General features: G+C 72.9%; 21 protein-coding genes and 1 pseudogene (1 of these 22 only partly in view). 4 read left to right on the forward strand and 18 right to left on the reverse strand.

The genetic code is table 11. The annotated features are described in order from the left end of the window. A partial coding sequence (fxsT, locus tag MXD61_RS10245) for an FxSxx-COOH system tetratricopeptide repeat protein (protein ID WP_248812601.1) occupies positions 1-2024 on the reverse strand: 2024 nt, incomplete at its 3' end. Positions 2025-2337: 313 nt separating this feature from the next. Here fxsT and MXD61_RS10250 point away from each other — a divergent pair. Beyond that, entirely contained in the window at positions 2338-2979 is a 642-nt protein-coding gene (locus MXD61_RS10250; RefSeq protein WP_248812602.1) for an NAD(P)-dependent oxidoreductase, read from the forward strand. Positions 2980-3083: 104 nt separating this feature from the next. Here MXD61_RS10250 and MXD61_RS10255 read toward each other — a convergent pair whose 3' ends face one another. Continuing rightward, positions 3084-4547 carry an aspartate aminotransferase family protein gene (locus tag MXD61_RS10255; RefSeq protein ID WP_248812603.1) on the reverse strand — a complete coding sequence of 488 codons (1464 nt, stop codon included), beginning with the start codon at positions 4545-4547 and terminating at the stop codon, positions 3084-3086. Between the two features lie 1133 nt (positions 4548-5680). Here MXD61_RS10255 and MXD61_RS28435 point away from each other — a divergent pair. Then, positions 5681-8737 (forward strand): TIR domain-containing protein, encoded by a 3057-nt coding sequence (locus MXD61_RS28435; protein ID WP_248812604.1) that lies wholly within the window; start codon positions 5681-5683, stop codon positions 8735-8737. A 155-nt stretch (positions 8738-8892) separates the two neighbouring features. On the opposite strand, the pseudogene MXD61_RS10265 reads toward MXD61_RS28435, so the two are convergent. From MXD61_RS10265 to MXD61_RS10335, 15 genes and pseudogenes are all read right to left on the reverse strand, one after another. Next, positions 8893-9441 (reverse strand): annotated as a pseudogene (locus MXD61_RS10265) (GNAT family N-acetyltransferase); the annotation flags it as partial. Positions 9442-9779: 338 nt separating this feature from the next. Continuing rightward, positions 9780-10772: an iron-siderophore ABC transporter substrate-binding protein gene (locus tag MXD61_RS10270; protein ID WP_248812605.1), complete on the reverse strand. Its 993-nt coding sequence runs from the start codon at positions 10770-10772 to the stop codon at positions 9780-9782. A 100-nt stretch (positions 10773-10872) separates the two neighbouring features. Next, positions 10873-12546, reverse strand: coding sequence for an amino acid adenylation domain-containing protein (locus MXD61_RS10275; protein ID WP_248812606.1), 1674 nt, complete (start codon positions 12544-12546; stop codon positions 10873-10875). Between the two features lie 570 nt (positions 12547-13116). Further along, positions 13117-14697 (reverse strand): peptide synthetase, encoded by a 1581-nt coding sequence (locus MXD61_RS10280; protein WP_248812607.1) that lies wholly within the window; start codon positions 14695-14697, stop codon positions 13117-13119. Beyond that, positions 14694-18272, reverse strand: a complete 3579-nt coding sequence (locus MXD61_RS10285; RefSeq protein WP_248812608.1) for an amino acid adenylation domain-containing protein — start codon at positions 18270-18272, stop codon at positions 14694-14696. The genes MXD61_RS10280 and MXD61_RS10285 overlap by 4 nt, the downstream gene beginning before the upstream one ends. A gap of 136 nt (positions 18273-18408) precedes the next feature. Continuing rightward, a complete protein-coding gene (locus MXD61_RS10290) occupies positions 18409-19677 on the reverse strand; it encodes a YqcI/YcgG family protein (RefSeq protein ID WP_248812609.1) in 1269 nt (422 codons plus the stop codon). Positions 19678-19740: 63 nt separating this feature from the next. Then, entirely contained in the window at positions 19741-39648 is a 19908-nt protein-coding gene (locus tag MXD61_RS10295; protein ID WP_248812610.1) for a non-ribosomal peptide synthetase, read from the reverse strand. A 275-nt stretch (positions 39649-39923) separates the two neighbouring features. Then, on the reverse strand, positions 39924-41594 hold the full coding sequence (locus MXD61_RS10300; protein WP_248812611.1) for a (2,3-dihydroxybenzoyl)adenylate synthase: 1671 nt from the start codon (positions 41592-41594) through the stop codon (positions 39924-39926). Then, positions 41591-46792: a salicylate synthase gene (locus MXD61_RS10305; protein ID WP_248812612.1), complete on the reverse strand. Its 5202-nt coding sequence runs from the start codon at positions 46790-46792 to the stop codon at positions 41591-41593. Before MXD61_RS10305 ends, MXD61_RS10300 begins: the two co-directional genes overlap by 4 nt. Continuing rightward, complete coding sequence (locus MXD61_RS28005) at positions 46789-47109, reverse strand: MbtH family protein (protein ID WP_285223218.1); 321 nt, start codon at positions 47107-47109, stop codon at positions 46789-46791. Before MXD61_RS28005 ends, MXD61_RS10305 begins: the two co-directional genes overlap by 4 nt. Before the next feature lie 133 nt (positions 47110-47242). Beyond that, positions 47243-48967 carry an ABC transporter ATP-binding protein gene (locus MXD61_RS10315; protein ID WP_248812613.1) on the reverse strand — a complete coding sequence of 575 codons (1725 nt, stop codon included), beginning with the start codon at positions 48965-48967 and terminating at the stop codon, positions 47243-47245. Beyond that, positions 48960-50747, reverse strand: coding sequence for an ABC transporter ATP-binding protein (locus MXD61_RS10320; protein ID WP_248812614.1), 1788 nt, complete (start codon positions 50745-50747; stop codon positions 48960-48962). Before MXD61_RS10320 ends, MXD61_RS10315 begins: the two co-directional genes overlap by 8 nt. Positions 50748-50848: 101 nt before the next feature. Beyond that, positions 50849-51790 (reverse strand): ABC transporter ATP-binding protein, encoded by a 942-nt coding sequence (locus MXD61_RS10325; protein ID WP_248812615.1) that lies wholly within the window; start codon positions 51788-51790, stop codon positions 50849-50851. An 85-nt stretch (positions 51791-51875) separates the two neighbouring features. Next, the gene (locus tag MXD61_RS10330; RefSeq protein WP_248812616.1) at positions 51876-52994 is read right to left on the reverse strand and encodes an iron chelate uptake ABC transporter family permease subunit; all 1119 of its coding nucleotides are present in this window, start codon (positions 52992-52994) and stop codon (positions 51876-51878) included. Then, a complete protein-coding gene (locus tag MXD61_RS10335; RefSeq protein WP_248812630.1) occupies positions 52991-54022 on the reverse strand; it encodes an iron chelate uptake ABC transporter family permease subunit in 1032 nt (343 codons plus the stop codon). The genes MXD61_RS10330 and MXD61_RS10335 overlap by 4 nt, the downstream gene beginning before the upstream one ends. 564 nt (positions 54023-54586) lie before the next feature. On the opposite strand from MXD61_RS10335, the gene MXD61_RS10340 reads away from it, so the two are divergent. Continuing rightward, positions 54587-56014 (forward strand): lysine N(6)-hydroxylase/L-ornithine N(5)-oxygenase family protein, encoded by a 1428-nt coding sequence (locus tag MXD61_RS10340; protein ID WP_248812617.1) that lies wholly within the window; start codon positions 54587-54589, stop codon positions 56012-56014. A 62-nt stretch (positions 56015-56076) separates the two neighbouring features. Here MXD61_RS10340 and MXD61_RS10345 read toward each other — a convergent pair whose 3' ends face one another. Beyond that, the gene (locus MXD61_RS10345; protein ID WP_248812618.1) at positions 56077-56979 is read right to left on the reverse strand and encodes a hypothetical protein; all 903 of its coding nucleotides are present in this window, start codon (positions 56977-56979) and stop codon (positions 56077-56079) included. Between the two features lie 181 nt (positions 56980-57160). On the opposite strand from MXD61_RS10345, the gene MXD61_RS10350 reads away from it, so the two are divergent. Then, on the forward strand, positions 57161-57671 hold the start of the coding sequence (locus tag MXD61_RS10350; protein WP_248812619.1) for a helix-turn-helix transcriptional regulator. The gene runs 719 nt beyond the window's last position; 511 of the gene's 1230 nt are visible here — the first part of the coding sequence; its start codon is at positions 57161-57163; its stop codon lies beyond the right edge, outside the window.

Consider the following 57671-nt stretch of genomic DNA (forward strand, 5'->3'; position numbering starts at 1 on the left):
ATGGCGACCTCTGGATGGTCCGGGCCGTACACCGCCTCGCCAATCGCCAACGCCCGCTCGAACAGCCGCAACGCCTCCCCCACCCGACCAAGATCACGCAATGCCAACGCCTGATTGTTCAGCCGGATGGCGACCTCTGGATGGTCCGGGCCGTACACCGCCTCGCCAATCGCCAACGCCCGCTCGAACAGCCGCAACGCCTCGCTGACTCGGCCGCGTTCCTGGAGGTAGGTCGCCGTTCGGTCGCACAGCCACGTCAGATCTGCGATGTCGGCGGGTACGTCATCCGCTGGCACCGGCGACATGGCACGAGGGTCCGGCGTCCGATCGACGACGGCGAGAACGTGAAGCAGCAGGTCTCGCCATCGCGGCCAGTTCTGCGGCGACTGGTAGATATCACCTGGCAGATCGGCCTGTAGCAGTCTCAGCAGGGTGGCGAGTGCCGCCTGTTCGCGGATGGCCGGGGTTCGGCGACGGGTTACTGCCTGGATCAGGCGATGTACTGATATCGCGTTCTTCTCGCGGGTGGCGAGTCCGTGGCTGACGAGGGCTCCGACCGCACGCGGCCAGGCAAGGGAGTCGGATGCCGCTGCGGCGAGGGTACTGTCGCCGAGGAGTTCCGCCTGGTTGGTGAACAGGTCGAGCGGTACCGGTTCGGGGCTGCAGAACGCCAACAGTTCCAGGAGTTCCACTGCCGCCGGCTCGATGGTGGCGAGCCGGGCTACCGACAGGTCCCATAGCGTCGCCACTGTCACCCCGGCCCGGTCCATCACTTCGCCCAAGTGCTCGACGACCTCCTCCAGACGTCCGGCGAGCAACTGGATGAACTCCGCCGCGGGGATGTTGGTCTGTTCGCAGTAGGCGGCGGCCTGTTCGACCGCGAGTGCCAGGTCTCCCAACAGCTCGGCGATCTGGTCCGCGGTGGGGTCGTCCAGGCCGTCGACTCGTCCGGACAGCAGCGTCACCGATTCCGAACGAGCCAGGGTGGGCACCTCGACCGTCGCGCCCAGACTGCGAAAGCGGGTGCGCCGGGACGTCACGAGGACGCGGCCTCGCTCGTCCGCCGGGCGGTACGGGGTGACGGTGGCGGGGTCCTCCGCGTTGTCGAACACGAGGAGCCAGCGGTACCCGCGGCGGCGTAGTTCGGCGAGTACCACGGCGGGTTCCACGCCGACCGGTAGGTGCAGCTCCTCGCCGAGTTCGGTGATCTGCGCGGTAACCGCTTCGGGCCGCTCCGCGTCCACCCACCACACGACGTCGAAGTCGCTGCTGTGTCGGTGCACGTACTCGATGGCCAGGGATGTCTTCCCCACCCCGCCCATCCCCGCCAACGCCACCACCGCGACCATCGCGGTCTGCCTACCAGCAGCGCCGCCAGCACCAGCACCAGCACCAGCACCAGCGATGCTGGCGGTGCGGGGAAGCAGGTAGTCGGCCAGATCGGCGAGCTGGTCGGGGCGGCCGACGAAACGGGTCAGGCGGGCGGGGACGTTCCACACCGCCGGGAGGTCACCGGGGAACACCGCGCGTTCCTGGATCGCGCGCTGGTTCGGTGGGAAGGCCGGTGCGGTCGTCGGCTTCGCGCGGGTCCCGAAGGCCGCGGCCCGGGCGGCTCCCAGGGCCGTCTCGCGGGCGGTCTGTTCGGTGCGGCCGAACAGGTCCGCCGACACCACCTGGCCCAACAAACCCGGACGGGGGCAGTCCGTCACCCGGAACACCAGCAGCCGTCGGTCCGCACCCAGCGGATCCGACACCCACGCGGCCTGCCATTCGGCTTTCCCGTAGACCGAACGGGCGTAGTACTCGGACAGCACCGCGATGGTCCGCCGGGCGCGGGAAACACCCTCGTCCATCTTCGCGACCCAGTTCGTTCCTACCTGGAAGTCCCAGGCCTGCACCAGAACGCGGAATCCGGCCTCTTCCAGCACCCAGGCCACCCAGACCGCCCACGGCTGGTCCATCGCCGTGTAGGAGACGAAGAAGTCCCACTCGTAGCCGTCATCCACGGCGCCCCCGACCGTCACGCAGACAGTCTCCACCATCACCGGACGACGCAGCCCACCGGCGGACGAATCCACCGGGAAGGGCCCGGCCGCCCACCCGCGCCGGGCGAACGGCGGCGCCGGTGGCATACCAAAAGGCGACGTCAACTTGCCGGGTGATGCGGAGCGTGAGCATAGTTTTCGCGGAAGGTAATGGAAGTTACTGACCACGGCGGTCGGCTCAATGGCGCGCCGACCGCCTTCCAGCATCACCAGAACGCCAGCATCACCAGCACGTCGAACGGATCGCGAGACTATCCATCAGTTGCACGGCCGGTGAGTCGGAGGCAATGGCATGGCGAGGATTGTGGTTTTTGGCGCCGCGGGGCAGATCGGGCGTCGCATCACCGACGAGGCGATCAGGCGTGGGCATGAGGTCACCGCGGTCGAGGTGGACGCCTCCCGGGTGAAGAAGCTCGCCCGTAAGGCGAACGCCGTCGAGGGAGACGTGACGTCCCGGGACACCGTGCAGCGGCTGGCCCAGGAGGCGGACGCCGTCGTCGTCGCCGTCGGTGGGGTGGACCGGCCGGTGCACGCGAACGCGGCCCGCACCCTCGTCGATGTGCTGCCACGCCTGGGTGAGCAGGCGCCGCTGGTCGTCCACGTGTCGAGCGCGGGCACGCTGGAGGACGAGAACGGGCAGCGCCTCGTCGACAGCTCCGACTTCCCCGCCGCCGAGCGCAAGGACGCGCTCGACCAGGTCGACGCCCTCGACACCTACCGCGGCGCCCGGGGTGTCCGGTGGGCCGCGATCGCCCCGCCGCCGCAGAACTTCGGCAGCGGCCAGCGCCGAGGCGCCTACCGCACCGGTGTCGACCATCCGGTCATTGACGCCCAGGGTCAGATCGGCATCTCCACCGAGGACTTCGCCGTAGCGGTGATCGACGAGATCGAGCACCCGCGCAACCGCAACCGCCGCTTCACCGTGGGCAACTAACCACCCCACCCATCGCCGCTGGTGGTCACCCCTGCCCACCAGCGGCCAGCTCGGGCGGCGCCGGGACGAACCCCATCCCCGCGCCGCCCGCAGCGCGTGACGGGTCAGAGCATCGTGGACAGGATGGCGCCGATGTCGTCGGGGGTGGTGCGGGGGTTGACGATGGCGAAGCGGGCGACGGCTTCGCCGGCCACGCGGGTGGGCGGGACGAAGGCGAAGCCGGCGCGGAGCAGGCCGCTGCTCCACTGCTGGTAGTCGGTGTCCGTCCAACCCCGGCGGCGGAAGACCACGACGGACAGTTCCGGTTCCCGGACGAGTTCGAGTTCGGGGTGCGCGGTGATCTGCGCCGCGGCCGCCCGCGTGGTGGCCAGGGTCACTTCGATCGCGTCGGCGTACGCCCGGGTGCCGTGGGTGGCCAGGGAGAACCAGAACGGCAGGCCGCGGGCCCGTCGCGACAGGCCTATCGCGTAGTCGGACGGGTTCCAGTTGGTATGGGAGTCGAGTACCTCGAGGTAGCCGGCGCGTTGCGGGCCATGCGCGGCGAGCCCCTGGGCCGGGTCGCGGTAGAGCAGGGCGCAGGCGTCGAACGGGGCGAACAGCCACTTGTGCGGGTCGACGATGAACGAGTCGACGTCGGCGATGCCATCGAAGCGCACCCGAGCGGACGGTGCTGCCAGCGCCGCCAGTCCGTACGCGCCGTCGGCGTGCACCCAGAGCCGATGCTCCCGGGCGACGTCGACGATGCCCCGGATGTCATCGACAACCCCGAACTGCGTCGTCCCCGCCGTCGCGACGACCGCGAACACCCCCAGCGCCGCCGCATCACGACCAGCCTCGCCATAGCCATAGCCATAGCCGTCCGGCCGCATCCCCCGCGCGGCGGAGGCGTCCTCGCGGACTGAGGCGTCCTCGCGGGCGAAGCCGGCCAGGGCCGCGGCGAGCAGGGGGCCGGTGAGGCGACCGTCCGCGCCGGTGGGGATGGGGACGATCTCGGCGTCGAGCACGGCGGCGGCCTGGTAGAGCGACGAGTGTGCCTCGTCGCCGCAGATGAACCGCCATCGCGACGGTAGCGGCCTGCCCTCGGCGAGCAGCCGCGCGCGGGCCGCCCCACGCGCCGCGACCAGCGCCGACAGGTTCCCCACCGTGCCACCGGGCACGAACACGCCGCCGGCCGCCGCGGGCAGGCCGGCGAGATCCGCGAGCCAGCGCAGCGCCTCGTTCTCGGCGTGCACCGCGCCGGCGCCTTCCATCCAGCTTCCGCCGTAGATGGACGAGGCGCCGACGAGCAGGTCGAACATGACCGACGATCTGGTCGGGGCGGCCGGGATGAAGGCGAGGTTGCGCGGATGGTCCGCCGAGATGCAGGCCCGGGCCAGCACCTCGTCGAACAGTTCCAGCGCACGCCGGCCACCGAGACCGCCCGGGGTGATCGTCTGCCCGACCCGCGCGGCGAGTTCCACGGGGGTGGCGGGTCCGTCCAGGGGCACCTGGTCGAATCCGAGCCGCAGCCGGGTCGCGTCGAAGACCGCCCGCATCAGATCGGCCGTGTCGGCATCAAATCTGTGCACGGACGGACCGCCCTGCCCTCACCACGTCGACGGACGTCCCGCACTACGCGGGACGAGACCCGCGCCGGGCGCGGAAACCGAAAGAATCCCGCGGGTAGCGGGACGGGACTACGCGTCCTGCTTGCCGCGCTGACGCCGGAAGAGGAACCCGCCACCCACGAGCGTAACCAGCAGAACAATCGCACCGACACGCTTCACAACGAACCTCCACGATGAGGACTCAGGGTCAGCCACAACGGCGTTACCGCAGGACGGCAATACCGCCACGACAACGGTGATGACGGCTGCATCCCGCCGAAGCGGACAACTGCCACCAAGGACGGCGCCCCGCCGTGCTGACTTCGCATCACGGGCGGCGGTGTCGCGTCCGGTCGTCGCTGGAATCCGAGCATGCCACGAACCCCGCCCGGCTGCGCGACTGGACCGCCGAATGACGGTCGCGTCGGCGACACCCGAGCCGGACACGTCCCCCGCACGCGGGCAATTCGCAGGTGAGCGTGTCGTCCGACCGACGTTCACGGTCGCATCGCGATCGCGCGATGGGTCGGCGACGTCTGTCCGGTGTGCTTCCCACCGGGGGTCCCCACCACCCACCCCCAGGGCAACAGCGCCCCGCCCCGCTCGCTCGCGCCCTGCTCTCCTCCCTGCCGCCTCCTCCCGCCCCCGCCTGCTGCGAAGCACAGGGCGCGCCCGCCGGTCCAGACGAGGCCAGGTCGCGATGCCGAGGGCTGTACGGCCACATGCCGAGGACTGTTGGGAAAACGGGGTCATCAGTCGCCGAAGAAGCCTCGGCATCAGGGGATTGCTGGCGGACGTCGGCAGGTAGCTGGAAATCGACCGGGACATCCGTCCAATGTTCACTTTCCTGTCACCAGAGAGGCCACAGGAAACCGTTGGACGTTCATCCACCAGTAACTCTCAGGGGTATCTGCGGTGAACGCGACCGAGGTGAGACGGCACGGACCCGCGCGGGAGCGGAAGACCCGTACAGGGTCGTACGGAAAAAGACGTCCCGTACACATATTCTCGAGAGGCGGGGCAGGGTCCCGACAGCAGGCACCGAGCCGAGCAGCCGGCACCCAGGCACCACGCGCGACTGATCATCTGTGCACAGCGATTCTTGGGGATGTGGAGTGGCGCGAATCTTCGTCAGCCACGCTGGCTCCGATGGGGAGCTGGCCGACGAGGTCCACCAGAGGTTGTCCGAACGTCAGCATCAGGTTTTTCTCGCCCGCAACATCCGGGAGGGTATCCCGCCGGGTGATCTCTGGAAGGAACGGCTGCATCAGGAGCTACGGGCGGCCGATGCGGTTGTCTGTGTGCTCACCGATGCCTATAACGCATCGCCCTGGTGCGCGTACGAAATCGGAATAGCACACGAGGTGGGCAGCCTGCTGGTGCCGCTGCGGGCACAGCCGGAGGCGTCCTCGCCGTTGTTGGACGACCGGCAGTACGCGGTGGCCGTCGACAACCCGCAGTGGGCCGCCGATCTGGATGTGGCGCTGCGGCGGATCGACGCGGCGGGCGGGCGGGGGGTGTGGGAGCGATCGCCGTTTCCGGGGTTGCGACCGTTCACCCGGGACATGGCGCGGGTCTTCTACGGCCGCGACGACGAGCTGCGCCGGCTCGCGCACCGGCTGCGGGCGCTCAGTGACCGTCGGCTGCTGCTGGTCGTCGGCGGGTCGGGGTGCGGGAAGTCGTCCCTGGTCAGCGCGGGGCTGACGGCACGGTTCAGCGAGGAGCCGGGGTGGATGGTGGCCGAGCCGTTCGTGCCGGGGCGTGATCCGACCCGCAAGCTGGCGTTGGCGCTGGCGAACGCCGCCGGTTCGGTGGGAGTGCCGTGGACGGCCACCGAGGTCGACCAGCGGCTGCGGGAGGAGCCGGGAGCGCTCGCGTCGATCACCGAGGAGCTGTTGGCGGCGGGCTCGGGTCCGTCCCGCGACCGGTTGCTAATCGTGGTGGATCAGGGCGAGGAGCTGTTCACCCGGACGCCGGCGCAGGCCCGCTCGCGGTTCGCGACGTTGCTCTCGGAGGGGCTCGGGGGGGCCGTTCGGGTGGTGGTCGCGGTGCGGTCGGAGTTTCAGGACCAGTGGTTCGCCGTGCCGGAACTGCGAGGGGCGAACCTGCACGCGTTCCCGCTGCGTCCGTTGTCGCGCGAGATGTTCAGCGTGGTGATCACGGAGCCCGCGCGGGTGGCGGGGCTGCGGGTGGCTCCGGAGCTGGTCAGCCGGATGGTGGAGGACACCGAGGCCGGCGAGGCGCTGCCGCTGCTCGCGTTCACCCTGGAGGAGCTGGCCCGCGGGCTGTCCCGGGGAGATCTGCTCTCGGCTGCGCGGTATGACCAGCTGGGCGGGGTACGCGGAGCGCTGACCATCCGGGCCGACGCGGTGCTGGAGGAGGCGGTGACGGCGGCCCACCTGCCGCGGGAGGTGATTCTGGCCAGCATGGCCGAACTCGCCACGATCGACGAGGCCGGACGGCGCACCCGGCGCCGCGTCGACTTCGGGGAACTGTCCTCGGACGCGCTGCGGACGGCGTTCGGGGTGTTCGTCGACCAGCGGTTGCTGTCGACCCCGGCGGAAAGCCTCGGCACCACCGCGGTGGGGGTGGTCCATGAGGCGCTGCTGACGGCCTGGCAGCCGTTGGACTCGGCGATCCGGGAACGGGAGGCGGCGCTGTTCACCGAGGGCCAGGTGGAACGGGCCGCCGCCGCCTGGGCTCGTGGCGGACCGTTGTGGGGGGCTGACCGGCTCACCGCGGCCACCACGGTGCTGTGGGGCGCGCACGGCCAGTTCGGCAAGGGTGCCGAACCCGTCGTCAACCTGAACCGGGCCGGCCGCCAGTTCCTCGCCGCCTGTAACCAGCGGGCCGAGAGCGAGGCCCGCCGTGTCCGGTTGCGTCGGCGGCGGGTGGTCAGCCTGCTGTCGATCGCGTTGGTGGTGGCGTTGACGGCCGCCGCGCTCGCCGCCGTGCAGACCGCCTACGCCCGTAACGCCCAGCGTGGCGCCGACCGGGCCCGCATCGCGACCCTGGCGCGGTCGCTGCTCACCGCCGCGGACGACGTCCGCGCCACCGACCGGGTCAAGGCGCTGCGCCTGGCCCTGGCCGCCGCGGCTGTCCATCCCGACCTGGCCAGCCAGGAGAACCTGCTGCAGAGCCTCGCCGCCGACCCGACCGGCGTCATCACCGTCGGCGCCCCGGTGACGGCGCTGGCGTTCGTCCGCACCGATCGGGGCGAGATCCTGCTCGCCGCCGGTGCCGCGGACGCCTCGGTGCGCCTGTGGCTGCTGCGGGCCGACGAACCCGCCGCGGTGGGCAGCCCCCTGATCGGACTACACGGCCCCGTCACCGCCCTGCGGTTCACCACCGACGGACGAAGCCTGACCGCGGACGACTCCCTGGGCACCACCCTCGCCTGGGATCTGACCGACCTCGCCGCACCCCGGCTGACCACAGACGAGCACCCCGGCCCCACCAGCCCTGCTTCCTCGGGCGCCACCATCTCGGGCGCCACCGCGGATGGGCTCCCATCGAGAGCGGCCGCCGCGCGGGATGAGGCGTTCGGTCCGCTGCTCGTGCCGTCCCGCGATCTGAGCATCCAGGTGGACGCCCGGCCCGCACGTGTCGCGGCGCCCCTGCGCCAGGTGACGTCGGCCGACCCTGCCCTGGCGGGCGACCAGCAGAGTGCCGAGGGCGACGAGGGGCCCGGTCCGGTGACGGGGGCGCTCACCGTGCGGCTGTGCTGCGGCGACGGAAAACCGGCGTTGGCCAAAGCCGACACCGATACCGGTGCGGTGCGGGCGGTGGCGTTCTCACCCGATCGCCGGATTCTGGCCAGTGCCGATGCGGGCCGCGGAGTACGGCTGTGGGCGACCGACCCGGATTCACTCGGCCGGCCGCGGGGCGACACCGGCGATCCGAGCAGCTGGCCGAGACTGAAACCCATCGGGCAGCCGCTGGCCGGGCACACCCTTTCCCCACTGTCGCTCGCCTTCTCACCGGAAGGAACGGTGCTGGCCTCCGGTGCCAATGACGGGACGATTCGGCTCTGGGATCTCACCGCGGTCCACGAATTCGTCGCGAAGAAGATCGTGGCCTACGCCTGCCAGCGCGCGGGCAGGGGGCTGGACGCGTCGTCGTGGCAGTACTACCTGCCGGGTGTGCGCTTTCGCGACCTCTGCTCGCCGTGACCGCAGTCAACCGACGGATACCCACCCGAGGAAGGCCCGCTCTGGCGAACACGTAGTAATGCCGCGGCCGGCGTCGTCGCGGCGGCCATGCTGGTCGCGGTGGTGACCGTGGCCATGGTGGTCGTGGTGGCCATGGTGGTCGTGGTGGCGGGTGGTCGGGAGCGCCATTCGGCGCGGGTAATGGCGTACACGTTGCTGGCCCGCCACGGGCCGACGTCGGCGACGCCGCGGAAATTCATGCCGAGACGGTGGGCGATGCTGTTCATGCCGGTGTTGTCGCGATGGGTCGACGTGATCAGCTCGTCGACGGGGAGCCGTTCGAAGCCGAACTCCAGGGACGCGCGAATCGCCTCGGTTCCGAGGCCGCGGCCCCAGTGGTCGCGGCGAATCGACACGGCGACCTCGATGCCGGGCCAGCCCTGCGCGATATAGGAACCGGCGCGACCGAGGAACTCGCCGCTGCCCCGATCCTCGACCGCCCACATGCCGTGGCCGCGCAACGACCACATGCCGATCAGATGCGTGACGAGCCGCTCGGTGGCGTCCACCCCGAAGGGACCGTCAAGATAACGCATAGTTTCCGGGTCGGCGTTCATCGCCGCGTACGGAGCGAGATCCTCGGGCCGCCATCCCCGCAGGATCAGCCGCGAGGTGACGACGGTGGGTATGTCGCAGCGGCTCGGCACCCCGTAGGTCAGCGTCATGAAACGATGGTCCGCCTACCGGAGCCGGCAGGGAAGCACCCCGACGCAGATATACCCGGGAGTGCCGCCGGTTTCTGTCCGAATATTCCAGATCGTGTTACCCCGGACCGCCACATGTCTGACGGGAAGCAAGCTCGCGCGGCGCATGGTGGTGGCATGCGCCGCGCGAGCGGCTGTGCCGGACGGGTGCTGGACGGTCACCCGGAGATCGGCCGGCCCTCGTCCGGGTCAGGAAAACCAGTGGTCGCAGAGGTTGGGGCCCTGGAAAGTCAAGACCTGCCGGAGTGACGGGACCAAGTACCCAGTGGTGACGGAATGTGGATTATCGGTCCGGTCGGTCAGCTGGCCGAGGAGACCTTGCTCAGGGTCGGCCTGAGCTGGTCGAGCTGCCACGGGATGTTCAGGATCGTCGGGTTGTTGACGGCGCCGGCGGTGAAGGCGTCGACCTGCAGAACCCGGCCGGCCTTGACCGCGGGAATGTCGGTGAACAGCTTGTTGGCGTTCATCTCGGTTTTCAGCGCGTCAGTGGCGTAGCCGATGAGCATGAAGTCGGCGTCGAGGGCGTCGAGTTTCTCCATGCTGAGCGACCGGTCCTTCACGTTCGCTGTCACACCCGGGGCGAGCCTGAGCCCAAGATCCGAGTAGAGCTGCACGGAGACGGTCTCCGGGTCGTCGATGACCGCGAGGCCACCCGGCTCGTAGTAGAAGGAATAGCTGAACGTCTTTCCGGCGAGCCCCGGCAGGTCCGCCTTCACCCCGTCGATGATCTTCTGGGTGGCGGCGATGGCCGTCCTGACGTCCGCCTCCCGGCCGACGGCCCTGCCGATCAGGGTGCTGTTCTCCTGCCAGGTGGCGATGCCAGCGTCCTCGGTGTAGCCGACCGTGGGTGCGATCCTGGAAAGCCGATCGTAGTAGTCGGCCAGGTTGTAGAGGTTCGTCGCGAGAATCAGATCGGGGTGCAGGGCCGCGATCTGCTCGAGGTTGAGGTCACCACTGGCCTCGAGGGCGGTGCTCTTCGAGAGGTCCATCTTGCCTTTGAGCCACGGATAGTCGCTGGCCGCGCCGTAGCCGTCCTTCGCGTAGGCGATCGGCGTGATGCCCAGGGTGGCGAGGGTGTCCTCTTCAAGGCTCAGGGCGATGACGCGTTTCGGCGCGGTTTTGATGGTCGTGGTGCCGAACTTGTTCGTCAAGGTGACCGGGAAGGCGCCCTGTGACGTGCCCGCCGAGGCCGTCCCGTCGCCGTCGCTGCCGCCGCTGCCGCAGCCGGCCGCCACGACCAGAGCCGTGATCGCCAGCCACAGTGCGGCGAGGACCTTCAGTTTCTTTCGCACTACCGTCTCGTTTCCTTGTGGAGCGAGCGCGCGGGCCGCGGTCGCCGATCTACGTGGGTGGTGCATGTCCGATCGCCGTCGGATCGCCGTCGGATCGCCGTCAGCTCCGCATCAGGGCGCGGCGGTCGACCTTCCCCCCGGGGGTGAGCGGCAGCGTGTCGAGCACCGTGACGGCGCTCGGCACCATGTACTGGGGCAGCAGCCGCGCACAGTGGGCCAGGACGTCATCCGGTGACACCGTCGCGTCCGGGATGCCGGTGTCGGGCACGACGAAGGCGAGCAGGCGGGGGGCGGCGCCGTCGCGGGAAAGCACGACCGCGGCTCGACGCACCTGGGGATGGGCGGCCAGGGCCGCCTCCACCTCCTCCAGCTCCAGGCGCATCCCGCGGATCTTCACCTGGTTGTCGGCGCGCCCGACGAACTCGAGCCAGCCGGCGCTGTTCCAGCGGGCGAGATCCCCGGTCCGATACATCCGGGTGCTGTCGTCGGTGAACGGGTTCGCGACGAACCGGGCCGCGGTCAGCCCGCCGTTGTGCGCGTATCCCCGGCCGAGCAGGAATCCGGCGACGTAGAGCTCGCCGACCTCCCCGTCCGGCACGGCCGCGAGACCGTCGTCCAGGACGTGCAGCTGGGTGTGCGGGTTGGGCCGTCCGATGGACGCGGCGAGCCGGGCAGCGGAATCGCGGTAGATGACGTGCGAAACACCGATCGTCGTCTCGGCCGGACCATAACCATGGTAGAGCGCGGTACCCAGCTGCTCCCGGAACCGCGTGAACAACGCCGGTGAGAGCACCTCCCCACCGCACCAGACGTGGCGCAGCGAGTCGAGATCGGTGGTGCCCTGCGCCGCCTCGAGAAGAATGTCCAACATGGACGAGACCAGGTAGACAAAAGTAATCTGCTCATCGGCAACAAGGTCGAGCAGATAGCCCGGGTCAAGCTCACCGTCCGGCTCGGCGATGACCACTCGTCCACCACTGACCAACGGCAGAAGAATCTCATTGATCGAGATATCGAAGGACAGCGGCGCCTTGAACAGGGCCGCGTCTTCCGGGCCGAACTCGAAAAGGTCCTCGATCTGCCAGCGCAACCGTTCGGCTATCGCATCGTGGCGGATCATCGCCCCCTTGGGAGCTCCGGTCGACCCGGAGGTGAACATGATGTAGGCGAGCCCCGCACTCGGAATCCGCAGGTCCAGCGGCTCGGCGGCCTGCGCGCCGAACCCCCAGTCCGCCAGGTCCACCACGACACCCGGCACCCCATCCGTGTCCGTGTCCGTGTCCGTCGCCCCGGCGGCGCCCTCGGCGCCGCTCGCCGCGTCGGGGGCGGCCGTGACGAGCAGGCGGGCGTGAGCGTCGGCGAGAACCCGACGGCGGCGCTGCTCGGGCCAGGACGGTTCCACCGGGACGAACGCCCCACCAGCGACCATGGCGGCGAGCACCGCGACGACCATCTCGGCTGAGCGGACGAGTCGGATGCCGACGACATCCTCCGGGCCGAGCCCGCGGGCCCGCAGTCCGCGGGCGAGCTGGAACACCCGCTCCCCCAGCTCGCCGTACGTGAGCCGAAGCTCGTCCCCCGTACCGGACGGCGCGACCAGCGCCGGGGCCTGCGGGCGACGTCGCACCTGGTCGGTGAACATCGCGGCGACGGTCGTGGTGGAGCGAGGAGTGCTGTAGTCGTTCCAGAAGGCCAAGCTCTCCGGCCCGCCGGCAGCACCCACCTGTGCCTCTGCCCCTGCCGGGGAGCCCTCGACCCGCAGCTGCACAGCCACTCCCCTCTGTTCCACGTCTGACCCGTTCTGCCCGGACGTCGATTCGGACCCGACCACCGCCCTGAGCAGCACGTTTCCAACGCAACGCCCTCAGACTGAGGCGATCGGAGGGCAGGCTAGCAAGTAAGGTTTACCTATGCAAGGGAACCTTAACTAATCACCACATGGCTCGAATCGAACACTTTTCGCGACAGAGCTGCGGCGATCGCCGACACCGGTCGCCCAAGCGATTCATGCCACTTCATCCCGCGACGCTCTTCGTGGCCCACGCGCATCGCGCCACCCGGCCGCCGACGCACCCCGCTCGAGGCGACGCGCCAGGAAGATCCGGCCGCCGCCAAGGGAGATCGGGCCGCGCCGAGGCGGATCAGGCCCTGCGGCAGGGGTGGTTCGGCCGCATGCCGAGGGTTATGAGGCCACCTGCCGAGGGTTGTTCAGTGTGTGGGGGGTGAAATTCGCGAACAACCCTCGGCAGTCCATGATCTCGGTGCGATTCGTGGGATGCCGAAGACACCAAGCGCCTCACCACCGCGACCACGCGGCCCGTTTCCGTACAGGCGGTCGGGTGGGTCAGAAGCGGGCGTACATGTCGTCGGGGATGATCGGCTGGTGGTAGGTGCAGGAGCCGGAGAGCACCGTGGAACCGTGCAGCCGGGACCTGGGGATGAGGATCTTGTCGCCGTCGCTGAGTGAGATCTTGTGGGTGACGTTGTTCCAGAAGTGCATGTCGCCCGACTCGATCATCACTAGACGATGTTCGTCGTGGACGTGCGTCGTGGATGTCTCGTCGCAGGTCTCGACGAAGGTGTCCAGATCGACCTCGATGCGCTCGTTGGTCAGATAGGCGCTGATCGCCTCGGCCCTGGCCTTGTGCTCGTCGATCGCGTCCGCCCAGGCGAGCTGCTCGGCGAGGTCCTGGTCGTGGCGGCGGGCGAGGTGGGCGGCGTCGGCGAACCCGGTGTGGAAGGCCGTCAGCGCGCCCTCGCCCCAGGCGGCGACCAACGGGGTGAGCAGGGCGTCCACCAGGTCGTCCAGGACCGCCGGCGTCACCACGGGGACCCCGGACGCGGACGCGGATGCGGATGCGGAGCCGGATGCGGAGCCGGATGCGGAGCCGGACGCGGGCTCGGCGGGGGTGAACAGGGTGGGACGGGTACCGAAGGCGTCGGCGACCGCGTCCGTCCAGGAGGCGGCGACGGCGGCGTCGTCGATGCGCTGGTGGACGTACGCGCCGAGCAGTTCGGCGTGCCGCTCGGGGGCGCGGGACAGGTGGTGCAGGTGGTTACCGCGGGCCAGGGAGGTGTTGAGGTAGAGCTGCCAGTAGGCGCCGACGGTCGTGGTGAGTCCGGCGGAGGTGAGCAGCGCCGCCCAGGCCGGACCGTCGCCCACCCAGCGGCGGTAGTCGTCGAGCAGCAGGGCCCGTGCGGACGGCTGGGCCAGGTCGTACTCACCGAGCGCCGCCCGGGCGGTCGCGTTACGTGTCGCCGGCAGGTAGGCCGACAGCTGCAGCAACGCGAACGTCGTCGCCTCCCGCCGGTCCCGGGTGCCGCGCAGCACGGCGAACGCGTCCCCGGGATGGTCGCGGCGCTGCTCCCAGTAGCCGTGCAGCTGGGAGCGCACCACGTCCAGGGTGGTCGCCGGCAGGGCGGAGCGCTGCGCTTCGAGGAACGAGAACAGGTGCCGTTCGAGCACCGGACGGGCCAGGGCGCCGCGCAGCCGGTTGTCCGGGTGGTAGAAGTCGGTGGCGTCGTGGTCGGCGGCGTCGTTGCGGGCGGCCGGGAGGTAGAGCAGGTCCGCGTCGTAGATGTTGCGCAGCATCCGGTGACCGAGCAGGCCGGACAGCTTCAGCAGCTGCTCGCCGCGCAGCGGTGCGGCGTAGTTCAGCCACTTCAGGTCCGCCGGGCGGACGGGCCGCCGGTACGGGTTGCCCTCGGTGGTCAGCTCCTCCCATTCGGCCGCGCGAAACGCCGGGTTCGCCGCGAACGCCCGCACCAGCGCATGCGCGTCGGCACCCTGCTGCGCGGCGATCACCTGACTGGCCAGATCCACCGAAGCTCCCGCCGAAGCGGACACCCCCGGTGCCGGAGCCGGGTCGGTGGGCGTGGCGGTGGTGGTCGGCTTGGGCAGGGTGGTGGTGTTGTCCGCGGTCATGGCTTCCTCTTCCGGCGGGAGTGGTTTCCGGCGGGGGCGCTGGCTGCGACCGCCGGGGTGGCGCCCAGGCAGCGGGCGAGGTCCTCGACGGTCGTGTACGCGTACAGCTCGGCGAGGCGGACCCGGCGGCCGAGTTCCCGGCCAAGCCGCGTCTGGACCTGTGGGAGCAGCAGCGAGTGGCCGCCGAGGGTGAAGAAGTCGTCCCGGGCACCGATCCGGGTGGTGTCGAGCACGTGTGACCAGACATCGGCGATCTGACGCTGGAGGCCGGGGGCGGGCTCGACGTGCACGGGGTGGGCGCTGGACGTCGGTGGCAGGCCGGCGGCGGCGACGAACACGTCCGGCACCATGTGGCGGGGCAGCCGACGTTCGAGCCATTCCCGCAGCTCCGCGGCATCCGGTAGGACCGCGGCGGTCGGGTCTGGCGTCCAGTAGGCCCGCAGTTCGTCACCGCCCACCTCGCCGCCACCGCCGTTGCCACCGCCGTTGACGCTGCTGGTGCTGCCGTGGGTGAGGACGACGACGGCCTGGCGGACACCAGGGTGGCGGCCTAGGACGTGCTCGATCTCCTCGAGCTCGACCCGGAAGCCGCGGATCTTCACCTGGGTGTCGGCGCGGCCGAGGAACTCGATCTCGCCGTCGGCGCGGAAACGGGCCAGGTCACCGGTGGCGTACATCCGGCTGCCGGGTGCGGTGCCGAACGGGTCGGGGACGAAGCGGTCGGCGGTGCGGCGGGGGTCGCCCAGGTAGCCGCGGGCCAGCGGCAGGCCGCTGACGAACAGTTCACCGACCGTCCCGACCGGTACCGGGTTGTAGTCGGCGTCGAGTACCCGCAGCTGGGTGTTCGGGTTCGGCCGTCCGATGGTGACGTGGGCGGCGGCCGTAGCCGGTTCGAACACCCGGCAGGACACGCCGATCGTCGCCTCGGCCGGCCCGTACCCGTGGAACATCCAGGCGTTCCACCGTTCACGGAAGCGCCGGTAGAGCTCGTCGCCCATCGTCTCGCCGCCGCACCAGACGTAGCGCAACGACCGTCCCGCCTCGGGTGCGCCCGGATGGTCGAGCATCGCCTCCAGCATGGACGTCGCGACATAGCAGAAGGTGACCGAATACTCGCGGATGATCTCCAGCAGTGCGCCCGGGTCGCTCTCCACGCCCGGCGGCGCGACGACGAGCCGGGCTCCGGCGACCAGCGGCAGGAAGATCTCGTTGATCGAGATGTCCAGGCCGAGCGGCGCGCGGTGCAGGACGACGTCGTCCCCGGTCAGCCGGAGCAGGTCGACCTGCCAGCGCAGCCGGTTGCAGATCGCCTGGTGGCGGATCATCACCCCCTTCGGCTCCCCGGTCGACCCCGAGGTGAAGGTGACGTACGCCAGGTTCTCCATGTCCACACCCAGCTCGGCGGTGCGGCCCAGGTCGGCGGTGCGGTCCAGGTCACCGGCGTGGTCCAGGTCGCCGGCCAGGTCCAGGTGGAGCACGGTGGGTGCGCCGTCGAGGGCGGGGAGGTCCACGGCGGTGATGACCGCGGTGATCTCGGCGCCGGCGGCGACCGCGGCCAGGCGACGCGCCGGCCAGGTCGGTTCCAGGGGGACGAAGGCACCGCCGGCGCGCAGGACCCCGAGCAGCGCGACGATCAGGCCGGCCGACCGTGGCACGCACACCCCCACGGTGACCTCAGGTCCGACGCCGACGGCGCGCAGTGCGGCGGCCACCGCGTCCGCCCGCTGTTCAAGCTCGAGGTAGGTGAGCACGACGGGCTCGCCCGCGAGACCGGGGTCAGAAGCGGAGTCGAAGCCGGCGGCGGAGTCGAAGCCGGCGGCGGAGTCGGAACCGGGGTCGGTGGCACGGGCAGGGGCGACCACGGCGACGGCGTCCGGGGTACGGCGGGTCTGGTCGGCCACGAGGGCGGTGAGAGAGCGGGCGACCAGCGGGTCCGTCCGTCCACTGGGCCATTCGTCGACGACGAGGTGACGTTCGGTGGCGGTCATGGTGTCGAGCTCACCGAGGACCGCGTCGGCGCCGATCTGCTCGCACAGGCGAGCGAGGCGGCCCGCGAACCGTTCGGCGTCGGCGGCGGCGAACACCCCGGTGTCGACAACAGCGGTCAGCGTCACAGTGCCGGACGGGCCGGACGGGCCGGACGGGCCGGACGGGCCGGACGGGCCGGTGAGGCCGTTGTCCTCGGCGAGCAGGGCCAGGGGCAGGCCCGCGCCGCTGGTGCGCAGACGCAGCGGTTCGACGTGCAGACCTCCGAGGGTGACCTCAGGAGGCAGCGGCGGCTGGTAGCCGACCAGCACGTCGACGAGACCCCCGCCGGCCGCGGCGCCGTGCGCGGTCGCGGCACCACCCGCGAGGGCGGCCTCACCGGTGGCGGCGGCCAGGCGCGCGACCGACGGGCCGACGTAGCCGGCGTTCCCGCCGCGGACCGCGCGGACCACCTCGTCGAACGGTGCGTCCGCGTGGTCACGGGCCGCCTGGGCGCGGGCGCGGACCACGTCCACCAGATCACCGAAGGTCTGCTGGGCGTCCACCCGGGTGCGGACCACGACCAGGTTGTCGAAGTTGCCGGCGACGTCGGCGAACCCGGAGCGGTCGCGGCCCGGGACGCAGGTGCCGACGGCGATGTCGGTCTGACCGGTGCACCGGTGCGCCAGGACGATGCCGGCGGCGAGCAGCACCTCGGCGAGGTCGGCGCGGTGGGCGGCGGCCAGGGCCCGCAACCGGTCGGTGACCTCGGGGCTGAGGGTGACCCGGTGTTGCACGGTCGGATGCCCACCAGCGACGGTGGTCGCGGCGACCGGTGACCCGCCGGCCAGGGCGGGGGCGAGCGGGGGCGGCGGCGGGCTGAGTTCGTCGCGCCACCAGGTGAGCTGGTCGGCGACCGTCGTCCGCCGCTCGGCGGTGGCCGCCCAACGGGCGTGGTCGACGTACTGGGCCGGCGGCGGGCCGAGGTCGGCTCGGCGGGCCTGGCAGCGGGCCGCGTAGCAGGCGGCGAGATCGGTGAGCAGGATCTCGAAGCCGGGTTCGTCCCCGGCGATGCGGGCGAGGACCAGCTGCAGCACATGGTCGTCCGGGCCGACCCGGATGAGCTGGGCGCGCAGCGGAATGTCGTCGGTGATCTCGATCGGTGCCTGTCCGAACGCGGCCAGCACCGCCCGCAGGGCGCCGTCGTCCGCGGGGTCGATGAGGTCGATCGGATCGACCTGGACGGTGGCGTCCGCGGGGACGTCGGCCGCCGCACCCCACAGCTCCACCGAAAGATCACGGATGGTGACGGTCAGCAGGTCGACGCCGAGCCGGGTGAGGGTGAGGGCGGTCGGCTCACCGGCCGCGTCCGGCGGGTAGACGGTGCGCAGCACCTCGTGCCGGTCGACGACGTCGTGCAGCGCGGCGGTGAGGGCGACGACGTCCAGTGGCCCGGTCAGATGCAGTCCCAGCGTCAGATGCTGGGTGTGTCCGGCCGGGTCAAGCTGGTGCAGGAACCAGAACCGGCGCTGGGCGGGTGACAGCGGCGCCCGGTCCGGCCGGGACGCGCCATCGGGCCGCGACACATCGTTGGGCGGGTTCGCGACCATCGACAGAGTTTCCTTTCGGTTTCACGTTGAACATGCGGAGATCAGCCGGACGCCCCGCTGGCGGCTGGACGGCCCGCCGCCCGTGGGAGGCGTCGCCAGCGAAGGGCGGCGCCGCCGGCGGAGGGCGAGGCCGCCGTCAGAGGGCGGGGCTGGAGACCGACTCGCGCTCGGCCTCGTCCTGCTCGGCGTCCTCGGACGTGTGGGGTGCCGGCGCGTGGGCCGTCATCGGCAGTAGCGGACGGCCGCCGGCTCCCATCCCGGCCCGCGTACCCGCGTCCCGGACGGTGGCGTCCGCGGCACCGGACATCCGCCGACGCAGGCTGCGCGGCCGCAGGTCGGACCAGGTCGAGGCGATGCTGTCCAGGCACTGCTCACGTGTCCCGGTGACGGACGTGTCGAACCAACCGAGCGCGTTACGCCGGTTCGCCGGCCACACCGAGTACTGCTGCTCCTCGTTGACGACCACCTTGAACGCCCGGCCCGACGGCTCCACCTCGGCAGTGCCGGCAGTGCCGGCAGTGCCGGCAGTACCGGCAGTACCGGCAGTACCGGCGGCGACGGTGCGGGCGGCGTTGGCGAGGAAGGGGCAGCCGTCGGCGACGGTGGCGTCGTCACGCAGGAAGTACTGCTTCCACTCGCGGTTCGCCGGGTCGCCGAACGAGCCGAGCAGCGGGGTCGAGTCGACCTCGTCCATCTTGCGCAGCCGCTCACGGATCGTCCTGCGGGCGGCGGCCCCACGCGGGGTGTAGGGCTCGAGGCCCTCGAAGACCCAGCGCGGCTGGAAGGTGATGTTGAAGACGGGGCTGCTCCGGCTGCGCAGCCGGTGGTGGGACGGGGTGTTGCAGACCACGAAGATCGGGGAGCCGCGGAAGCTGAACTCCCACCCGGGATCGTCGGTCTCGGTCGGGATGTCCGACGGCCAGGGCTCGCCGTCCCCGTCGTGCAGGTACTGAAGCAGCGACCAGAACCGCTGCTCGTAGGCGAGGATGTCGCCGGCCCGCGCCTCATCCGGCACCCGCTGCCCCGGCTCCCGCTGCCCCGGCTCCCGCTCCGCTTCTCCCTCCTGCTCCTGGCCGGAGCCGAAGAACACGACCAGCGACGTGTTGCGCGAGATCTCCTTGTAGACAGCCAGGTAGGTGGCGAGGATGTCCGGCAGGGTCGACCAGGTCCGGGGGTCGTCGAGGTCGTCGACGAAACCGAACCGCAGGCCACCGCGGTTCGCCGCGGCCACCGCGAACACGCAGGGGAACGGCTCGGCCGTGGACGTCAGCGTGTCGATCATGGTGCGGACGCAGTCGGTGCCCCAGGCGGGCAGCGGCCCGAGGGTCAGATCCTGGACGGACTCACGGTAGGCATCGGTCGAGCTGGCCATGCTCTCCCCCAGGGATCGCGTCGTGTCTGGCACGGGTTTCTCTCTTCGGGCTCATCGGCTGACAGGCGGGCCGGGATCGGTGGCTGGTCCAGCAGGTCACGGAGCAGGCGGAACCGCCCCCGGTCGGGCGGTGGCGTCCAGGCGGTCGGCACGGTCGGCGAGGGCGGCCAGGGCTCGCTCCCAGGCGGCCGCGAGGGCGTGCACGACCACGGCGGGTGGCGCGTCGTCGCCGGTCGTCCAGCGGGCGGTGAGCTCGGGGCCGTCCGGGGTGTCGAGGACCCGCACGATCAGGCTCAGCGGGAACGGATCGGGCTGGTCGGAGTTCCAGTCCGCGAACAGCACCTCGTCCTGCGCGGCGACCGACCAGTCGGTGACCTGGCCGCGGGTCAGCCGTCCCACGTAGTTCAGGTAGATCGTGGGAGCGGGGGCGGCCGCGAGCGTGGCCGCCGTGCGCGGGTTGAGATAGCGCAGCAGGCTGAAGTCGGTGCCGCCGTCGGGGATCTGGGCCATGAGCGCCCGCACCCGCGCGACCGTCCCGTCGATCTCCCGGTCGCCGTCGCCGTCGCCAGCACCAGAACCAGTGCTGCCGCTGGAGCGTTCGAGCAGGAACGGGTAGATCTCGGCGAGCCAGCCGACCGTGCGGGTCAGGTCGTCGTCGCCGACGAGGTGTTCCTGGCGTCCGTGCGCCTGCATCGCGACGACGATCCCCGACCGGCCGCTGTCATCCGGCCGGGTCAGCTCGGTGACGGCCAGCGACAGTGCGGCGAGCAGCAGTTCGTCCACGCCGATGCCGAACGCGGCGGGCACCGTCGACAGCAGCGCCGTGGCTCGCCGCGGTGGCACGGTCACCGCCACCGGCACCTCGGACGTCGCCAGCTCCTGGGCAGTCGCCGGCTCCTCGGACGTCCGTGCTGGCGGCGACCAGGTGACCGGGGTGGCGCGGGCGAGCAGGTCCTGCCAGAAGGGGAGGCGCTCGTCGGTGCGCGGGTCGCGGGCCCGGGCGTCCAGGCGGCGGGCCCAGTCGCCGAACGGGACGGCGACGGGCGCCAGGTCCGGGGAGGCACCGGTGCGCAGCGCGGTGACCGCCGCGGCCAGATCCTCCAGCACCACCGACCAGGACACCCCGTCGATCAGCGCATGGTGGATGATCAGCAGCAGTCGGCCGGGTGTCGCGGGGCCCGCGTCCAGCCAGACGGCCCGCAGCAGCTGGCCGCGGTCCGGGTCGATCTCGGCGTTGGTCGCCGCGGCCAGGCCCGACATCGCCGCGAGCGCACCGCGGCTGCCGAACCCGTCACGCTCGTCGGCACCGGCACCGGCACCGGCACCGGCACCGGCGAGGTCGGTCGCGTCGATCCGGCGGACCAGGTCGCGGGCGTCCAGGACGCCGGGGGCCGCGATCGCCAGCGACCAGGCCGGCCCGCCGTCGGCGCCGGCACCGGAGGTGCGCACCAGCCGGGCGCGCAGGACCTCGTGCCGCTCGATGACGGCGGCGAGTCCGGCGATCAGGGTGTCGAGGTCCAGGCCGGCCGGGGTGCGCAGGAGCACCGGTGAGGTGAACGAGGCGAACGCCAGCCGCTGCCCGATGTGTCCACCGCGTTCCCGGGCCGACTGCAACGCCGGCGTCGGCGGCAGCACCACCTCCCGCGCCGGAGCCGACGTGCCACGGGTGGAGATGGCGCTGGTGGAAGCGGCGCCGGCGGAGGTCGCGCCGGCGGAGGTGGTCCGGGCCGGGCGAGCGCCGCGGCGGCGGGTGACGGTGGCGAGGGTCGCGGGGGTGCGATGGCCGAACAGCTGCCGCGGGGTCACCGTGAACCCGGCGGCGCGGATGCGGGTGACCAGCCGCATCGCGATGATGCTGTCGCCGCCGAGAGTGAAGAAGTCGTCGTCGACGCCGACCTCCTCGACCCCCAGCACTGACGCGAACGCCGTGACCAGCGCGGTCTCGACCTCGCCCACCGCCACCCGCCGGCCCGTCGGCCGACCGCCAGCCGAGACGCCCAAGCCAGCCGAGCCAGCCGAGGCGGCTTCGCTGGCCGGCTGGCCCGCGCCGCGTGATGTGCCGGGGTCGCCGGATGTCACGTCCGGCGTCGTCGCGTCGATCGCGCGGGTGGGGAAGACCACCAGGCGGCCGTCGCCGTCGGTGACCTCGAGGGTGCCGACGGGTGTGCCAGGGGCACCGGCGAGGGCGGCGAGCAGATGACGCAGGCAGGCGGCCAGCCGCTCTGCGGTGGTCCGGTCGAACAGATCGTCGCTGTAGGCGACGCCGATCGTCATGCCGGCCGCGCCCCCGTCGCCGGAACGCTGTTCGACGAAGTCGAAGGACAGGTCGAACTTGGCGGTGGAGCGGCGCACCGGCTCGGGTCGGCCGAGGACACCGCCGCCGAGGTCCAGGCCGTCGGTGACGTCGGCGGCCGCCAGGTAGACGATCATCACCTGGAACAGGGGGTGGCGGGCGAGCAGCCGCGGCGGGTTGACCGCGTCCACCACCCGGTCGAAGGGCAGCTCCTGGTGGTCGAAGGCGGCCAGGTCACCGGCGCGGACCCGGCCGAGCAGGTCGGCGAACGACGGGTCGCCGGACAGGTCCGTCCGCAGCACGACGGTGTTGAGGAAGAAACCGACGAGGTCGTCCAACGCGGCGTCGACCCGTCCGGAGACCGGTGTGCCGATCGGCACGTCGACCCCCGCGCCGAGGCGGTGCAGCAGGGTCGCCACGGCGCCACGCGCCACCATGAACAGGCTCGCGCCATGCTCCCGGCCGAGCGCCCGCAGCGCCGCGACCAGTTCGGCGTCGATGGACGTCTCGACGATGCCGCCGGCGTGGGTCGGTTCGTCCGGGCGCGCCCGGTCGGTGGGCAGCGCCAGTTCCGCGGGCAGGCCGGCCAGCGCGTCCCGCCAGAACCGTCGGGACGCGGCCGCCGGACTGGCCGGGTCGGCCTCGTCCCCGAGCAGCTCCCGCTGCCACAGCGCGTAGTCGACGTACTGGACGGGCAGCGGCGCCCAGTCCGGGGCCACACCGGCCGTCCGGGCCCGGTAGGCGGTGGACAGATCCCGCGACAGGGGCAGGTCGGAACCCTCGTCCGCGGCGATGTGGTGGATGAGCAGTTGGACGAGGTGCAGCGTCGGGGTGGCGCGCACGACGCTCACCCGCACCGGCACCTCCCGTTCGAGGTCGAACGGGTATGCCGCCGCCTTGGCCAGCAGGTCCGCGAGCCGCGGGTCCCGTGGTGGCGGCGGGGCGTCCGCCGTCCGGTCGATCACGTCGAACGGGATGTGGACCTGCGCCGGGTCCAGGACGCGCGCGACCGGTTCGCCGTCCGGGCCGGCGGGGAAGACGGTGCGCAACGCCTCGTGTCGGGCGACCACGTCCGCGATGGCGGCGCGCAGCGCGGTGAGGTCCAGCGCGCCGGTGAACCGCCAGGTGACCGGGATGTTGTAGGTGGCGCCAGGCCCTTCCACCTGGCCGAGGACCCACATCCGCCGCTGCGCGAACGACAGGGGCGGCTGGCCGGGGCGAGCCCGGCGGCGCACGGCCGGTCGGGCGGTGCCGGCGGTGTCCAGTCGGCGGGCCAGGCGGGCGACGGTCGGGTCCTCGAAGACGGCGCGGGGGGTGATCTCCACGCCGAACGTCGTGCGGATCGCCGCGCACAGCCGCATCACCAGCAGCGAGTGACCGCCGAGGGTGAAGAAGTCGTCGTCGACGCCGACCCGGTCCACCCCGAGGACGGCGGCGAACCGCTCGGCGAGCAGTTCCTCGCGGGCGTCCCGCGGCCGACGGCCCGCCGAGGGTGGCGTGGTGACCGGTTCGGGCAGCGCCGCCCGGTCCAGCTTGCCGTTGGTCGTGCGGGGCAGCCGGACGAGCACGACGACCGCCTGCGGCACCATGTGCCCGGGCAGCACCCGAGCCACCTGCTCCCGCACCATGTCACCCAGCGCCGCCCCTTCGGCCCCAGCTCCCTGGACCGCGGACCCCTGGACCGCGGCCCCCTGGCCGACAGCCCCTTGGGCAGCGGCACCCTGGCCGGTAGCGGCGGCGGGCACGACGTAGGCGAGGAGTTGGCGGGCGGGTGGGGCGTCCGGGCGGAAGAGGACGGCGGCCTGGCTGACACCGGGCACCGCCTCCAACGCCCGTTCGATCTCGCCGAGTTCGACCCGGAAGCCACGCAGCTTGATCTGGTCGTCGGCGCGGCCGAGGAAGGCGAGGGAGCTGTCCGGACGGCGGCGGGCCAGGTCACCGGTGCGGTACATCCGCCGCCCCGCCGAACCGAACGGGTCGGCGACGAAACGGGTGGCGGAAAGCCCCGGCCGGCCGAGGTAGCCGCGGGCCAGACCCGGTCCGGCCAGGTAGAGCTCGCCGGGCACACCGTCGGCGACCGGCTCGAGCGCCTGGTCCAACAGGTAGGCGTCGGTGTTCGCGATCGGCGCCGCCCACTGCGCCCCGGCTGGCCCGCACGCCCCGCCGCCCGGGCCGCCGCTGTGCCAGCCGTAGGCGTCGACCGAGTACTCGGTCGGCCCGTACAGGTCGTGCACGACTGTCGGGGGCATCGCCCGCAGCTGCGCCCACAGCGCGGGCGGGGTCGCCTCGCCACCGACGAGCAGGACACCGGGTCGGTGCGCGTCCCGCCGGCCGAAGCCGTCCTTCATCAGTTCCTGCAGGTAGGTCGGGGTCAGGTCGAGCACGTCGACGCGGACCCGTTCGAGGTAGGCGACGAGGGCGGCGGAGTCGCGGGCGGTCCGCTCGTCCACCACATGCACCTCATGGCCGGCGAGCAGCCACAGCAGCGGCTCCCACGAGCCGTCGAAGCTGAACGAGGCCGCGTGCAGGACCCGCAGCGCCTCCCGTCCGGAGCCGGCCGTGTCCTGCGCCGGCGCGATGAGGTCGACGACATGCGAACCGAACAGGTTGACCAGGCCACCGTGGGTGCCGACGACCGCCTTGGGCCGTCCGGTCGAACCCGAGGTGTAGATCACGCTGGCGGCGCTGGCCGCGGTCGGACGCCGTCCACCGGCCACCGGCGACCCCGGCCTCCCGTCGAGCTCGGGTTCGGGCTCGACGTCGGACGTCGGCTCGTCGAGCAGGACGACGGTGGCGGTGTGCTCGGGCAGGCGGGTGGCGAACATCCGGTTGGTGAGGATGGCCTTGGGGGCGGCATCGGCGAGCAGGAACGCCAATCGCTCCGCCGGTTGTTCGGTGTCGATCGGCAGATAGCCCGCGCCCGCCGCGAGCACACCGAAGATCGCCGGGACCATCCGGGCCCGGGGCAGCGCGACGGCGACGACCATCTCGGCGCCGACGATCGTCTTGGGGGTGAGGCGCAGCCGGGCGAGCCGCCGGGCGATCCGCGCCACCTCGGCGGCGAGTTCGGTGAACGTGAGGCTCTCGGTCTCGGTGACCAGCGCGACCCGGTCCGGGTAGGCCGCCACCGCCCGGTCCAGCAGATCGGGCACCGTCCGGGCCGGGCCCGACAGCGCGGCGGGGACGGCTGGGATGGCGGGGGCGGCTGGGGTGGCGGGCAGGGCGCGTCGGGGGCCGGCGGCGGCGCGTAGGGCGGCGGCCCGTTCGTCGGCGTCGAGCAGGAGCAGCCGGCTGACCGGACGATCAGGATCGTCCACGATCCTGGCCAGCAGCCGGACGAGCCGGTCGGCGAGCCTGGCGCCGCTGGACGGGTCGAGGACGTCGAGGGCGAACTCGACCAGAGCGGTGATCTCACCGGTGGCCGCCCGGTCGACGAACGTCACGTCCAGGTCGAACTTGGCGCTGCCGACCTCCGGGTTGATCCAGCTCACCGGCTGGCCGAACAGTGCCCGGTCGTCGCCGCCCAGATGGTGGTAGCCCGCCATCACCTGGAACAGCGGGTTCACACCGGGGATGCGCCGGCCGCGACGGGCCGCGACGATGTCCTCGAACGGCAGGTCGGCGTGGTCGAAGGCGGCCAGGTCGGTCTGGCGGGTGCGGGCCAGCAGATCCCGGAACGTCGGGTCGTCGGTCAGGTCGGAACGCACGACCAGGGTGTTGACGAAGAAGCCGACGAGCTGTTCGAGACCCGCGTCGGTGCGTCCGGCGACCGGCACGCCGATCGGAATGTCGTCACCGGCGCCGAGCCGGTGCAGCAGGGTGGCGAGGGCGGCATGGACGAGCATCGACATGCTGGTTGCGGTGGCCGCGCACAGTGCCCGCAGCCCGGCCGTCACCGGCGCCGGCAGGACGCGCACCGCCCGACCGGACCGTCCGTCGCGCTCAGCCGGGCGCTCCCGGTCCAGCGGCAGCGCGATCCGCTCCGGCAGGCCGCGCAGCGCGTCCAGCCAGAAGGCGAGTTGACGGGCGGCGAGGCTGTCCTGGTCCGCCGGGTCACCGAGCAGGTCACGCTGCCACAGCGTGAAGTCGGCGTACTGGACGGGTAGCGGCGCGAACCGTGGGGTCCGCCCGGCGAGCCGGGCGATGTAGGCGGCGTCCAGGTCGAGCAGGAACGGCCGGTCCGACCATTCGTCGGTGGCGATGTGATGCAGGACGACCAGCAGGACATCACCGTCCGCCTCGCCGCGCACCCGCACCCGCAGCGGCGGCTCGACCGCCAGGTCGAACGGCCGCGCCGTCGCCGCCGCGATCCACCGCCGCGTCCCCTCGGCAGCGGTGTCGTGGGTGATGGTGATGCGGGTGAGGGCGACGGCCGGGTCGAGGATGTGCTGGTAGGGCGTGCCGTCGTCCGTGGTGATGACCGTGCGCAGCACCTCGTGCCGGGTGATCAGGTCGGCGATGGCGGCCCGGAGCGCGTCGAGGTCGATCCGGCCGGCCAGGCGCAGGGCGAGCGGGTAGTTGTAGGCGTCGGTGCCACCGGCGAGCCGGTCGACCAGCCACAGCCTGCGCTGCGCCGCCGACAGCGGGACACGCGCCGGACGGGGCGTTACCGCACGCAGCACCGGACGGGTCCGGCCCGCACCGGCCGCACCGGTGCCCGCGGTGAGTTTCGCGGCCAGTGCCTCGACCGTCGGCGCGTCGAACAGGTCACGGAGGGCCAGTTCCACGCCGAGTGTCGTCCTCGCCCGGCTGACCACCCGGGTGGCGAGCAGCGAATGGCCACCGAGGGCGAAGAAGTTGTCGTCCGCCCCGACCGAGGGCAGACCCAGGACGTCCGCGAACAGGTCGGCGAGGGCCTGTTCGACGCCGGCGGCCGGCGCGCGCCCCGAGCTGCGGGCCACCGGCCGCGGGGCGGGCAGCGCGGCCACGTCCAGCTTGCCGTTGGCGTTGCGGGGGATCTCGGTGAGCGGCATGAACGCCGCCGGTACCGCGTAGTCCGGCAGCACCGTCGCGAGATCGGTGCGCAGCCGGGCCACCAGCGCCCCCGCCGCACGTGCCGCCGTCGGATCGTTCGTGTGCTCCGCCGCGGCGCTGGACGCCGTCACGGAGGTGCGCTCCGTCGCGGCGGTGGACGTCGTCGGGGCGGTGAAGGGCAGGTCGGTCGGGCGTGTGCCGTGGACGAGCACGACGTCGAGCAGGCCGGCGGTGTCGCTGCGGGGCTCGAGCGCGGCGGTGTAGCCGAGGGTGTCGGCGAGGGCGTGGACGTCCTCGGGGTCGACGGCGAGTGTCTGCGCGGCCTGCCCGATCACCTCGGCGGCGGTGGCGTCCGCGAGGTCGATGGTGGCGAGTTCGGCGGCGCCCCGGGCGTCGGGCATGGCGGCCAGCCGCACCCGCGCCGGTCGCCGTCCCCGCAGGAACGCGGTGAACCCGGCCAGGTCGACCACGTCCACCCCCCAGGTCAGTTCCGTCCACTCCGACGCGGCCGTCGGGTCGGGGGTGTTCCGCGCGGCCGTCGGGCGGCGCAGCACGACGTCGTAGCGGTGGCGGGTGAGTTCGTTGCGGTGGTGGCCGCGTTTGACCCGCACGCAGACCTCGAGCCCGGCGTCGGCGGCCAGGGCGTGGAAGAACGCGGGCGCGACGACCAGTTCCTTCTCCAGCTGGAGACGCCGGTCGACGGCGGCGGCGAACCGCTGCGGATCGATGGCCGAACCGGCGTCGGCGGCGCCTTCGAGGGCACGACGTTCGAGGGCACGACGTTCGAGGGCACGACGTTCGAGGGCACGACGTTCGAGGGCACGACGTTCGAGGGCGCTGTGGAAGGCGCGCAGGCGGCCGAGGTCACGCACGTCCCCGATGAGGATCGAGCCGCCGGGGGCGAGCAGTTCCAGGGCGCCGAGCAGCACACCGCGCAGGTAGTCGGCACTCGGGAAGTACTGGATCACCGAGTTGATGACGACCGTGTCGAAGAACGCGCGCGGCAGGCCCTCGGTGATGTGCGCGGGGGCGTGGCGCAGCTCGACGGCGCCGAATCGCCGCGGGTCGGCGGCGGCCTCGGCGCGCAGCTTCGCGACGACCGGGGCGGCGAAGTCCGTCGCCCAGTACGCCTCGCAGCCGGGGGCGAGCGGGCCGAGCAGCAGGCCGGTGCCGACCCCGATCTCCAGGATGCGTCGACCCGGAGCCTGGCCCTGGCCCGCGTCCGGTGCCAGTGCCTGGACGCGTTCGACGGTGGCGGCGCGCCACTGGCGCATGTCCGGTAGCGGGATCGGCGTCCCGTCGTAGCTGGAGTCCCAGCCGGCGAAGTCCTCGACGGTGACGGCGGTGGGGATGCGCTCGTACTCGTCGGAGTAGATCTGCTGCCATTCGCCGACCTGCTCGGTCTCGGTGACCGCCCGGTCGTCCGCGCCGCGCCGCGCCGGCACGACGTAGGCGACGAGCCGCTTGGAGCCGGGCAGCGTCGGGTCGGGGACGGCGATGACCGCGGACTGGCTGACCGCCGGATGGGCGTCCAACGCCGAGATGACCTCGCCGAGTTCGATCCGGTGGCCGCGGATCTTCAGCTGGTCGTCGGTGCGTCCGAGGAAGTCGAGGTTGCCGTCGGGCCGGCGGACCACCAGGTCGCCGGTGCGGTACATCCGCGCGCCCAGGTGGACGGGGTCGGCGACGAACCGGGCCGCGGTCAGCCCGAGCTGGCCGAGATAGCCGCGGGCCAGCCCGTCCCCGGCGATGTAGAGCTCGCCGGCGACACCGTCGGGAACGGGACGCAGCCAGCGGTCGAGGACGAGTACCGCCGTGTTGCGGATCGGCCGGCCGACCGCCGGGGTGACACTGTCGGACGTGCCGGCGCCGAGGGTGTTGATGGTGTACTCGGTCGGCCCGTACAGGTTGTAGCCGGTGATGCCGTCGGTGTCGCGCAGCCGGTTCCACACCGAGTCCGGGACGGCTTCCCCGCCGAGCATCACCAGCGCCGGACGGTGCCGCCCGGTGCCCGCCGGTGCCTCGTCCCGTTCGAGCAGGCCGGCCTCGAACAGGTGCAGCGCGTAGGTCGGCGTCACGTTGACGACGTCGATGTGGTGCCGGTCGCAGTAGGCGACGAGTCCTTCGGCGTCGCGGCGCAGTTCCTCGTCGCAGATGTGCACCTCGTGGCCCTCGACGAGCCAGAGCAGCTCCTCCCAGGACATGTCGAAGGCGAACGAGACGGTGTGCGCGATCCGCAGCCGCCGGCCGCCGGCCGCCGCCACCGTCGGCGCGAAGATCTCCTTCTGGTGGTTGAGCTGCATGTTCGTCAGCCCGCGGTAGGGCGTGACGACACCCTTGGGCCGTCCCGTCGAACCGGACGTGTAGATCACGTACGCGGGATGGTCGAGCCGGTCGGCCCGGTCGCGCGCGAACGCGCCGAGCTCGGCGTCCGAGAGCGGGTCGGCCGAGGTGGCGGCGAGTTCTGCGGCCAGCTCCGGATCGTCCAGTTCCAGCCATCGCACCGCCGAGGACGTCACCCGGTCGGCGCCTTCGGACAGGCCAGCGCCTTCGGCGAGGCCGACACCCTCGGACAGGTCGGCACCCTCGGGCAGGTCGGCACCCTCGGGCAGGTCGGCGAGGTAACGGTGGGTGGCCGCGGTGGTCAGGGCCAGGGTGGCGCCGGCGTCGGCGACCATGCTGGTCAGGCGGGCCGGCGGATGGTCGAGTTCGAGCGGCAGGTAGGCGGCGCCGGTGCGCAGCACCGCGAACAGGGCGACGACCATGTCCAGGGTGCGGCCGAGGCCGAGCGCGACCACCGTCTCGGGGCCGGCGCCGCGGGCGCTCAGCAGCCGGGCGACCTGGTTGACCCGGGCGTCGAGCTCGGCGTAGGTCAGCCGCTGGCCGCCCAGGACGAGCGCGGTCTCGTCGCCGACCGCCGCGGCCCGGGTGGCGAGCAGGTCTGCGATGGTCTCGGTGCCGATCGGTTCGCGCACGAGGGCGGTGTCGCTGGCCAGACGGGTCCGTTCCGCGGGCAGCAGCGGGTCGATCCGTCCGACGGGCGCGTCGAGGTCGGCGACGAGAGTGCCGACGGTGGCGAGGAACCGGTCGAACAGGGCGTGCGCCAGGTCCGCGTCGACGACGTCCGCCCGGTACTCCAGCCGCATGGTGATCCGCGTGCCGGGGGCCAGGACGAACGTCAGCGGGAAGTGGGTGTGGTCGAGGCTCGACCCGGCGATGATGCCGTGGCGGGCGGTGGTCCGCTCGTTCGCCACCTCGTCGATGAAGTTCTGCAGCACGTAGAGCGTGTCGAACAGGACCGGATGCCCGCTGGCCCGCTGGATCTCGGCGAGCCCGAGATACTCGTGGTCGAGCAGGTCAAGGCGGTCACCGGCGACGCGGCGCAGCAGATCCCCGACGGATTCGGCCGGGTCGAGGCGGATGCGCACCGGGACGGTGTTCAGGAACAGTCCGACGACCTCGTCGATGCCGTCCAGGTCGGTCGGTCGCCCGGCGACGGTCGTCCCGAACACGATGTCGTCGCCGCCGGTGACACTGGCCAGGACCAGCGCCAACGCCGTGTTGAAGATCGTGTTGAGGGTGACGCCGTGCGCCCGGGCGGCCGCGCGGGCCGCCGCGGCGGTGCCCTCGGGCACCTCGGCGGTGATCCGCTCCGGTGCGACCGGTGCCAGCCCGCGGGCCGCCGGGATCACCATCGTCGGCTCGTCCAGGCCGGCGAGCGCCGAGCGCCACGCCGCCTCGGCGGCGCCGGTGTCCTGCTCCCGCAGCCAGCCCAGGTAGTCCGCGAACGACGCGCCCACCGTGGTCGCCGCGGTCGCCGGTGCGGTCGCGACCGGCGGTGCGACGCTGTCCTCATCGGCGGCGTAGCGGGTGAGCAGGTCCTCGACGACCAGCGCGCCGGACCAGCCGTCCCACAGCAGGACCTGACGGTTGATGACGAGCCGGTCGAGGTTGTCGGCCAGGTGCAGCAGGGTCAGGCGGAACAGCGGCGGCGCGCAGACATCGAACGGACGGGCCCGGTCGGCCGCCGCGATCTCCCGTGCCCGCTGCTCCCGCAGCGCCTCCGCCAGCCCGGTCAGGTCGATCTCCTCGACCGGCGCCGGCAGGTCCCGGACGATGACCTGCACCGTGTGGGGCAGCCCGTCGCTGAGGAAACCGGCCCGCACGGCCGGGTGGTGGGCCATGAACGCCGTGGTGGCGCGGCGCAGCCGGTCGACGTCCAGACGGTGGTCGAAGTCGAAGGAGAACTGGGCGGTGTAGGCGTCGCTGGTGCGGTCCAGCGCCCACTGGAAGTAGAGCCCCTCCTGCAACGGTGACAGCGGCCAGACCGCGTCGATCCCGGCTGGGAAGGTCTGCGCGATCCGGTTGGTCTGCTCGTCCGACAGTTCGACGAGCGCACGGGACGCCACCACGATCGGCGAGGACGGACCGGTGCCGGGACCAGAGTCGGTGCCGGGACCAGAGTCGGTGTTCGGGGTGGCCAGTGTCGCGAGATCGCCGAGGGCGTCGACGAAGGCGGCGGCGAGGCGGGCGGTGACGTCCGGTGTGAGGATGGTCGTCAGGTAGGTGAACGTGGCCTGCAACCGTGGGCCCCGCGCGGTGTCGACGCAGGCGACGTCGACGGTCAGCGGGTAGCCGACGCCGAGGTCGGGGTCGAAGGCGGCGGCGAGCGCGTCGAACTCGGGGGCCGGGGCGAAGTCGGCGCGTCCGTCGGTGCCGAACCGGCCCAGGTAGTTGAACAGCACCTGGGCGTGTCCGGCCGCGGCGAGGGTGGGTCCGGCCAGCGGGTTGGCGTAGCGCAGCAGGCCGAAACCGATCCCGGCGTCCGGTACCGCCCGCAGGGTCGCGGTGACCGCGGCGAGCACCTCGCGGGCGCAACCGTGGGCGGGGCCGAGGCGTACCGGGGCGATGCTGGTGAACCAGCCGACCGTGCGGGCGAGGTCGACCTCGTCGGTGAGCTCCGTGCGTCCGTGCCGTTCCAGGTCGACGATCAGATCGCCGGAGGGACCCTCCGCCGGGATCGCCTGGCGCAGCGCGGTGAGCAGCACATCGGTGATCTCCGCGCCGGTGGCCGCCGGAACGCCGGTGAGCAGCGCCGATGTCGTCGACACCGGCAGGTCGACCCGCAGCCGTTCGGTGCCGGCGACCGTGCCCACCCGGCCCGAGCGGGACGGTTCGGTGAACGGACGTCCACCGGGGGCGAGGGTGGCCAGCCAGTGGGCCAGCTCGCCGAGGCGTTCGGGTGCGGCGGCGGCCTCGGCGGTGATCCGGGAGAAGGCCCGCAGTGAGGTGCCGACCGGGTCGAGCGCGACCGGCCGCTGGGCGCGCACCGCCGCGTAGGCGTCGGTCAGGTCGTCGAGCAGGATGCGCCAGGACACGCCGTCGACGACAAGATGGTGGGCGACCAGCACCAGCCGTCCGGGCTGGCCGGGGCCGGCGTCGAGCCACACCGCGCGGACCATCGTCGCGGCGTCGGGGTCGAGGCGTCCCGCGGCCGAACCGGACGCGGCGGTGATCGTCGCCCGCAGCGCCGCCGCGTCGAGCCCGGCGGCGTCGATCCGGACGAGCAGGTCCGGGTCGGGGATGCCCGGTGGGTCGATCCGCATCAGCCACACCGACGGCGCCGGACGCAGCAGCCGGGCGCGCAGCCCGTCGTGGTGGGCCAGCAGCGCCTCCAGCGCCGCCCGCAGGCTCGGCTCGTCGGCGTCGGCCGGTGTCCCCACCAGGAACGCCTGGTTGAACCGCCGGATCTGCCCACCCCACTCGGCGAGCCGAGCCACGATCGGCAGCGGCGTCAGCATGCCGAGCGCCTCCTCCCGCGCCGCCCCAGTCGCACCGAAGGCGGTGGACGCGGAGGCGGAGGAGGCAGCAGCGGCGGGCGCGTCCGGGGTGGACGCGGTGGGGGTGCGGGCGGCGACGAGGGCGGCGAGGGCGGCCGGGGTCCGCCGCAGGAACACCTCGCGGGGCGTGACGCGCACGCCTTCGCGCCGGGCCCGGTTGACGAGCCCGATCGCGAGGATGCTGTCGCCGCCGAGGGTGAGGAAATCGTCGTCGACGCCGACCCGGTCCAGGCCCAGCACGGTGCTGAACACCGCGCACAGGGTCCGTTCGAGCTGGGTGCGGCCGGTTCGGGCCGAGGTGGCGGCGCCGAGGTCGGGGGCGGGCAGGGCGGCCCGGTCGAGCTTGCCGTTGCCGGTCAGGGGCAGTTCGGCCAGCGCCACGACGGCCGCGGGCACCATGAAGTCGGGCAGCACGGCCGCGGCCCGGGCCCGCAGCGCCGCCCCATCAACCTGCTGGACGGCGTCGGCGTCGGTCGCGGACGCGACGACATAGGCGATCAGGCGGGCCCGCCCGGCCGCGTCGGGACGCGCGAGGACGACGGCGCGGGCCACCGTCGGATCGGCGGCGAGCACCGCCTCGATCTCCCCCGGCTCGATCCGGAAGCCGCGGATCTTGACCTGGTCGTCGGCCCGACCGAGGTATTCCAGTGTGCCGTCCGGAGCCTGACGGGCCAGGTCACCGGTGCGGTAGAGCCGATCACCGGGTGTGCCGTGGGGATCGGCGACGAACCGGGTGGCGCTCAGACCGGGCCGACCCAAATAGCCCCGCGCGAGCTGCCCACCGCTGACGTAGATCTCCCCGGGCACCCCCGGCGGGACGGGGGTGAGGTGCCGGTCGAGCAGCCGCGTCCGCAGACCGGGGATCGGCACCCCGATCAGCCCACGTCCGCCGTCGTTGTTCTCCACCGGCAGCGGCAGGTAGGTGACGTGCACCGTGGTCTCGGTGATCCCGTACATGTTGACCAGGTGTGGGGCGTCCGGCGCGTGCCGGGCGTACCAGGGGGCGAGCCGGCTCGTGTCCAGCGCCTCCCCACCGAAGATCACCAGCCGCAGGGCGAGCGCGGACGCGGACGTGCCAGGCCCGGCGTCGGCGTCGGCGTCGATGAGGGTGGCGAACGCCGACGGCGTCTGGTTCAGGACGGTGACCGCCTCGCGGACCAGCAGCGCCCGGAACGCCTCGGGTGAGCGGGACACCTCGTGGTCGACGACGACGAGCCGTCCGCCGTGCAGCAGCGGACCCCACAGTTCCCAGACGGAGAAGTCGAACGACACCGAGTGGAACAGCGTCCACACGTCGCGGTCGTCGAAGTGGAACCAGTCCTGGGTGTCGGCGAACAGCCGCACGACGTTGCGGTGTGGGATCAGCGTGCCCTTGGGCCGTCCGGTGGAACCGGAGGTGTAGATCACGTAGGCGAGATGGTCACCGCGCGGGTCGATGTCCGGCGTGGTCGGCGGCTGCTCGGCGAGGGCCGCGACGACCAGCGGATCGTCCAGGGCGAGCAGTGGTATCCCGGTGCGCACCGGCAGCACCGCCCGGTCGACGACGGTCGTCACCGCGCACACCGGGGACGCGTCGCGCAGCATGAACGTGATCCGCTCGGACGGGTAGGTCGGGTCGACCGGCAGGTACGCGCCGCCCGCCTTCTGCACCGCGAGCAGCGCCACGACCAGGTCGATCGACCGGGGCAGGGCGACCGCGACGATCGATTCGAGGCCGACCCCACGTCCACGCAGCACATGGGCGAGCCGGTTCGCCCGCGCGTCGAGCTCGGCGTAGGTGAGCTCCTCCTCCCGCCAGCGCAACGCCACCGCCTCCGGGGCACGTCGCACCTGCGCCTCGAACAGCCGCGGCAACGTGACGTCCAGATCGCCCCCCTCGGACGCCCCCACCAGCTCGGACGGAACACCCGGAACACCCGGAACACCGGGGACGAGCGGGGCAGCCGGGACGGCCGGGTCGGCCGGCCGCGAACCCGCCAGGGCACCGACGGGACGGTCCGGGTCGGCGGCGATCTCGGCCAGCAGGGTGAGCAGCCGGTCGGCGAGGGCGGCCACGGTGGTGGCTTCCAGCAGGTCCGGCTGGTAGCCGAAGGTGAGCCGGGGCCGCTCGCCCGGGATGACCCGGACGGTGAGCGCGTAGTGGGTCGCGTCATGGCCGTCGAGACCGACCAGACGCGGGCCGCCGGCGGGCAGCAGGGTCGCCGGGTCGAACGGATAGGACTCGACGACGAGCAGCGTGTCGAACAGCTCCCCGAGCCCGGCCACCGCCTGGATCTCGGCCAGGCCCAGGTGGTGATGGGCGAACAGGGCGCCCTGCGCTGTCTGCAGATCGGTCATCAGGGCCGCGACCGGCTCGCCGGCGCGCACCGTCACCCGCACCGGCACGGTGGTGACGAACAGGCCGACCATCGTGTCGACCCCCGCCAGCGCCGGCGGACGTCCGGAGGCCGCCGCGCCGAACACGACGTCGTCCCGACCGACCGCCCGCGACAGCAGCACCGCGTGCGCCGCCCGCAGGATCGTCGCGAACGTCAACCCCCGCGCCCGACCAAGCGCGCCAAGCCGCCGGGCCAGCTCCGCGTCGATCTCCCGCTCCACCGTCACCGGGCCGCCCCCACCGGACGCACCGCCCACGGACGCACCGCCCGTCGACGCACCGCCGACGGGTGTCGTGCGATGGCCGCCGCCGGCGAGCAGGGTCGGTGTGTCGAGGCCGGCCAGCGCCGCACGCCAGGCGGCCCGGGCCGCGTCGCCGTCCTGGGCCCGCAGCCAGCGCAGATGGTCGGAGTACGGGCGCGGCGCCGGCAGTCCGGCGCCGGCCAGCGCCGGATCGTCGGCGGCCGCGAGCGTGCACAGTTCACGCAGCAGCAGCGGCAGGGACCAGCCGTCGGTGACGACATGATGGGCGCAGACGGCCAGGGTCGCCGTCTGCGTGCCGGTACGCACCCACAGAAAGCGGATCAGCGGCGGTGTCGCCAGGTCGAACCGTCCGGCCCGGTCGGCTTCGACCAGCCGGCGGGTCTCGGCCCGGGCCTCGGCCGCCGGCCAGCCGGAGAGGTCGACCACGGTCCACTCCGGGTCGGCGGCGGGCAGAACCACCTGCGCCGGCACCCGCCCGTCGGACACGATCGCGGCCCGCAGCAGCTCATGGCGGGCGATCAGCGCCCGCGACGCCGCCCGCAACCGCGCCACATCCCCGACGTCGCACAGTTCCAGGACGAACTGCAGGACGTAGACGTCGGGGCTGTCCTCACCGTCGAGCAGCCGGTGGAACAGCAACCCCGACTGTGACGGTGACAGCGGCCACACCGACGTCGCGGCCGGGAACCGCGCCCGGACGCGGGCCAGCTCCGCCTCGTCCACCGCGAGCTCGATCTCGGTACTGGTCGAGCCGGCGGCGGCGATCGAGCCGGTGGCGTCCGGGATCGCGGGAGCGGTGAGGGTGTCCGGGGCTGCGAGGGCTGCGAGGGCTGCGAGGGCTGCGACGGTCGGGTGGGCGAACACGTCCGCCAGGGCCACCGTCAGTCCGCGGGCGGCGGCCCTGGTGACCATCGAGAACGCCAGGATGCTGTCGCCGCCGAGGTGGAAGAACGAGTCGTCGACGCCGACGCCGGGCTGCCCGAGGACGTCGGCGAAGACGTCACGCAGGATCGTCTCGGCGGCCGTCACCGGTGCCCGGCCGCCGCTGCCGACGGCGCCGAAGTCCGGCGCGGGCAGCGCCCGGCGGTCCAGCTTGCCGTTCGCGGTGGTCGGCAGTGCCGCCAGCACGACGAACGCCGCCGGCACCATGTGCCCCGGCAGCCGGCTCGCCACGGACACCCGCAGCCGCTCGGTCCACTTCCGCTGCCCGGCCGCGGCGGACGACCCGTCCGCGGCGGGGTCCTCGGCCGCGGCGGAGTCCTCGGCCGTGGCGGGGTCCTCGTCCGCGGCGGGCACGACGTAGGCGACCAGGACGCGGCCGGCGGGGCCGTCGTCGCGGACGACGGCGGCGGCGCGGGCCACCGACGGGTCGGCGGCGAGCACCGTCTCGATCTCGCCGAGTTCGATCCGGAAGCCGCGCAGTTTCACCTGGTCATCGGTGCGGCCGGCGACGTCCAGCTCACCGGTGGCGCGCCAGCGGGCGAGGTCGCCCGTGCGGTACATCCGGCGGCTGGGGTCGAACGGGTCCGCGACGAAACGGGTGGCGGACAGCGCCGGCCGGGCCAGGTACGCGTCGGCCACGGCCGGTCCGGCCAGGTAGAGCTCGCCGGTCGCGCCGGGCACGACGGGTGTCAGCGCACCATCGAGCACATAGGCGTGGACGTGCGGCAGGGGGCGTCCGACCGTCGGACGGCCCGGGGTCGCGTCGCCGGCGGGGACGACACCGGTGGTGGCCCAGACGGTCACCTCGGTCGGCCCATAGACGTTGATCACTTCGCGGGCCCGGGCGGTCAGCTCACCGGCCAGGTCGGATGGCAACGGCTCACCGCCGGAAAGGACCCGCACCGGCAGCGGTCCGGGCGCCGCGGCGTCCAGCACCGACCGCCACCGCGACGGGGTGGCCTGCGCGATCGTGACCTCGCCGGCTGTGATCAGCGCCGCGAGCCGCGCCGGGTCCCGGCCCTCACCGGCCTCGACGAGATGGCAGGAGGCCCCCACGGTCAGCGGCGCGAGGAGTTCGACCGTGCTCGGGTCGAAGCCGAGTGTCGTCGCGCCGAGCAGCCGGTCGTCCGGGCCGATGCGTACCGCCGCGACGAACGCCGTGAGGAACACCGCCAGCGACCGGTGGCTGACGACCACACCCTTGGGTCGTCCCGTCGACCCGGACGTGTAGATGACGTAGACGGGACTGTCCGGATGCACCACCGGCGGCCACGTCGGCGCCAGCTCCGTCCCGGGGACGGTGACCGCGGGGTCCGCGGGCACGGTCCCGTCGGCCGCCAGGTGGTCGGCCGTGGGGTCGTCGATCAGCAGCACGACGGTGTCGGACGGGTGGGGCAGCCGAGGCGCGAGAGCACGTGTCGTGACCAGCACGGTCGGGGCCGCGTCGGCGAGCATGAAGGCGATCCGCTCGGCCGGGTAGTCGACGTCGACGGGCAGGTACGCGCCGCCCGCCCGGCCGATGCCGGCCACCGCCACCACCAGGTCGGCGGTGCGGGGTAGCGCCACCGCGACGACCGTCCCGGGCCGCACCCCCCGACCGGCCAGGGCGCGGGCCAGGGTGTCGGCCCGTCCGGCCAGCTCACCGTAGGTGAGGCTGCCCGCCGCGGTGACCAGCGCCGTCCGCCGCGGCGCTCGGGCGGCCTGCTCGGCGAACCGCGTCATCCACGGCACCGCGCTGGCCGCGGCGTCGTGCGTGATGCCCACGGGAACGTCGCCGGTGAGAGCGGCGGTGCTGGTGGGGGCGTTGCCGGCGGCCAGGAGGTGGGCGCGCTCGGCGGGGGCGAGCAGGTCGAGGGTGGCGATCGGGGCGTCCGGGTCGGCGAGCGCGGCGGCCAGCAACCGCGCCAGCCGGGGACCGACCGACTCGGCGAACGTCGCGGACACCACCGCGTCCTGGTAGGTCGTCTCCAGCTCGAACGCACCGGAAGCGCCACCGCCGGTCCCGGTCCCGGTGCTGTCGGGTTCGGTGAACTCGGCGACGAGCAGCAGCGGGAACTGGGCGGTGCCGTTGTGCAGGGGGCGCCGCACGCCGCGCAGGCCGCGGCCGCGCAGCGCCGCCGCGGCCGGCCGGCGCACCGCGATCATCGTGTTGAACAGGCTGGACACCCCGTCGGCCCGGTCCGGGTTGACGGCGCGGGCGACATCGGCGAGGTCGACGTCGGCATGGGCGAAAGCGCCCCGGCAGACCTCGCGGGCACGCAGCAGCAGCTCGGTGAACGTGTCGGCCGGCTCGACGGACAGCCGCAGCGCCAGGCTGTTACCGAAGTAACCCAGGACACCGGCGGTCTCGGCGCCGTCCCGGTTGACCACCGGCGTGCCGACGGTGACGTCGCGGGAGCCGGTGACCCGGTGCAGCAGCGCCGCGTAGGCGGCGAAGACCACCATGAACGGGGTGGCGCCCTGCCGGGCGGCGAAGGCCCGGACCCGCCCCCCCGACTCCCCCGACGCCGGATGGACGACCTGACGCCCACCGTCGGGTCCGCCGCCGTCGCCGACCTGACGGTCGCGGGCGGCCAGGTCGTCCGGGGTGGGGGTGGGCGGGGTGAGCGGCTCGGCCAGCGGGGACAGGGCGGTTCGCCAGTAGGCGAGTCCCGCCTCGTCCGGGCCGTGGTCGGACCAGGCGACGTCGAGGTACTGGCCGCCGGCGGCGGCCACCGCGCCGGTCCCGGTGTCGTAGGCGGCGAGCAGGTCGGTGAAGAAGATGTCCCAGCAGGCGTCGTCCCAGGCGATGTGGTGCGCGGCCAGGGCTAGGGTGTGCCGGTCGTCGTCGTGGCGGATGACGGTGACCCGCAGCGGCGACTCGACCGCCAGGTCGAACGGACGGCGGGTCGCCCGCAGCGCGGCCTGCCGGGCGGCGCTGCGCGGCTCGGGTTCGGCGCCGACGTCGACGCTGCTCCAGGCCGGTTCGACATCGTCGCGGACGACCTGTTCGAGTTCGCCGTCGGCGCTCACCCGGTAGGTGGTGCGCAGAATCTCGTGCCGGCGGGCGACGGTGCGCAGCGCGGCGTGCAGGGCGCCGACGTCCAGGGGGCCGGTCAGGTCGAAGGCCGTCGAGATCGTGTAGGCCAGGCTGTCGGGGCGCAGCCGCGAGAGGAACCACATCCGGCGCTGCCCCGCGCTCACCGGATGGCCCTCGCCGGGCACCCGCGCCGGGCCGCCGGCCGGGCCGGACTCCGGCTCGCGCGCCAGCTCCGCGGCCGCGAGGCGACGACGGAGCAGCTCGCGCTTACGCTGCGCGGAGTCGGGACTGGCCACGGGACATGTCCTTCCGAGACGGGCTGGCGGGCCGCCGGTCGCGATCCGCGGGCATGGCTGCTGGCCCGGGCGCGGAGGCCGGCCGGGCATGACAGTCAGCCCGGAGGTGGCGGCCGGCCGGGTGACGGGGTTCGACCCGGGGCAGGGAACCGGGTCGAGATCGAGGTCGGGGGGGGTGAAAGGAGCTCAGGGGTGGGCGGGGCTGAAGGGGCTGAAGTTGGCTGAAGGGGCTGGGGGGAGCCGGTGGGAGAGCGGACGGCGATGGGGCTGGGCGGCTAGTCGAGGCGGCGCCGCAGCTCCCGCTTGTCGATCTTGCCGACGGCGGTCAGGGGCAGCTCGTCCACGATCGTGAGCAGGTCGGGTTGCATGAACCTGGCCAGGCCGCGGTCGCGCAGGTAGACCTTGAGCTCGCGCAGTCGCAGTGACGCGCCGGCGACGAGCACGATCACGGCCCGCACGGATTCGCCGACCTGTTCGTCGGCGGCCGCGATGACCGCGGCCTGGACGATGGCGGGATGGGTGAGCAGATGCTCCTCGAGTTCGGTGGCGGAGACGTTCTCCCCACCCCGGTTGATCACATCCTTGATGCGTCCCTCGACGACGAGGTGGCCCTCGGCGGTGCGCCGCACCAGGTCGCCGGTGCGGTAGAAGCCGTCCGGGGTGAACGCGGTCGCGTTGTGCTCGGCCGCCCGGTAGTAGCCGCGGATGGTGTAGGGCCCGCGGGTCCACAGTTCACCGGTCGTCCCCGGGGGGACGTCCACCCCGTGCTCGTCGACGACCCGGATCTCGTCGGCGTCGTCGAGCGGGCGGCCCTGCGTGGTGCAGGCGATCTCGTCACCGTCGTCCGGCCGGGTGTAGTTGAGCAGGCCCTCGGCCATCCCGAACACCTGTTGGACGCTGGCGCCGAGCACCGGTCGGATCTGCCGGGCGAGCTCGGCGTCCAGCTTCGCGCCACCGACCTGCAACAGCCGCAGGCTGGTCGTGTCCGGACCCTCCCAGCCGGCGGCCAGCACCCAGATCCGGGCCAGTGTCGGGACGACCGCGGTGACCGTCACCCCTTCGCGGGCGATGAGCCCGAAGGCGATCTCCGGACTCGGCGCGGGGGCCAACACCACCTTCGCACCCACACCGAACGCGCCCAGCAGGCCCGGGCAGGCCAGCGGGAAGTTGTGCGCGGCCGGCAACGCGACCAGGTAGACGTCGTCGGCGGTCAGCCCGCACACCCGGGCGCTGGCCGCCGCGTTGAAGGCGTAGTCCCAGTGGGTGCGCGGGATGAGCTTCGGTTTGCCGGTCGTGCCACCCGAGATGAGCAGCACCGCGACCCCCGCCGGGTCGATCGGTTCGGCGCTGGTCACGGGCCTGCCGGCCCGGGCCGCGGCGCCGGCGGCGGCGACGGTGGCGAGCCCGGTGAACCGGCCGGCGTCCCCGGCCACCAGCACCTGGCGCACCGACGGGACCGCCGCCACGATCTCCTCGGCGAGCACCCGATGGTCGAACCCCTCGTGCGCGTCCGGGATCGCGTACGCCACCGCACCGCAGAGCCGGGCGAGATGTTCGATCTCGACCCGGCGGTGCGCGGGCAGGGTCAGCACCGGAATCACACCGAGGCGCACCAACGCGAACAGCAGCGTCACGAACTCGATCCGGTTCGGCAGGTGCACGACCACCCGGTCGCCCGCGACCAGACCCAGTTCCGTCAGGCCCGCGGCCAGATCGTCGACGGCCTCGTCCAGCTCCCGGTAGGTCAGCCGGACGGGCTCCTCGAACGACCCGCCGACCAGCGCGGTCCCGGTGGCGTACCGGACGGCCCAGTCGCGCAGCCGGTCCGCGAGCGGCCCGCCCTGCCAGTGCCCGTCCGCCTGGTAACGCCGCGTGAACTCCGCCGGCCACGGGACGAACCCGTCGACCGTGCGATGCGCGTCGGTGAGCGCCGCCGGATGGCTCATGCCGCGTCTCCCACCGGGTCGGCCTCGTCCCCGAGGCGCAGCTCGATCTCGTCGTCGGACAGGCTGGCGATCTCCCAGGCGATGGACGCGACCCGGTCGAGTCGTCCCGGGGTTCGTTCGGCCGTGCGCATCGCGGCCGCGAGCCCGGCCACCGTCGGCGTGCCGAACAGCATCCGCACCGACACCTCGGAGGTGTCGAGTTCGTCGCGCAGCCGGGTGACGACCGAGGTGGCCAGCACCGAGTCCCCGCCGACGGTGAAGAACTCGTCGGTGACACCGCAGGTGCCGCCGAGCAGGTCCTGCCAGACCAGCAGGATCATGCGCTCCAGGTCGCTGCTCGGCGCGGTCACCGGACGCGCCCCGTCGGCCGCCGACCCGAGCAGTGCGGCGGCGGCCGTACGGTCGATCTTGCCGTTGGCGCTCAGTGGCAGCGCCGGGACGACCACGATCCGGTCCGGCACCATGTGCGGCGGCAGCAGCCCACCCACCTGCCCCCGCAGCCAGACCTCGACCGGCTCGTCCCGCGCCCCGCCCGCCGCATCCGGCGCGTCCGAGAACCGTGGCGCGTCCGAGAACCGCGGGTCGAGGACGACCGCCGCGCCCAGGGAGGCCGTCGACCGGGTGCCCGGGGCGGCGGACCCGCTGGTCCCGCTGGTGATGGCGGCGACGGCGGCGTGCACGCCTGGCACGGCGGCCAGGGCGCTTTCGACCTCGCCGAGCTCCACCCGGAACCCGCGGATCTTCACCTGGTGGTCGCGGCGGCCAAGGAACTCCACCGTGCCGTCAGGCAGGTAGCGGGCCAGGTCGCCGGTGCGGTACCAGCGGGAACCGTCGTGGGTGAGGAAACGGTCGGCGGTGCGCTCGGGATCGCCGCGGTAGCCGGCGGCGACGCCGTCCCCGCCGATCCACAGTTCGCCGGTGACCTGGTCGGGGCAGTCCCGGCCGAGCGGGTCGACCACGCGCAGCCGCACGTTGCGCAGCGGCGTGCCGTAGGGCACCGAGCTCCACCGCTCGGGCACCGGCACACCCCCGACGACCTCGCAGACGGTCGAGTGGATGGCCGTCTCGGTCGTCCCGCCGAGCCCGAGGAACCTGGCGTGCGGGGCGAGGGCGGCGAGGCGTCCGGGCAGGTCGACGCCGACCCGGTCCCCGCCCAGCAGCACCGCCCGCAGACCGCCGACCGCGGACGACGGCCCGCCACCAGCCGCCGCGGTCGCCGCGGTCGCGGTCGCCGTTGTCAGGAGCAGGTCGAGGACGGCCGGCACGCAGTTGAGGATCGTGACGCCGTGCGCGGTCACCAGCTCGACCCAGCGGGTCGCTTCCCGGCGCGCCGCCTCGTCGACGAGGACGACCGCGCCGCCCGCGCCCAGCGGCGCGAACAGGTCGAACACCGACAGGTCGAAGTCGAGGGCGGAGACGGCGAGCGTCCGGTCGTCCGCCCCGATGCCGAGGCGTTCGACCAGGTCGTCGATGGTGTTCATGGCCGCCCGGTGCGACACCTCGACACCCTTGGGCTCGCCGGTGGAACCGGAGGTGAACAGCACGTACGCCGGCTCGTCCAACCGGGTCTGGTCCTGCGACGCGGCGCGCACAAGCCGCCCGGCGCCGCTGGCCGCGTCCACCGTCGGGCCGACCAGATCGGTCAGGGTCACACTGGTCACGCCGGTGGGCCAGACCGCACCGTCCGCCCGGTCGGCGGTGGTGATCGCCACGGTGAGTCCGGCGGTGGCCACGATCCGGGCGATCCGCGCCGACGGCTGCTCCACGCCGATGGGCACGTAGGTCCCACCCGCCGCGAGCACGCCGAGCACGGCGACGACCTGCGCGGACCCCTTGGGCAGGCTGACGCCCACCAGGTCACCCGGACGGACACCTCGGGCGACCAGGCCCCCGGCCACCGCCCGGGCCCGCGCGGCGAGCTGCCCGTACGTCAGCGCCTCGCCCGCCGCGACCGGCCCGTCCGCCATGGTGGCGGCGGCCGGCGAGCCCAGCAGGGCGGGGGCGTCAGGTGTCCGGGCGGCGTGGGCGAAGAAGCCCTCGTGCAGCAGCCGGGTCGAACGTGGCCCGGCGACGGCGCCGACCCGGGCGCGCACCGCCCGCGTCGCGTCGTCGAGCAGCACGTCGACCGGCAGATCCCAGGCGAGCTCGCGTACCAGCCGTTCGAAGGCGGCGAACATGGCGTCGACGACACCGGGGGCGAACGCGTCCTCGCGGACATCCCAGTTGATCAGCAGGCCGCCGTCCACCTCGGTGACCTGCGCGTCCAACAGGACCTGCGGGCCCTGCGAGATGATCCACCCGGGACGCCCGAACGCCGTGCGCACCGCCGGGTCGAACAGTTCGCCGAGGCCGAGGGCACTGGTGAACACGATCGGGGCGAGCAGCCGCTCGCCGCGGGCCCGGCCGGCGTCGCGCAGCACCTCCACCCCGGAGTAGGCGGCGTGGGCGGCGTCGGCGTGCAGCCGGGACTGGATGCGCCGCGCCCGCTCGACGAACGGCACCCGGGCGGTCAGGTCGACCTCGAGCAGCACCGAGCTGGTGAAGTCGCCGACCACCCGGTCGATGTCCGGATGCACCTGCTCACGGTCGAACAGCGGCACGTTGAGCACGAACCGGCTCTGGGCGCTCCAACCGCCGATGACCTCGGCGAACACGGTCGCCACCGCCACCGCCGGGGTGACTCCGCGCCGGTGCGCCGATCGGCCGAGCTCCTCGCGGGCCGCCCGCGCCAGCCAGACGTGCCGGCGGGTCACCCGGGTCGGAATGTCGTCGCCGGACGCGACCGCGCTCGAGGCCAGCGGCAGTTCCGGCGCCCCTGGCAGGCTCGGCAGCCGGTCCTGCCAGGCCTGGCGGGCCTGCTCGGCCGCCAGCCGGCGGGCCGTCGCCCGCTGCTCGCGGTACTCGCGGTAGGTGTAGCCCGGTGCCGGCGCCACCGCCCCACCGGAGGCGGTGTCCTCGGGGTGGGCGTAGAGCTGGGCCAGGTCGGCGAGCAGGACACGGTAGCTCACCGCGTCGGCGGCGACCATGTCCACGTCGAGGTGCAGTCGGGTGGCCCCGTCGGGCAGCAGGCTCAGCGCGGTGGAGAACACCTCGCCGTGCTCGATGTCGAGCATCTGGTGCGACAGTTGGTCACGGACCGCGTCAAGCCGGGCCCGCACGCTGGCCTGGTCGAGGGCACGCAGATCGTGGACGGTGAGCCCACGCCAACCCGACTCCGACTCGACCCGCTGGGCACCGTTGTCGGTGATCCTCGTCCGCAGCGCCTCGTGCCGCGTCACCAGCCGGCGGATCGCCGCGGCGAGACGGTCGGGGGCGACGTCACGGCCGTCGAACTCGGTGTAGAGGTGGGCCGCGACACCGCCGAGGGGCTGGCCTCGGTCCCGGCCGACCCAGTAGGCGTGCTGCATGAGCGCCAGCGGGAACTCGCCGTCGACCGCCCTGTCGCCCTCGCCCTCGCCCTCGGCACCTTCCTCGTCCGACCTGCCGGACGCGCCGTTGGTCGCGGGCACGGCGGAAGCCACGGGTGCGTCGGGGTCCGTGGGAGCGGCACCGCCACGGGTGGCCTTCGACCGGGCCGCCGCGGCCCGATCACCCAGGATCTTGGACCAGCCGTCGAGGGTGGGATTCTCGGCCAGCTCACCGAAGGTGACCGCCAGGCCGTCGCGGCGCCAGGCACCGACCGCCTGGATCAGCGCGATGGACTCCAGACCCAGCTCGAACAGGTTGTCCTCGTCGCCGACGTTGGCCGGCTCCTCGTCGATCAGGCCGGCGACGAGGCGACGCAGGTCCTCACGGTCGGGGCCAGGGCCAGGGCCGGGGTCGGCGCGGGCCACCAGGAAACGGCTGACGCTGCGCAGCTTCTCGCGGGTCTCCTCGAGCTCACGCTCTGGCCGGGACGCCTCGACGATGCCGGCGCCGGCCCGCAGCCAGGTCCGTCCGTCCTGCTGGTAGGCCGAACGCAGCACGAGCGCGGCGTCGAGCGAACCGTCCGCGTCGACGCTGAGCACCGCGCCGCTGTACACCCCGCGCGGCTGCGACTCGTAGCGCCGGATCGCGGCGAGGGCGTCGGCCTTCGGGATACCCGAGGCGGTGATCGACGGGAAGACCGCGGCCATCGCGTCCCAGGCGTCGTGCCCGGGGGTGAGCTGGCCGCTGACCCGGGAGGCCAGGTGCTGCACGCTGCCGCGGTCGAGCACGGACATGAACTCGTCGACGACCAGCGACCCCGGCCGGCACAGCGGACGCAGCTCCTCCTGCGCGGCCTGCACCGACACGGCGTGCTCGTAGATCTCCTTCGGGTCGGCCAGCAGCGCCGCACGGCGCGCCCGGTCGGCGGCACCGTCATCGGCGGCCCCACCGTCACGTGCCGTGGTGCCGGCCAGCGGCTGGGTGGAGACCCTCCCGTTCGCCGCGACCTCGACGACCGTCTCCGGGCTGAACCCGCAGACCCGCAGACCACCGAGGTCCAGCAGGAACGACCGGGCCGGGGTGTTGCCGCGCCGGCCCCGCTCATAGGTGGCGATCAGATCCACCGGCCCGTCCACCGGGACCACCCGGGACATGATCATCTTACGCAGCCGGCCGGCCTGGATGTCGGCGACGGCCCGCGCGACGTTCGCCTCGTACCGCGCCGCACCATGCTCAAGATCCGCGAACGCCGACCCGCCCGCCGCCGCGGCCACCGTCGTCCCCGCGGCGGTCACCGCCCCCGCGATGGCGGCGCCCTCGGCCGCGACGGCGGCCAGCTGGCGGGCGAGCTTGTCCAGGTCCGCACGGGCGACCGCGCGCAGCAGGGCGCCGGCCGCCGTCAGCCGCGTCTCCCGGGCCGGGACGACCAGATGCACCAGCGGCTCAGCCGACACCGGGCCGGGCAGGCCCGCCAGCCGCGGGCCGAGCTCGAAGCCCGCCACCCCGTAGGCGCGCCACCCGACGAACGGCAGGTCGGCCAGGACCCGGGCCAGTGCCCGCAGCGGGTCGTCGCCCACCGGCTCGCCCCGCCAGGTGCTGCCGGTGCGGTAACGGATCTCGTCCCAGTAGACGATGATCTCGCTCAGGACACCGGTGCCGATGCTCCACTCACCCTCGCGCTCGTAGACGGTGAAGGGCGCCTCGGCGGCGCGCACCAGACCCACCGCGGCGGCGAGTGGGTCAAGACCGAGCGCGAGGGCGCGCTCGTGGTAGGTCCGGGGCGCGGTCATCGGGTCGCGCCGGAACCCGCGCCGTCGGGCTGCCGCTGCGCGTCGGCGTCGGCGTCGGCCGCACCGGGCTCGTCGGTCACGTCGGCGCCGGCCGCGGCCTCCTGATCCGCCGCCATCCGGGCGATGAGGCTCGCCGGGCGCAGATCCGTCCAGTGGGTCTCGACGTAGTCGAGGCAGGACGCCCGATCGGTCGCACCGTGCACGATGCGCCAGCCGGCCGGAACCGGCACGAACGTCGGCCACAGCGAGTGCTGCTCCTCGACGTTCACAAGGACGTAGAAGCTGCCGTTCTCGTCATCGAACGGGTTCGTCGACATGCGGATCCCGGCTCCTCGGGTTTCGGCTCACAACGATGAGACAATCGTTCAGGTAAGCTTTACTTAAGTTACGGGCATGAGTCCAGCCCTTTGAGAAGAAAATTCCAACGCGACACTCACAGGGAATGCCGCGCTAACTCAGACGACCGGCTTCCACTCGGACAGTGCGCGGAAGCCGTTCGATCGTTGTCGGACGGTGTGCGATGACAAGCAGCGTGCGTCCGGGCCGTAGCCGTTCGACGGCGTCCTCCAGCCGCTGGGCCGCCTGTGGATCGAGGTCGGCGGTCGCCTCGTCGAGCACCAGCACCGGCGGGTCGACCAGGGCCGCCCGCAGCAGGCCGACGATCTGGCGTTCCCCCGCGGACAGCCGCTCGCCACGGGCGCCGAGGTCCGCGTCCAGCCCACCGTCAAGCCCGTCGACCCAGTCGGTGAGGCCGAGTCGCGCGACGGCGTCGCGCATCGCGTCCCGGTCCGGCGTACCCGGGGTCAGGGCCAGGTTCTCGGCCAGCGTGCCGCTGATCAGATGCACCTGCTGTGGGACGAGCACAATGCGCGCCCGAACCTCGGCCGGATGCACCGTACGCAGGTCGACTCCGCCGAACCGGACCACACCGGAATCCGGTTCGTAGAGTCCGGTGAGCAGCTTGGCCAACGTGGTCTTACCCGAGCCGGTGACGCCGATCAGTCCCGCCCGGTCACCCGGTGGAAACGCCACCGACACATCCCGTACGACGTCGGTGTCCCCGTAGGCGAACGTGAGCCCCTCGGCCGCCAGCTCCCCGCGCTCCGGCAACCCACCACCCACGACGACGGTGGCGTCCGCGGTGGTGCTGGCGTCCAGCGTGGTCGCTGGCGGCGGTGCGCCCACGGGTGGCAGGACGGTGAGCAGGTCCACCAGGCGGGCGAGGCCGACCCGGGCCTGCTGCGCCTGGCCGGCGAGCCCGGACAGGGCCAGCAGGTTCTCGAACAGGTTGCGGGTGGCGACGACGAACACGACGACCGTGCCGACCCCGAGATGACCTCCCCGCACCAGCCAGACCCCGAGCAGCAGCAGCGCCGCCGTGGCCAGGCCCTCGAGCGCGGCGAACAGCTCCAGACGGCACTGCGTGTCGATGGCCCGCTCGTTCGCCGCGCGCAGCTCGTCGTTGTCCCCGCGGAAGCGGCGCACCCATTCGTCCGGGCGGCCCGGCGCCACCAGCGCCTCGTGCGCGGTGAGGGTCTCGGTGAAGGTCGCCGTCATCGTCGCGTCCGAGGCGGCCTGCCGGCCGAACGTGCCCGCGGCGCCGGCGTTGAACCAGAGCAGCACCCCGGCCGCCAGCGGCAGGAACAGCGCGACGAGCAGCAGTGTCAGCAGCCACGAGTAGACCAGCAGCAGGCCGATCGTCAGGATGACGGTGAGCGTGATGCCGATCAGGTTCGGTAGCTGGTCCCGCAGGAACAGCGTCAGGTCGGCGATCTCACCGGTGGAGCGGCGCAGCAGGTCACCGGTGCGATGGGCCTCGAGGAAGCGCAGCGGTGCGGCGGCGAGCCGTTCGACGACCAGATCCCGCAGCCCCCGGATGGTCCGCTCACCGGCCCGCGAGAGCAGCACCTCGGACTGCCGCAGCAGCAGCATCCGGGCCACCACCACGGCGGCCAGCACGACGACCGCCCACCACAGCCGGGATCGGTCGCGGTCGGTCACCGCGTCCACACCCCAGCCGATCACCGGTGCGATCGCGACCACCGCGGCGGTGCTGGCGAGACTGGCCAGCACCGCACCGGACACGATCACCCGGTGCGGCCGCAGATACGGCCAGAAACGCCGGAACACCCTCTTGGTCGAGGGTTCGGCCGCCAGCTCACGCAGCTCAGCCATGACCACCACCCACCGGGACGCGCGTGTCGGCGCCGCCGGCCGCCTCGGTCTCGCCAGCCGCCTCGGTCTCACCGGCCCGGGTCTCGGCGGCCAGGGTCTCGGCGGCCAGGGTCTCGGCGGCCAGGGTCTCGGGGTGGACGGGGGCGCCGTCCGGGCCCAGGCGCAGGACGCGGTCGGCGGCGGCCAGCACGGACGGACGATGCGAGATGACGATCAGGGCGGCCCGCGGGGCCCAGGCCCGCAGCCGGCGCAGGATGGTGGCCTCGGTGTCGGCGTCCACCGCGGCGGTGACATCGTCGAGGATCAGTACGTCCGGTCGGCCGAGCAGGCCACGGGCCAGCGCCAGGCGTTGGCCCTGACCACCGGAGACCGTCGCGCCGCGTTCACCGAGGGAGGTGTCGTAGCCCTCGGGCAGGCTCGCCACGAAGCCGTCGACCGCGGCGACCTCGGTCGCCCCGCGCATCGCCGCCAGGTCGAACTCCCGGCCCACCCGCAGGTTGTCGGCCACGGTGCCGGCGAGGATCAGGGGCCGCTGCGGGACCAGCCCGATCCGGGCGGACAGCTCCACCCGGGCGACCCGGCGCAGGTCCACCCCGCCGAGGCTGACCGTGCCGGTCTCGGGGTCCTCCAGCCGGCACAGCACCCGGGCCAGCGTCGTCTTGCCGCTGCCGGTCGGGCCGGTGACCGCGACGAACTCGCCGGGGCCGACCCGCAGGTCGAGCGGGCCCAGCACGCGGCGGCCGTCGCGCACCGCGGTGATGGCCTCGGCGACCAGCGCACCCTCGGCCGGTGGCACCTCGCCACCCGTCGGGTCGTCGGCGCTGACCGCGGTGTCGAGCACCTCGGCGATCCGGGTGGCGGCGACCCGGGCCTGCCCGCGTGAGGACAACAGGTCCACCGCGATCGTCACGGCCAGCGTCAGTGTGGTCATCCAGGAGGTGAAGGCGACCAGACCGCCGATGGTGAGGTCGCCGTGCAGCGCGGCGGTGCCCCCGATACCCAGGCCCGCCGCGATCGCGAGCCGCGGCACCGCCGGCGGGACGGACGTCCACGCCGCCGAGATCCGCGCGGCGACCATCGTGTGCTCGGTGAGGGCGGCGCTGCGCTCGTGGTGGCGGCGCACCAGTTGGGCCTCACCGCCGATGCCCCGCACGGCGGCGCTGGCCGTCAGCAGGTCGTCGACGGCGTCGGCACGGGCCCCGAACGACTCGGACAGCCGGTCGTTGGCCACGTCGAACCGGGCGGGAAAGTAGGCGTTGGCCAGCGCCACCAGCGGGATCGTCACGATCCCGACGACCAGCAGCAGCGGATCGAGCAGGGCGAACGCGGGCAGCACCACCACGATCGTCACCGCGATCCGAATCCAGATCGACAGGCTCTGCACCCACAGCCGGATCAGGTCGACGTCCCGGGTGGCGCGCATCGCGAGGTCACCGCGGCCGTAGCGGGCCAGCGCCGGCCGGTCGAAGGCGGCCACCCGCTCGACGATCGAGGCCCGCAGCCCATGCGCGACGCGCGCCGCGGCCCGGCCCGACCAGCGCAGCCCGCCGATCCCGCCGAGGGTGAAGGCGACCGCGACCAGAGCCGTGGGAATCGCCCACCGCACGGTCTCGTCCACCGAGCCCGGCGTGATCCCACGGTCCAGCGCCCGCTGCACACACCAGGGCAACGCGAGCATGGCGCCCTGTTGGACGACCGTGGCCAGGGCGCCGAGGGTGAGCTCGCGCCGCTGACGCCGCAGCCGCTCACGCAGCAGCCGTCTGCCCGTCGAGCTGTTCACAACCCAGCACCATCCGTCCTGCCTGCGGCTTACCCGGCTCCTTGCGCCCGCGGTCGCATTCCGGAATTTAGGTACAGGTAACCTAAGTCCCTGGCTGCGCGTCAACCGTTGTGACCGCCCGAGCCCGCCGTCGCCCCTACGCCCACCCCGACCACGGCATCGTCGCCGTCCGTCACCGGCTCGGTCGAGGTGCTCGTGGCGTCCGCCGTCGGGTCGGGGGTCTCGTCCACGCTCGCCGGTGCGACCCGGGCGACCTGGCCGGCCCGGGAGCGCAGCGGGATGACCAGCGGCGTCTCGGATTCCGGGTCGGTGATGACCCGGCAGGCGAGACCGAACACCTCCTCGACGAGCTCAGCGGTCACGATCTCGTTCGGTGGGCCCTGGGCGACGATCCGCCCGTCACGCATCGCCACCAGATGCCCCGCGTAGCGGCTGGCCTGGTTGAGGTCGTGCAGCACCGCCACCAGGGTGTGACCGCCGTCGACGAGCAGGTCGGCGCACAGGTCGAGCACCTCGATCTGGTGGGCGATGTCGAGGAAGGTGGTCGGCTCGTCCAGCAGCAGGATCGGCGTCTGCTGGGCGAGCACCATGGCCAGCCACACCCGCTGGCGCTGCCCACCGGAGAGCTCGTCCACCGCGCGGTCGGCGAGTTCGGTGAGGTGGGTGCGCGCCATGACGGCGGCGACGACCTCCTCGTCCTCACGTGACCACTGCCGCAGCAGCCGCTGGTGCGGGTAGCGGCCGCGGGCGACCAGGTCTGCGACGGTGATGCCGGCCGGCGCCGTCGCAGACTGGGCGAGCAGCCCAAGCCGGCGGGCGACCTCCTTCGTCGGATACGACGAGATCAGTTCGCCGTCGAGATGGACGGCCCCCGCCTTCGGCCGCAACAGTCGGACCAGCGCGCGCAGCAGCGTCGACTTGCCGCAGGCGTTCGGCCCGACGATGACGGTGAACTCCCCGTCCGGGATCTCGATGTCCAGCCCGCTGGCCACGACCCGCCGGTCATACGCGAGTGTCAGTTCGTGCGCGCTCAGCCGCGTCATCGGCCGCCCTCTCTCCCACCGTCGGATGCGTTCCGCCCTGCCCGTGCCCCTTGCCCTGCCCGTGCCGCCCGTGCCGCCCGTGCTGTCATCCGGGTCGCCGTTGCCGGACGAGCAGGACGGCCAGATAGGCGCCGCCGACCACGGCGGTCGCCACCCCCACCGGCAGCTGGGTGGGGGCGAACAGCCGCTGCGCCGCCAGATCGCTGACGGCGACCAGGGCCGCGCCGGCCAGCGCGGTCGCCACCAACGGCGGCGCCGACGCCCCGCACAGCCAGCGGGCCAACGGCGGCGCGGTCAGCGCGACGAAACCGATCGGCCCGGCGGCGGCGGTCGCGCCCGCCGCCCGCGCCGCCCCGCCCGCGCTCAGCGCCGCCCGGCGCCGGCCGCCCCCCCCCCCCCGGGCCTGCGCGGGGTCGGCCCCCCGGTCCAGGTAGGCAAGCCGGCGCCCCAGCCACAGCGCGAGTGGCACCAGGACGACCAGCGCCGCCGCGAGTGGACGGACCTGCTCCCAGCCGCGGCTGTTCAGACTGCCGATCAGCCAGATCTGGGTGTTGACCGCGTCGGCCAGCTCGGCCCTGGTGATCAGATACGAGTTGACCGACGACAGCAACGCACCGGCCGCGATCCCGATCAGCACCAGCCGCGGCCCGGCGACACCCCGCCGATGCGCCAGCAGGTAGACCAGCGCCCCGGTGATCACCCCGCCGACGACCGCGCCGAACGTCGCCTGCCCCGCCGTGCCATGCAGCACCAGCAGAACCACGATCGCCCCGGTGGCGGAGCCGGTGGTGAACCCGAGGATGTCCGGGCTGCCGAGCAGGTTGCCCGACACGCTCTGGAAGATCGACCCGCTCAGGGCGAGCCCCGCCCCGACCAGCAGACCGGTGAGCAGCCGCGGCAGCCGCAGCGAGTTGACCACGAAGTCGTTGCCACCGCTGCCGTGCCCCGCCAGGGTGCGCACGACATCGGCGAACGGGATCGGGTAGTCACCCGTTGTCAGCGCGGCCACCCCGGCGACCAGCACGGCCACCGTGAACGCCGCGCTGATGGTGATCGACCGCGGGGAGATCCGCACCGATACCGCGTCCCCACCGAACCGCCGAACCCGGACGATCCGACCAGCCCCCAGCACCGGCCCGGCCACCTGCGGTCTGGGCGCCTGCGGGTTGGTCACCCGCGGGTTGGTCACCCGCGCGGAGTTCATGCGCGTGCCAGCCGGGCGCGGCGGCACAGCGCGATGAACACCGGGGCGCCGAGGAAGGCCGTGACCACACCGACCCGCAGCTCACCCGGCGCGACGACAAGTCGGCCGATCAGGTCGGCGCCGAGCAGCAGCACCGCGGCGAGCACGGCGCAGTACGGCAGCACCCAACGCTGGTCGGTCCCCACGATCGCCCGGGCGATATGCGGGACGGCGAGGCCGACAAAGGCGATCGGCCCGGCGGCGGCGGTGGCCGCCCCGCACAGCAGCACCACCGCGAGCGCACCGAGCAGCCGGGCCCGGTTCAGGTGGACGCCGAGGCCGCGGGCGGCCTGTTCGCCAAGCGCGAGCGCGTTCAGGGAGCGGGCCTGGCTGGCCGCCAGCAGCAGACCGACGACGATGAACGGCCAGATCGTCGACAGCGCCGGCGCGCCCGGTGCGGCCAGCGACCCGACATCCCAGAAGCGAAACCGGTCGAACGCGGTCGGGTCGAGGATCAGGATCGCGTTGACCACCGCGCCGAGCAGCGCCACCGCCGCCGCCCCGGCCACCACCAGGTTCGCCGGCGTGTCCGCCCCGCGCCCGGCCGTGCCGATCGCGAACACCGCGACCGAGGTGAGCGCCGCCCCGCCGAACGCGAACCAGACGTAGCCTGCCGTGCTCGTCACCCCGAGCGCCGAGATGCCCAGCGCGACCGCGGCCGAGGCGCCCATGCTGATCCCGAGCAGCCCCGGTTCGGCCAGGTCGTTGCGGGTCAGGGCCTGGGTGACCGCCCCGGACACCCCCAGCGCCGCGCCGACCGCGAGCCCGAGCAGCGTGCGGGGAACCCGCAGGTCGTGCACGATCACGGCCGCCTTCGACCCGTCGTTGTGCCACAGAACCCGCCAGACCTCGGTGAACGGCACCCGGTTGGCCCCCAGCCACAGGCTGAGCAGGCACACCACCGCCAGCACCACCAGTGCCGCCACCAGCCCACCAACCCGCCGCCGCACCGCCGCCGCACCCGTGATCGTCGGACTCGGGGGCCGGATCGGGGGCGTCGCTGTCGGGGTCGTCGCTGTCAGGGGTGTCGCCGCCGCCGCGTGGTCGTGCACGTGGACGGCGCCGGCCAGGGTCGCCCCGGCCGGACCGTTGTGCGCGACAGTTCGCACCGACGTGCCTCACAATCCACCCGTGGAGTAAAGATAGGTTAACTTGCCAACCAGCGACGGTATCCGTGCTCCGGCCGTTGCGTCCAGAGGGTCGCCGGCGTCATCCGAGTCACGGCCGGCACTCCGGCCCCCGTCAGCCCCTGTGCCCCGGCTGCCGGCACCGCCCGCGCCGCACACCCGCGCACCCCTCCCCATGCCCGACCATCCACAGGTAGCGGACAGCCCGCCCACAGACACCGTCGGCAGCCAGGCCCGGTGGCGTGACCAGGGCCTCAACCAGGGCAGCGGCCCTCCCGATTCCCTTGACATGCCACGAGCCCACCCCGAAGATGGATAAGATAAGGTAAGGCTACCTTAACTTATTTCATTCTCGCCATACCACCCTCGCCAGCAGACGAAGCGATTCGCTCAGCGACCGGAGGATCAGTGACCGGAGGATCGGCTGTGGCAAGACGTCCGGCGTCCGCAGACAACGGCATTCTGGACCTCGTCGGAGTCGGATTCGGCCCCTCGAACCTGGCTCTGGCGATCGCCATCGAAGAACACAACGCGGCGCGGTCCCCGCAGGACGCGCTGAACGTGTCGTTTCTGGAACGACAGACCAGCTTCGGCTGGCACCGCGGCATGCTGCTCGAGGGCGCGACCATGCAGGTGTCCTTCCTGAAGGACCTGGTGACCCTGCGCAATCCGGCCAGCGACTTCAGCTTCCTGTCATTCCTGCACGAGCAGAACCGACTGGTCGACTTCATCAACCACAAGACGCAGTTCCCACTGCGCCAGGAATTCCACGACTATCTGGAGTGGGCCGCCCGCCGGCTCGACCATCTGGTCAGCTACGACCTGCGGGTCGTCGATCTGCGTCCCGTCCTGGTCGACGGCGAGATCGCCCTGGTCGATGTGGTCGCGGTCCGCGGCGACACCGGGGAGACGGTCATCCACCGGGCTCGCAACGTCGTTCTGGCCGTCGGGCTCGAACCACAGGTGCCCGCGGGCATCGACCTCGGTGAACGGGTCTGGCACAACTACGACCTGCTGCACCGGGTGGCCAGCATGCCGGCCACCAGCCGTGAGCGGTTCGTCGTCATCGGCGCCGGCCAGAGCGCGGCCGAGGTCACCGAGTTCCTGCACACCCGCCATCCGGCGGCCGAGGTGATCGCCGTCTTCGCCCGCTACGGCTTCAGCCCGGCGGACAACAGCGCTTTCGCCAACCAGATCTTCGACCCGTCCGCCGTCGACGACTTCTTCACCGCGCCACCCGCGGTGAAGGAGATGCTTTCCAGCTACAGCCGCGGCACCAACTACTCGGTGGTCGACATCGACCTGATCGACGAGTTGTACCGGCGGATGTACCAGGAGAAGGTGCACGGCCGCGAACGCCTGCGGATGATGCGCGCCTCCCGCCTGCTCGACCTGCGCCCCCTGGCCGACGGCGTGTCCCTCGACGTCGAGTTCCTGCCCACCGGCACCCGGGAGACCCTCGAGTCGGACATCGTCGTGTTCGCCACCGGCTACCGCTCCCGCGACCCGCGCCAGCTACTCGGCACCCTGGCCGAACACTGCCCGTCGGACGCCACCGGGCACCCCCACATCGGACGTGACTACCGCCTGCGCACCGACCCCGGCACCACCGCCGGCGTCTACGTCCTCGGCGCCACCGAGCACTCCCACGGCATCTCCTCGACGCTGCTGTCCAACGTCGCCGTCCGCGCCGGCGAACTCCTGCGTTCGATCATCACCGCCGCCGCGGGCATCGCCGACACCACCGCTTCCGTTTCCTCCCCCACCAGGACCGCAGGCACCACCCCCATCACCGGTGCCGACGAATCCACCACCCGTACCGTCAACGAGCTCAGCGCCCTGGCGACCCGCTGACTGGTCCGGTCTCCGGAGCTGGGACGACGGCCGCTGCCCCTGAGCACGCACGGACAGGCGCGCTAGCGGCCGAAGGTGAGGAAGTGGGCTCCGCCCCCGGCGTGAATCCCAATGGATTCGTAGTGTTCGTACAGCACATCGAGCCGACGCCGGGCCTCGAGGCAGCCGAGCCAGAACCGCCGGGGCGGCTCGCCCCATCCGGCGGCACGGTAGATCTGATCGGTGTGACCGTCCAGATCGTAGACGGCCGCATCACCCTCAGCCATGTCGCGACCTGAGACGTCGGAGCCGTCCGGAACACCGCGCTCAGCAGCGCCGGTGGGGGGGCGTCCCGCCGCGGAAAAGCCGTCGACACGATGCCGGCCGCCCGCCCGCAGGCCCACCGGTCGCCGCCCACCCGCGCGCGCACCGCTGGTACTCCGGTCAACCGCGCGCGCACCGAAGGCGGACGCGCCCACCGCGTAACCAGTAGCCGGATACCCCATGATCGGATATCCGACGCCCGGCGACCCCGGCGCCGGAGGCCCCACGACGGGATGACCCGTGACCGAATGGCCGGGAACCGGATGGCCCCGCGTCCCGCGCTCGCCGACCGATCGTCCGCCGGTGGAGGAGACGAAGGTCAGCGACAGGTCGGCCTGAAGGCGGGTCAGCGCGGTGAGCTGGGCGGCCAGGGCATGCAGCATCTCGTCCACCGGCGCGGAGACAGCGAGTTCGGCGGCCCGTTCGTCACCGGTCAGCTCGTACACGGCGGCGCGCATCGCCATGGTGCGTACGGCCTCGACGAACAGACCGGGGCCGTCCACCACCACATCCCATTCGGCGATCAGCGGCAGGCCGGTGAACGTCACCCAGCGTCGCGAGTAGGCGAGGGTGCTCGTACGCAGCCGCTCGAAGTGCGGGTGTGCCTCGATCGCATCGAGGATCACCGCGGCGCGTTCGCCGACGGTGTGCGGGCTGAGCACGTGTCCCTCCCGGAAATCTGGCCATTCGCGTGGTGCTCCGGTTACCTTGCCGACAAGTGAAGTCTGCGGATGTGACGAACACGGCGCCAGGCGTGCGTACGTTCCGTGCTGTGCTGTGCGATGTGCCGCATCGTGCGCGGAGTGTGCCCTGTTCCGGGCGTAACCGGAAGGAGCGGCAGCGGTGGGCGACGATGAGGGCAGTACCGCGGCACTCGGTCGAAGAATCCGACAGCTTCGTGGTCGGATGAGTCAGGACGTACTGAGCCGACGCATCGGGTTTCACCGCACGCGGATATCCAAGGCCGAGAACGGGGAACTTCCGTCCGCGGAGCTGTGTGCCGCTCTCGACAGCTACTGGCAGACCGGCGGCGAACTCGCCACCTGGCAGGCGCGACTGGACGCGTCAGGGAACGGACCCAGGGAGGATCCGACGGACAGGCGCAAGCTCGTTCAGCTCGCGGCGCTGTCCGCGCTTGCCTTCGAGACGACCAACCGGATCGATACGAGTGCCACCGCGCCGACCCTTGGCGAACTCGAGGACGACGTCACCGACATCGCCGCGGGTTTCGACACGACGCCCCGGCCGGTGCTGATCGCCGAGATCGCCAGGCGTTGGCATCAGGTCGAGGCGATGCTCGACAACCGGCTGAACGTGACCGACAGCCAGCGGGCCACCCTGCTCGGCGGGCAGC

This window comes from Frankia sp. AgPm24 (assembly GCF_023243055.1).
In the GTDB taxonomy this organism is placed as follows: Bacteria; Actinomycetota; Actinomycetes; order Frankiales; family Frankiaceae; genus Frankia; species Frankia umida.

Excerpts from the sequence above, each read along its gene's own strand:
- MXD61_RS10315 (WP_248812613.1), bottom strand. The coding sequence starts at position 48,967 with ATGGCTGAGCTGCGTGAGCTGGCGGCCGAACCCTCGACCAAGAGGGTG.
- MXD61_RS10280 (WP_248812607.1), bottom strand. The coding sequence starts at position 14,697 with ATGACCGCGGACAACACCACCACCCTGCCCAAGCCGACCACCACCGCC.
- MXD61_RS10300 (WP_248812611.1), bottom strand. The coding sequence starts at position 41,594 with ATGAGCCATCCGGCGGCGCTCACCGACGCGCATCGCACGGTCGACGGG.
- MXD61_RS10330 (WP_248812616.1), bottom strand. The coding sequence starts at position 52,994 with ATGAACTCCGCGCGGGTGACCAACCCGCGGGTGACCAACCCGCAGGCG.
- MXD61_RS10325 (WP_248812615.1), bottom strand. The coding sequence starts at position 51,790 with ATGACGCGGCTGAGCGCGCACGAACTGACACTCGCGTATGACCGGCGG.
- MXD61_RS10285 (WP_248812608.1), bottom strand. The coding sequence starts at position 18,272 with ATGGTCGCGAACCCGCCCAACGATGTGTCGCGGCCCGATGGCGCGTCC.
- MXD61_RS28005 (WP_285223218.1), bottom strand. The coding sequence starts at position 47,109 with ATGTCGACGAACCCGTTCGATGACGAGAACGGCAGCTTCTACGTCCTT.
- MXD61_RS10305 (WP_248812612.1), bottom strand. The coding sequence starts at position 46,792 with ATGACCGCGCCCCGGACCTACCACGAGCGCGCCCTCGCGCTCGGTCTT.
- MXD61_RS10250 (WP_248812602.1), top strand. The coding sequence starts at position 2,338 with ATGGCGAGGATTGTGGTTTTTGGCGCCGCGGGGCAGATCGGGCGTCGC.